Source organism: Pseudomonas sp. LBUM1643 (assembly GCF_059716215.1).
The window spans coordinates 3,844,591-3,902,143 of the sequence record NZ_CP166813.1; the positions used below are offsets into that span (position 1 = coordinate 3,844,591).

General features: G+C 60.3%; 52 protein-coding genes and 1 pseudogene (1 of these 53 cut by a window edge). 40 read left to right on the forward strand and 13 right to left on the reverse strand.

The annotated features are described in order from the left end of the window. Together ACA063_RS17180 and hutC are read left to right on the forward strand one after the other, a co-directional pair. Positions 1-588, forward strand: the 3' end of a protein-coding gene (locus tag ACA063_RS17180) for an MFS transporter (RefSeq protein ID WP_497662626.1). Its footprint begins 606 nt before the window's first position; 588 of the gene's 1,194 nt are visible here — the last part of the coding sequence; its start codon lies off the left edge, out of view; its stop codon occupies positions 586-588. 111 nt (positions 589-699) lie between these two features. Continuing rightward, positions 700-1,452, forward strand: a complete 753-nt coding sequence (gene hutC, locus ACA063_RS17185; protein WP_497662627.1) for a histidine utilization transcriptional repressor HutC — start codon at positions 700-702, stop codon at positions 1,450-1,452. A 130-nt stretch (positions 1,453-1,582) separates the two neighbouring features. Here the strand turns inward: hutC and ACA063_RS17190 are convergent, their stop codons facing one another. Beyond that, positions 1,583-1,792 carry a hypothetical protein gene (locus tag ACA063_RS17190; protein ID WP_497662628.1) on the reverse strand — a complete coding sequence of 70 codons (210 nt, stop codon included), beginning with the start codon at positions 1,790-1,792 and terminating at the stop codon, positions 1,583-1,585. A gap of 55 nt (positions 1,793-1,847) precedes the next feature. On the opposite strand from ACA063_RS17190, the gene hutU reads away from it, so the two are divergent. The 9 genes from hutU to ACA063_RS17235 all read left to right on the forward strand — a co-directional run bounded on the left by hutU (position 1,848) and on the right by ACA063_RS17235 (position 15,811). Beyond that, complete coding sequence (gene hutU, locus ACA063_RS17195; protein WP_497662629.1) at positions 1,848-3,527, forward strand: urocanate hydratase; 1,680 nt, start codon at positions 1,848-1,850, stop codon at positions 3,525-3,527. 193 nt (positions 3,528-3,720) lie between these two features. Next, entirely contained in the window at positions 3,721-4,887 is a 1,167-nt protein-coding gene (locus ACA063_RS17200; RefSeq protein ID WP_497662630.1) for a CaiB/BaiF CoA transferase family protein, read from the forward strand. Then, positions 4,877-6,019, forward strand: coding sequence for an acyl-CoA dehydrogenase family protein (locus tag ACA063_RS17205; protein ID WP_497662631.1), 1,143 nt, complete (start codon positions 4,877-4,879; stop codon positions 6,017-6,019). The genes ACA063_RS17200 and ACA063_RS17205 overlap by 11 nt, the downstream gene beginning before the upstream one ends. A gap of 96 nt (positions 6,020-6,115) precedes the next feature. Continuing rightward, positions 6,116-7,537, forward strand: a complete 1,422-nt coding sequence (locus tag ACA063_RS17210) for a purine-cytosine permease family protein (protein ID WP_497662632.1) — start codon at positions 6,116-6,118, stop codon at positions 7,535-7,537. Positions 7,538-7,615: 78 nt separating this feature from the next. Next, positions 7,616-8,224: a TetR/AcrR family transcriptional regulator gene (locus ACA063_RS17215; protein ID WP_497662633.1), complete on the forward strand. Its 609-nt coding sequence runs from the start codon at positions 7,616-7,618 to the stop codon at positions 8,222-8,224. A 132-nt stretch (positions 8,225-8,356) separates the two neighbouring features. After that, entirely contained in the window at positions 8,357-10,102 is a 1,746-nt protein-coding gene (gene capB / locus ACA063_RS17220) for a caprolactamase subunit beta (protein WP_497662634.1), read from the forward strand. Between the two features lie 37 nt (positions 10,103-10,139). Then, positions 10,140-12,230 carry a caprolactamase subunit alpha gene (capA, locus tag ACA063_RS17225; protein WP_497662635.1) on the forward strand — a complete coding sequence of 697 codons (2,091 nt, stop codon included), beginning with the start codon at positions 10,140-10,142 and terminating at the stop codon, positions 12,228-12,230. A gap of 96 nt (positions 12,231-12,326) precedes the next feature. Continuing rightward, complete coding sequence (locus ACA063_RS17230) at positions 12,327-13,283, forward strand: AraC-like ligand-binding domain-containing protein (RefSeq protein WP_497662636.1); 957 nt, start codon at positions 12,327-12,329, stop codon at positions 13,281-13,283. 401 nt (positions 13,284-13,684) lie between these two features. Continuing rightward, positions 13,685-15,811, forward strand: a complete 2,127-nt coding sequence (locus tag ACA063_RS17235; RefSeq protein ID WP_497662637.1) for a TonB-dependent receptor family protein — start codon at positions 13,685-13,687, stop codon at positions 15,809-15,811. Here the strand turns inward: ACA063_RS17235 and ACA063_RS17240 are convergent. The 9 genes from ACA063_RS17240 to ACA063_RS17280 form a co-directional block, all read right to left on the reverse strand. Further along, positions 15,808-16,074 (reverse strand): helix-hairpin-helix domain-containing protein, encoded by a 267-nt coding sequence (locus ACA063_RS17240; protein ID WP_497662638.1) that lies wholly within the window; start codon positions 16,072-16,074, stop codon positions 15,808-15,810. The genes ACA063_RS17235 and ACA063_RS17240 overlap by 4 nt on opposite strands. An 83-nt stretch (positions 16,075-16,157) precedes the next feature. Then, on the reverse strand, positions 16,158-16,319 hold the full coding sequence (locus ACA063_RS17245) for a DUF2986 domain-containing protein (RefSeq protein WP_497662639.1): 162 nt from the start codon (positions 16,317-16,319) through the stop codon (positions 16,158-16,160). Positions 16,320-16,370: 51 nt separating this feature from the next. Beyond that, positions 16,371-16,583 (reverse strand): hypothetical protein, encoded by a 213-nt coding sequence (locus ACA063_RS17250; protein ID WP_497662640.1) that lies wholly within the window; start codon positions 16,581-16,583, stop codon positions 16,371-16,373. After that, a complete protein-coding gene (locus ACA063_RS17255; RefSeq protein ID WP_497662641.1) occupies positions 16,580-17,731 on the reverse strand; it encodes a PepSY-associated TM helix domain-containing protein in 1,152 nt (383 codons plus the stop codon). The genes ACA063_RS17250 and ACA063_RS17255 overlap by 4 nt, the downstream gene beginning before the upstream one ends. A 69-nt stretch (positions 17,732-17,800) precedes the next feature. After that, positions 17,801-19,903, reverse strand: a complete 2,103-nt coding sequence (locus ACA063_RS17260) for a TonB-dependent siderophore receptor (RefSeq protein ID WP_497662642.1) — start codon at positions 19,901-19,903, stop codon at positions 17,801-17,803. Positions 19,904-20,237: 334 nt separating this feature from the next. After that, the gene (locus ACA063_RS17265) at positions 20,238-21,164 is read right to left on the reverse strand and encodes a hypothetical protein (protein WP_497662643.1); all 927 of its coding nucleotides are present in this window, start codon (positions 21,162-21,164) and stop codon (positions 20,238-20,240) included. 113 nt (positions 21,165-21,277) lie between these two features. Then, on the reverse strand, positions 21,278-21,583 hold the full coding sequence (locus ACA063_RS17270; protein ID WP_497662644.1) for a DUF6694 family lipoprotein: 306 nt from the start codon (positions 21,581-21,583) through the stop codon (positions 21,278-21,280). Between the two features lie 57 nt (positions 21,584-21,640). Then, positions 21,641-22,030, reverse strand: a complete 390-nt coding sequence (locus ACA063_RS17275) for a hypothetical protein (RefSeq protein WP_497662645.1) — start codon at positions 22,028-22,030, stop codon at positions 21,641-21,643. 567 nt (positions 22,031-22,597) lie between these two features. After that, a complete protein-coding gene (locus ACA063_RS17280; protein ID WP_497662646.1) occupies positions 22,598-22,834 on the reverse strand; it encodes a hypothetical protein in 237 nt (78 codons plus the stop codon). A 210-nt stretch (positions 22,835-23,044) separates the two neighbouring features. Here ACA063_RS17280 and ACA063_RS17285 point away from each other — a divergent pair. The 21 genes and pseudogenes from ACA063_RS17285 (at position 23,045) to ACA063_RS17385 (ending at position 42,555) form a co-directional block, all read left to right on the forward strand. Continuing rightward, positions 23,045-23,604 (forward strand): annotated as a pseudogene (locus ACA063_RS17285) (hypothetical protein). A 194-nt stretch (positions 23,605-23,798) separates the two neighbouring features. Next, complete coding sequence (locus tag ACA063_RS17290) at positions 23,799-24,881, forward strand: thiamine pyrophosphate-dependent enzyme (RefSeq protein ID WP_497662647.1); 1,083 nt, start codon at positions 23,799-23,801, stop codon at positions 24,879-24,881. A 431-nt stretch (positions 24,882-25,312) separates the two neighbouring features. Beyond that, positions 25,313-26,149 carry an ABC transporter ATP-binding protein gene (locus tag ACA063_RS17295; RefSeq protein WP_235992975.1) on the forward strand — a complete coding sequence of 279 codons (837 nt, stop codon included), beginning with the start codon at positions 25,313-25,315 and terminating at the stop codon, positions 26,147-26,149. 39 nt (positions 26,150-26,188) lie between these two features. After that, the gene (locus ACA063_RS17300; protein WP_497662648.1) at positions 26,189-27,190 is read left to right on the forward strand and encodes an ABC transporter substrate-binding protein; all 1,002 of its coding nucleotides are present in this window, start codon (positions 26,189-26,191) and stop codon (positions 27,188-27,190) included. A 28-nt stretch (positions 27,191-27,218) separates the two neighbouring features. Further along, positions 27,219-27,995 (forward strand): ABC transporter permease, encoded by a 777-nt coding sequence (locus ACA063_RS17305; RefSeq protein ID WP_162441116.1) that lies wholly within the window; start codon positions 27,219-27,221, stop codon positions 27,993-27,995. Further along, positions 27,992-28,759, forward strand: a complete 768-nt coding sequence (locus ACA063_RS17310) for an SDR family oxidoreductase (RefSeq protein ID WP_497662649.1) — start codon at positions 27,992-27,994, stop codon at positions 28,757-28,759. The genes ACA063_RS17305 and ACA063_RS17310 overlap by 4 nt, the downstream gene beginning before the upstream one ends. An 18-nt stretch (positions 28,760-28,777) precedes the next feature. Beyond that, complete coding sequence (locus ACA063_RS17315) at positions 28,778-29,320, forward strand: cupin domain-containing protein (protein WP_490148003.1); 543 nt, start codon at positions 28,778-28,780, stop codon at positions 29,318-29,320. Positions 29,321-29,324: 4 nt separating this feature from the next. After that, positions 29,325-30,209, forward strand: a complete 885-nt coding sequence (locus ACA063_RS17320) for an alpha/beta fold hydrolase (protein ID WP_497662650.1) — start codon at positions 29,325-29,327, stop codon at positions 30,207-30,209. Continuing rightward, entirely contained in the window at positions 30,206-31,042 is an 837-nt protein-coding gene (locus tag ACA063_RS17325) for an IclR family transcriptional regulator (RefSeq protein WP_162441206.1), read from the forward strand. Before ACA063_RS17320 ends, ACA063_RS17325 begins: the two co-directional genes overlap by 4 nt. A gap of 1 nt (position 31,043) precedes the next feature. Beyond that, on the forward strand, positions 31,044-31,841 hold the full coding sequence (locus ACA063_RS17330) for an SDR family oxidoreductase (protein ID WP_497662651.1): 798 nt from the start codon (positions 31,044-31,046) through the stop codon (positions 31,839-31,841). Beyond that, positions 31,834-33,516: a thiamine pyrophosphate-binding protein gene (locus tag ACA063_RS17335; RefSeq protein WP_497662652.1), complete on the forward strand. Its 1,683-nt coding sequence runs from the start codon at positions 31,834-31,836 to the stop codon at positions 33,514-33,516. Before ACA063_RS17330 ends, ACA063_RS17335 begins: the two co-directional genes overlap by 8 nt. A gap of 10 nt (positions 33,517-33,526) precedes the next feature. After that, positions 33,527-34,330, forward strand: a complete 804-nt coding sequence (locus tag ACA063_RS17340) for an aspartate dehydrogenase (protein ID WP_497662653.1) — start codon at positions 33,527-33,529, stop codon at positions 34,328-34,330. Positions 34,331-34,339: 9 nt separating this feature from the next. Continuing rightward, positions 34,340-35,836 (forward strand): aldehyde dehydrogenase, encoded by a 1,497-nt coding sequence (locus tag ACA063_RS17345; RefSeq protein WP_497662654.1) that lies wholly within the window; start codon positions 34,340-34,342, stop codon positions 35,834-35,836. After that, the gene (locus ACA063_RS17350; RefSeq protein WP_497662655.1) at positions 35,833-36,798 is read left to right on the forward strand and encodes a VOC family protein; all 966 of its coding nucleotides are present in this window, start codon (positions 35,833-35,835) and stop codon (positions 36,796-36,798) included. The genes ACA063_RS17345 and ACA063_RS17350 overlap by 4 nt, the downstream gene beginning before the upstream one ends. Positions 36,799-36,811: 13 nt before the next feature. After that, positions 36,812-37,954, forward strand: a complete 1,143-nt coding sequence (locus ACA063_RS17355; RefSeq protein ID WP_497662656.1) for an FAD-dependent monooxygenase — start codon at positions 36,812-36,814, stop codon at positions 37,952-37,954. A 2-nt stretch (positions 37,955-37,956) separates the two neighbouring features. After that, positions 37,957-38,274, forward strand: a complete 318-nt coding sequence (locus ACA063_RS17360; protein ID WP_497452914.1) for a hypothetical protein — start codon at positions 37,957-37,959, stop codon at positions 38,272-38,274. A gap of 1 nt (position 38,275) precedes the next feature. Beyond that, positions 38,276-38,503: a recombinase-like helix-turn-helix domain-containing protein gene (locus ACA063_RS17365; protein WP_162438830.1), complete on the forward strand. Its 228-nt coding sequence runs from the start codon at positions 38,276-38,278 to the stop codon at positions 38,501-38,503. 21 nt (positions 38,504-38,524) lie between these two features. After that, positions 38,525-39,559: a Rieske 2Fe-2S domain-containing protein gene (locus tag ACA063_RS17370; protein WP_162438829.1), complete on the forward strand. Its 1,035-nt coding sequence runs from the start codon at positions 38,525-38,527 to the stop codon at positions 39,557-39,559. Next, positions 39,556-39,993 carry a Rid family hydrolase gene (locus ACA063_RS17375; RefSeq protein ID WP_497662657.1) on the forward strand — a complete coding sequence of 146 codons (438 nt, stop codon included), beginning with the start codon at positions 39,556-39,558 and terminating at the stop codon, positions 39,991-39,993. Before ACA063_RS17370 ends, ACA063_RS17375 begins: the two co-directional genes overlap by 4 nt. A 3-nt stretch (positions 39,994-39,996) precedes the next feature. Next, the gene (locus ACA063_RS17380) at positions 39,997-40,956 is read left to right on the forward strand and encodes a PDR/VanB family oxidoreductase (protein ID WP_194693564.1); all 960 of its coding nucleotides are present in this window, start codon (positions 39,997-39,999) and stop codon (positions 40,954-40,956) included. Between the two features lie 369 nt (positions 40,957-41,325). Then, complete coding sequence (locus tag ACA063_RS17385) at positions 41,326-42,555, forward strand: putative porin (protein WP_497662658.1); 1,230 nt, start codon at positions 41,326-41,328, stop codon at positions 42,553-42,555. Positions 42,556-42,702: 147 nt separating this feature from the next. Here the strand turns inward: ACA063_RS17385 and ACA063_RS17390 are convergent, their stop codons facing one another. Then, positions 42,703-43,068, reverse strand: coding sequence for a histone-like nucleoid-structuring protein, MvaT/MvaU family (locus tag ACA063_RS17390; protein WP_162438825.1), 366 nt, complete (start codon positions 43,066-43,068; stop codon positions 42,703-42,705). A gap of 275 nt (positions 43,069-43,343) precedes the next feature. On the opposite strand from ACA063_RS17390, the gene ACA063_RS17395 reads away from it, so the two are divergent. The 3 genes from ACA063_RS17395 (at position 43,344) to aac(6') (ending at position 47,857) form a co-directional block, all read left to right on the forward strand. After that, on the forward strand, positions 43,344-44,933 hold the full coding sequence (locus tag ACA063_RS17395) for a sensor domain-containing diguanylate cyclase (protein ID WP_497662659.1): 1,590 nt from the start codon (positions 43,344-43,346) through the stop codon (positions 44,931-44,933). An 88-nt stretch (positions 44,934-45,021) separates the two neighbouring features. Beyond that, positions 45,022-47,277, forward strand: a complete 2,256-nt coding sequence (locus tag ACA063_RS17400) for a TonB-dependent siderophore receptor (RefSeq protein WP_497662660.1) — start codon at positions 45,022-45,024, stop codon at positions 47,275-47,277. 127 nt (positions 47,278-47,404) lie between these two features. Beyond that, complete coding sequence (aac(6'), locus tag ACA063_RS17405) at positions 47,405-47,857, forward strand: aminoglycoside 6'-N-acetyltransferase (protein ID WP_497662661.1); 453 nt, start codon at positions 47,405-47,407, stop codon at positions 47,855-47,857. Between the two features lie 28 nt (positions 47,858-47,885). Here the strand turns inward: aac(6') and ACA063_RS17410 are convergent, their stop codons facing one another. Further along, on the reverse strand, positions 47,886-48,374 hold the full coding sequence (locus tag ACA063_RS17410; protein WP_497662662.1) for an Lrp/AsnC family transcriptional regulator: 489 nt from the start codon (positions 48,372-48,374) through the stop codon (positions 47,886-47,888). Between the two features lie 132 nt (positions 48,375-48,506). Between ACA063_RS17410 and ACA063_RS17415 the strand changes: the two genes are divergently transcribed. From ACA063_RS17415 to ACA063_RS17425, 3 genes are all read left to right on the forward strand, one after another. After that, positions 48,507-49,958 (forward strand): L-lactate permease, encoded by a 1,452-nt coding sequence (locus tag ACA063_RS17415; protein ID WP_497662663.1) that lies wholly within the window; start codon positions 48,507-48,509, stop codon positions 49,956-49,958. Between the two features lie 170 nt (positions 49,959-50,128). Beyond that, complete coding sequence (locus ACA063_RS17420) at positions 50,129-50,665, forward strand: P-loop NTPase family protein (RefSeq protein ID WP_497662664.1); 537 nt, start codon at positions 50,129-50,131, stop codon at positions 50,663-50,665. 124 nt (positions 50,666-50,789) lie between these two features. Then, positions 50,790-51,770 carry an NAD-dependent epimerase/dehydratase family protein gene (locus ACA063_RS17425; protein ID WP_497662665.1) on the forward strand — a complete coding sequence of 327 codons (981 nt, stop codon included), beginning with the start codon at positions 50,790-50,792 and terminating at the stop codon, positions 51,768-51,770. On the opposite strand, the gene ACA063_RS17430 is transcribed toward ACA063_RS17425, so the two are convergent. Beyond that, positions 51,756-52,175: a MerR family transcriptional regulator gene (locus tag ACA063_RS17430; RefSeq protein WP_497662666.1), complete on the reverse strand. Its 420-nt coding sequence runs from the start codon at positions 52,173-52,175 to the stop codon at positions 51,756-51,758. The two genes, ACA063_RS17425 and ACA063_RS17430, sit on opposite strands and share 15 nt — an antisense overlap. Before the next feature lie 307 nt (positions 52,176-52,482). Between ACA063_RS17430 and ACA063_RS17435 the strand changes: the two genes are divergently transcribed. Then, complete coding sequence (locus ACA063_RS17435; protein WP_497662667.1) at positions 52,483-53,043, forward strand: lipid-binding SYLF domain-containing protein; 561 nt, start codon at positions 52,483-52,485, stop codon at positions 53,041-53,043. Positions 53,044-53,502: 459 nt separating this feature from the next. Then, the gene (locus ACA063_RS17440) at positions 53,503-57,354 is read left to right on the forward strand and encodes a bifunctional nitrate reductase/sulfite reductase flavoprotein subunit alpha (RefSeq protein WP_497662668.1); all 3,852 of its coding nucleotides are present in this window, start codon (positions 53,503-53,505) and stop codon (positions 57,352-57,354) included. The last annotated feature ends 199 nt before the right edge of the window (positions 57,355-57,553 follow it).

Here is a 57,553-nt window from a genome sequence, read left to right on the forward strand (position 1 = left end):
GCCGTGGGAAAGCTGTTGCTCAAGGACTATCGGCTGGTGTGTTTCACCCTTGGCGGGCTGCTCACCGCCGTGGTGTTTGGCCAGTTCACGGCGTATCTCTCGCAATACCTGGTGGTTACTACGACACCGGAAACCACTTACCAGATCATCAGTGCCGTGGTGGCGACCAATGCGCTGATGGTGATTGCCCTGCAGTACGCCATTGGCAGACGGATCTCCCAACGACACCTGAATTTGTGGCTGGCGGCGGGGCTGAGTCTGTTCATGGTCGGTGTGGCGGGCTTTGCCCTGTCGACCACCCTGTTGCTCTGGGTCCTGTCCATGGCGATTTTCACGGTCGGCGAGATCATCGTATTTCCCGCCGAATACATGTTCATCGACCGAATCGCTCCCGACCATTTGCGCGGCATGTACTACGGCGCACAAAACCTCTCCAACCTTGGCGCAGCCCTCGGCCCGGTGCTGTGCGGCATCGTCCTGGCCAGCTACCCGCCCCACTGCATCTTCTACATGCTCGCCCTCTTCATTGTGGCGGGTGGTGTGTTTTACTTTTTGGGGGCGTCCCATTCGAAGAAGGCAACGGGGTGACATAGCCCTCCTCAGGTCGACACCTGGTCTGCGCATAGGCGTATCACCCGTAGCTGAGTAAACTAGCCCGCATGCTTGTCGGAGCAATTCTTTTTCACATCAGGAATCAACGTGGCCAAATCTATTGAGGAAACTGCATCCCTCGAGTCCTTCTCTCTCGAGAGCCCCTCGCCTCTGTATGCGCGGGTCAAGCAAATCATCATGCAGAAGATTCGCTCCGGTGCCTGGCTGCCCAATTCCAAGCTCCCGTCTGAAAGCGAACTGCTGAACCTGCTGGGCGTGAGTCGCATGACCATCAACCGGGCCCTGCGGGAGTTGACCATCGAGGGCTCACTGGTACGGATGCAAGGCGTCGGCACTTTTGTGGCGGAGCCCAAGGGGCATGCGGCGCTTTTCGAGATTCACAACATCGCGGAAGAGATTGAAGCTCGCGGTCATGAGCATCGCTGCGAAGTGATCGTGCTCGAGGAAATGCCCGAGCGTGCACGTGCTTCGATGCCCTTTCCGCTCGAGGGGGTCAAGCGGCTGTTCCACTCGGTGGTGGTGCACCACGAGAACGGTGTGCCGGTGCAGATCGAAGAACGCTTCGTCAATGCCGAAGTGGCACCGGCCTACCTGCAGCAGGACTTCACCCGGGTCACGCCCTACGCCTACCTGATCCAGTTGGCGCCACTGACCGAAGGCGAGCATGTGGTCGAATCGATCCACGCCAAAGCCGCGGAGTGCAAACTGCTGCAGATCAAACGCTATGAGCCGTGCCTGTTGATTCGTCGTCGGACGTGGGCGGCGAAGGGTCAGGTGGGTTGCGCCCGCCTGGTTTATCCCGGCTCGCGTTATCGCCTGGAAGGCAAATTCGGTAACTGAATCACTGATCGAGCGGCCCCCGCCTGCCGCTCGACATGCCCTTTGTTGCACCTCTTCTACTGACACTGTTACTGCCACTGGCCCGAGTGGCAGAAAGGTGACATTTCGAGACTGACCGCGCACCAAAGTGTTACGTAACGCTCACCACCCCCGGACCAAATTCGCAAAGTTGCAACAGGACTTTCAAACGTCCTCTTATGAGCGTGATTTTTTCTTTTTTTTTAACTATTTGATTTAAATCACATTTCACCGTTTTTAAGGCTTCGATGATCAACATCAATCCAGGTTGTGGCCCCTCACTTGCATTCACTTGTACATACAGGTTGGTATAAGCGCACATGTATATGCACGTCGTCTTACTACCTACCCTTCCATCACTGCCTGAGAAGATGACCATGACCACCAAGACCACCCGCTTCCGTGACGTTGAAATCCGTGCCGCCCGCGGTAACACGCTGACCGCCAAAAGCTGGCTGACTGAAGCGCCGCTGCGCATGTTGATGAACAACCTCGACCCGGAAGTCGCCGAGAACCCTAAAGAACTGGTGGTGTACGGTGGTATCGGTCGTGCGGCGCGTAACTGGGAGTGCTACGACAAGATCGTCGAAAGCCTGACCAATCTGAACGACGACGAGACCCTGCTGGTGCAATCCGGCAAGCCGGTCGGCGTGTTCAAGACCCACAGTAACGCCCCGCGCGTGCTGATTGCCAACTCCAACCTGGTGCCGCACTGGGCGAGCTGGGAACACTTCAACGAACTCGACGCCAAAGGCCTGGCCATGTACGGCCAGATGACCGCCGGCAGCTGGATCTACATCGGCAGCCAGGGCATCGTCCAGGGCACCTACGAAACCTTCGTCGAAGCCGGTCGCCAGCATTACAACGATGACCTCAAAGGTCGCTGGGTCCTGACCGCAGGCCTCGGCGGCATGGGCGGTGCTCAACCACTGGCCGCGACCCTGGCCGGTGCCTGCTCGCTGAACATTGAATGCCAGCAGGTCAGCATCGATTTCCGCCTCAACAGCCGCTACGTCGACGAGCAAGCCAAAGACCTCGACGACGCACTGGCGCGCATCGACAAATACACCAAGGAAGGCAAGGCGATTTCCATCGCGCTGCTGGGTAACGCTGCGGAAATCCTGCCGGAACTGGTCAAGCGTGGCGTGCGTCCGGACATGGTCACCGACCAGACCAGCGCCCACGACCCGCTCAACGGCTACCTGCCCGCCGGCTGGACCTGGGACGAATACCGCGCCCGCGCCAAGACCGAGCCGGCTGCCGTGGTGAAAGCCGCCAAGCAATCGATGGCCGTGCACGTTAAAGCGATGCTCGCATTCCAGAAGATGGGCATTCCGACCTTCGACTACGGCAACAACATCCGCCAGATGGCGCAGGAAGAAGGCGTGGAAAACGCGTTCGACTTCCCGGGTTTCGTACCGGCCTACATCCGCCCGTTGTTCTGCCGTGGCATCGGCCCGTTCCGTTGGGCGGCACTGTCGGGCGATCCGCAAGACATCTACAAAACCGACGCGAAAGTCAAAGAGCTGATCCCGGACGACGCGCACCTGCACAACTGGCTGGACATGGCCCGCGAGCGCATCAGCTTCCAGGGTCTGCCGGCGCGTATCTGCTGGGTCGGCCTGGGCCTGCGCGCCAAGCTCGGTCTGGCGTTCAACGAAATGGTGCGCAGCGGTGAATTGTCCGCGCCGATCGTCATCGGCCGTGACCACCTGGACTCCGGTTCCGTGGCCAGCCCGAACCGTGAAACCGAGTCGATGCAGGACGGTTCCGACGCCGTGTCCGACTGGCCACTGCTCAACGCCCTGCTCAACACCGCAAGCGGCGCGACCTGGGTTTCGCTGCACCACGGCGGCGGCGTCGGCATGGGCTTCTCCCAGCACTCGGGCATGGTGATCGTCTGCGACGGCACCGACGAAGCGGCCGAACGCATCGCTCGCGTGCTGCACAACGACCCGGCGACCGGTGTCATGCGCCACGCCGATGCGGGATACCAGATCGCGATCGACTGCGCCAAGGAACAAGGCCTGAACCTGCCGATGATCACCGGTAAATAAACACTGGCCATCCAATGGGTGTCCAGACACAAAACCTGTAGCAGCTGCCGCAGGCTGCGTTAAGGGCCGAAGGACCTTCATCCGATTCTGGAATGCGGGGGTCGCTTCGCAACCCGACGCAGCCTTCGGCAGCTGCTACAGGGATCGAATGCGCGCACAGGGTTACAACCATCTTTACTGAGGAGTCTGCAACATGACCAGCAGCCCGTTTACCCAACAGTTACAGGGCGTTCGCGTCCTGGACCTGAGCCGCGTGTTGGCCGGCCCGCATTGCACGGCAATGCTCGCGGACCTGGGTGCCGATGTCATCAAATTCGAAGTGCCGGGGCACGGTGACGACAGCCGTCACCTGGGCCCCTTCAAGGACGGCGAAAGCGTTTATTTCGCCCTGATCAACCGCGGCAAACGCAGTGTCGAAATGGACTTCAAGTCCACCGATGACCTGGCCCGGCTCTATGAACTGGTCCGTGATGCCGACGTTGTCGTGGAAAACTTTCGCCCCGGCGTGACCCAGCGCCTGGGCATCGACTTCGACACGCTCAAGCACTACAACCCCAAACTGATCTACGCGAGCATTTCCGGCTTCGGCCAACACGGCCCACTGTCGGCCAACCCCGCCTACGACATTGTTGCCCAGGCAATGTCCGGGCTGATGAGCGTCACCGGTTTTGCCGAGACAGGACCGACACGCTGCGGCGAAGCCATCGGCGATCTATGCGCTGGCGTGTATGCGGCCTGGGCAATCAGCTCGGCGCTGTTTGCACGCGAGCGGCATGCGCCGGGCGCGCAATACATCGACGTCGCCATGTTCGATGTGCTGTTCAGCCTGCAGATGACCGGCCTGTCCAACCTCTTCGCCAACGGTGTCGCCCCCGGTCTGGTCGGCAACCGCCACCCGGTGTCGACGCCCTTCGACACCTACCGCGCAGCCGATGGCCAGGTCGTCATTGCCGTGGCCAGCAACAAGTTGTTCCTGCGCCTTTGCCAATGCCTGGGCAAACCCGAACTGGCGAGTGACCCGCGCTATGCCGACGATCCGCAAAGAACGCAGAACGAGCCTGCGCTGCGAGCTGAAATCGAAGCATGGACGCGCCAACTGAGCGTCGAACAGGTCTGCGACATCCTGCTGGATGCCGGCGTGCCCTCCTCTCCCGTGTGGAACCTCGCCCAGGCCGCCGACAGCGAACAGGCACAGGTCCGTCAATTGCTGGTTCGACCAGAAGGCGCAACGCAGCCGCTGGTGCCACAACCGGTGTTCTTCAATGGTCACAAACCCCATGCCCTCACCCTCGCCCCTCGCCTGGGCGCAGACAACGCGGCATTCGGACTGAAAAAACAGGAGCTTTCCCATGAACTTTGAATTGGATCAGGTCGAACTGGCCGTCGTTGAAACCGTCGAAAAGCTGGCCCGTGAGGTGATCCAGCCCCGCGCCCAGCATTACGACGAAACCGAAACCTTCTGCGCCGAAAGCCTGCAGGCACTGGCCGAGTTGGGCGGCTTGAGCATCAACCTGCCAGAGGCCTACGGCGGATTGGGCATCGGCAGCCTGGCCATGAGCCGCGTGGTGGAAGCCGTGGCCGGCGCGTGCGCCTCGACCGCCTCGGCACTCACCGCGCATTTTCTGGCCACTGATTCCATTCTGATCGGCGGCACCGAAGCGCAGAAACAGGAATGGCTACCCCGTGCTGCCAGCGGTGAATTGCTTGGCGCCTTTGCCCTGACCGAGCCCGCCGCCGGCTCCAACCCCGCGGACATGCGTTGCCGTGCGCAACGCGAAAACGGCGGCTGGAGAATACGCGGCAGCAAGCATTACATCACCAACGCCCGCGAGGCCGGTTTCATCGTGCTGTACGCCAAAACCGACGCAGACGCCGGGCACAAGGGCATCAGCGCCTTCATGATTCCCCAGGGCACCGCCGGCATCAGCTTCTCCAGCCCGGAGAAAACCATGGGGCTGCGCGGCAGTACGATCTATGAACTGGCCCTGGACTGCTGGTTGCCCGAGTCGGCGTTACTCGGCAGCGAAGGCGCCGGTTTTAACACCGCGATGGCCGTGCTCGACCGCGGCCGGGTCGAAGTCGCCGCCATGTCGCTGGGCATCGCCAACGCCGCACTGCAAGCCAGTTTGAACTGGGTTCGCGAACGGCAGATCGGGCCCAAGCCGCTGGCCGCCTATCAGGGTACGCAATGGCGGCTGGCGGATATGTACGCGCAGCTGGAAGCCGCCCGCATGCTCACCTGGAAAGCCGCCGCGCGCCGCGACAGCGGTGAGCGCTTCAGCCTGGATTCCGCGACCGCCAAACTGGTGGCCGCCGAGTGTGCCGGCTTCGTCACTGACGCCGCGCTCCAGCTGCATGGCGGCTATGGCTACATCCGCGACCTGCCGCTGGAGCGCTACGTGCGCGATGCGCGGATCCTGCGGATTTTCGAAGGGACCTCGGAAGTACAAAAAATCATCATTTCGCGAAGCCTGCTCGACGCCCAGCGCTAACCGAGCGAAAAACCGGGGCCTGTCCTGCAGGCCACCTCCTTAACGCCTCAATCACGAGAAGGCTGTCGTATCCGACGACGCCCGAGAGGAACCGCCATGTCCGCCTCCAAAGAAAGTGCGCAGCGCAAGACGTATATAGAACGGCGATCCATTGATTACATCCCCGAATCCGAGCGTCATGGCCGACTGCTCAGCCAGTTCACTCTCTGGTTCGGTGCCAACCTGCAGGTCACTGCTGTCGTCACCGGGGCGCTGGCCGTGGTGTTGGGCGGTGACGTGTTCTGGTCGCTGATCGGCCTGTTGATCGGGCAACTGCTGGGCGGCGCGATCATGGCGCTGCACGCCGCCCAGGGCCCGCAGTTGGGTCTGCCACAGATGATCTCCAGTCGGGTGCAGTTCGGGGTCTATGGCGCCGTCATTCCCATCGTCCTCGCGTGCCTGATGTACGTGGGGTTTTCAGCCAGCGGTTCGGTGCTCGCGGGCCAGGCGATCAGCCAGCTGGCCGACGTCAGCGATGCCACCGGCATTCTGATTTTCGCGGCAATGATCGTTGTGCTGACCGTGCTCGGCTACCGGACCATTCACTTGATCGGACGGCTGTCGAGTCTGATTGGTGTGGTGTCTTTCCTCTATCTGTTCTACCGGTTGCTGTCGGTCCATGACATCGGCGAACTGCTGGGTAATCGGCATTTTTCGCTGAGCAGCTTTCTGCTGGCGATTTCGCTGTCGGCCTCCTGGCAGATCGCGTTCGGCCCCTACGTGGCGGACTATTCGCGCTACCTGCCGAGGAAGACTTCAGCCCTGAAAACCTTTCTGGCCGTGGGGTTGGGATCCGTCATCGGCACACAAATTTCGATGGTCTTTGGCGTGTTCGTGGCGGCCCTGGCAGGGGATCAGTTTGCCGGGCATGAGGTCTCGTACATTGTTGGAATGGGAGCAAGCGGCGTGGTGGCTTCGCTGCTGTTCTGCAGCATTGTGCTCGGCAAGGTCACCATCACCACCCTCAACGCCTACGGCAGCTTCATGTCCCTGGCGACGATTGTCAGCGGCTTTCGCGGGAACCAGGAAATCTCTACCACCCTGCGAATGGTCTACATCCTGTTCATGGTCGGTCTCGCGACCGCGCTGGCCCTGTTGGGCAGGCATACGTTCCTGCATGACTTCTCCGCCTTCATCCTCTTCCTGCTGGCCTTTTTCACCCCGTGGAGCGCGATCAACCTGGTCGACTTCTACCTGGTGACCAAGGAACGCTACGACATCCCCGCGCTGTCCGACCCGAATGGCCGTTATGGGCGCTGGAACGTGCCCGGGATTGCGGTCTACACCCTCGGGGTGCTGATTCAGATGCCGTTCATTGCGACCAGTTTCTACACCGGCCCCTTGGTCGAAACCCTCGGCGGCACCGATATTTCATGGGTCATCGGCCTGACTGTCCCCGCCCTGGTTTACTACTGGGTGGCACGCGGTTCGCGGCAACGGATTCCCGCTCGACTGATCCTTCCGCAGGAAACCCTCTGATCCTTTCCACCACAGGGCGGCTCCGCGCCGCCCCTGTTCCTGCCACGCCTCGATCGCCTTTTACTTGATGGGTTCACCATGCTTGCAGTCAACGCCTCAGCCCATTCGCAACCCACGGCTCGTGACCGGCTCAATGAGGCCGCGATCGAGCTGTTCGCCACACGCGGTTTTCAGGCCATCGGCTTGCGCGATCTGGCAGGCCACATGGGGTTGCAGGCCGGCTCGCTGTACCACCACATCGACAATAAACAGGGCTTGTTGTTCGAGCTCATCGAGTCGGCCTTATCGGACTTGCTCGTCCTGACGAAGCGCCGCATGAAAGGCGCCAGGACGCCGTGCGAACGCCTGCGCCGTTTTGTTCAGGCGTTTGTCGCGTTCAACCTGAAGGAAAAGCACCGCCTGGTCCTGGTCACCCGTGAATTCGTAAACCTCAACGACGAGCACCAACAGCAGGCTGACGCATTGAAACAGGCGTACCGCAGGCTGTTGAGCGACATCATCGCCGATGAATATGGCGTGACGGATACCCGCGACGGTGAGGTCTGCCTGATCACCCATGCAGTGATTGGCCTGCTGTACGGCCATTTGCAGTGGTACGAGGGACAGACGACCGAGCGGCAACTGATGGAAGTCCTAGAGAACTGCGTCCTGTGCATCATTGCCAGCGGCAAGCAGAGGACCCGCTGAGGAGTGCACTGAGAATCAACAATCAGTGCACTTTGCGCCAAGCCATTGACCCGTTCGAACGCGTAGTTTTGTGCCGTGGGTTAGACGTTCGTCCTGACCTTCACCTGATAACAACAAGATTTCTGGTGACCCATGAGCACAGTAGATCCGATCACCCTGGCCGTCGTGCGAGGCGCGCTCGAAACCGCGCAGCGCGAAATGACCATCACCCTTGAAAAAACCGGTCGTTCGAGCGTTTTCAACCTCGCTCACGACTATTCGAATGCGCTCTTCGACCACTTTCCGGAAATGATCCTGCAAGGTCAGGACATCCCTATTCATCTCGGATCACTGATTCCGGCGATGAAATGCGTCGCCGGTTTCTTCGGTGATGACGTCCAGGAAGGCGATGTGATTTATCACAATGATCCCGCCTACATGGGCAGCCATATCCTCGACTGCTGCATGTACAAACCGGTGTTCTACCAAGGTGAACTGGTGTTCTGGGCCGTCTGCAAAGGCCATCTGACAGACATCGGCGGCCCTGTGCCGGCGGGCTACAACCCCGACGCCAAGGAAATTTACGCGGAAGGTCTGCGCATTCCGCCTGTGAAGCTGTGGTCCCAGGGCAAGCGCCGTGAGGACGTGATCAATCTGCTGCTGACCAACATGCGCGCCCGCGCCTACCAGGAAGGCGACCTCAACGCTCAATACGGTGCCTGCAACGTCGGTGAGCGGCACTTGCTCGAGCTGCTTGATCGCTATGGCGTGGAACAGGTACGCGCGTGCATCGCCGAGTTGAAAGACATGGCCGACCGTCACATGCGCGCCCTGTTGCGTGACGTCCCGGATGGCGTCTACACGGGCACCGCAGTGCTTGAAGACTCGGGCCACGGCCTGGGTGAATTATCAATCACGGCCCAGGTGGAAATCCGCGGTGACGAGGCGCATATCCTGATCGAGAGCCCGCCGCAGGTGCCCTACTTCATCAACTCGTACGCGGGCAATTCGGTGTCCGGGGTGTACCTGGGGTTGATGATGTTTGCCCAGGTGCCGCCGCCCTACAACGAAGGCCTGTACCGTTGCGTATCGGTCGATCTCGGCCCTCCGGGCTCGTTGTGCAACGCCCAGGAACCCGCGCCGCACGTCAACAGCACCACCACACCGATGGAAACCCTGGCCGATGCCGTGCGTCAGGCGCTGGAACAGGCGGCACCGGATCGCGTCACGGCTTCCTGGGGCCACGCCAGCGGCATCAACATTGCCGGCCATGACCCGCGCAATGGCAACGACGAGTACGTGACCATGGTGCTCGCATCGATCATCTCCGGTGCCGGCGCGAACAAGGCCATGGACGGATGGCCGGCCTGCGGTCCGCTGTGTTGTTTCGGTGCGCTGATGTCCGGCGATATCGAGTTGCTGGAGTACGCCTATCCGATCCTCATTCACCGCTACAGCCTGATGACCGACAGCGGCGGCGCCGGTGAATTTCGCGGCGGTTCGGGGACTCGCCTCGAGATTGAACCCTTGAACCATCCGATGACCGTGGTGGGTTTTGGTGAGGGCCGGCAACTGCCGACGTCGGGGGCCGCGGGCGCGACCAATGTCATGCTCGAGCCCAAGCTGGGCCGGCTGATTCACCGCAAGCACGACGGCGAAGAACAGCACTTTATCTACAACGCGCAACTCACGGCTCAACCGGGGGAACGGGTCATCAACGTCAACCCGGGGGGCGGTGGCTATGGCAACCCATTGCGGCGCCCGATTAGCAGTGTGCTGGACGATGTGCGCAATGGCCTGGTGTCCCTTGAAGGCGCCCGCCTGGAGTACGGCGTGGTGATCGACAGCAATGGCCAGGTCGACGACGTGGCGACGCGCGCCTGCCGTACAACGCACTGATCGACCCCGCCCCTTTGAGCCATCTGGAATCCTCATCATGACCAAGCAACAATATCGTCTGGGCATCGACGCCGGCGGCACTTTCACCGATTTCATCCTGGCGGATCGCAGCGGCAACGTGCAGCTGTTCAAGGCGCCCTCAACACCTCAGGACGGCACGATCGCGATCCGTAACGGCCTGGCGCAAATCGCCGACGCCATCGGGCGAACGCCTGCCGACATCATTGGCGACTGCGACCTGTGCATCAACGGCACCACCGTGGCCCTCAACGCGCTGATCGAAAAAACCGGTGTAAAGGTGGGCCTGCTGTGTACCGACGGGCACGAAGACAGCCTGGAAATCCGCCTGGGCCACAAGGAGGACGGCCATCGCTACGACGCCAGTTACCCACCCGCCTACATGCTGGTACCGCGACACCTGCGACGGCCCATTCGCGGCCGGATCATCAGCGACGGCAGTGAATACGCGCCGCTCGATGAACAGGCGATTCGCGACGCGATCGAATATTTCCGCGCGCAGGACGTCAAGGCCGTGGCTATTTCGTTCGTCTGGTCGGTGCGCAACCCGAGTCACGAACAGCGCGCCGCCGAGATGGTGCGAGCGGCGCTGCCGGGTGTATTCGTCTGTACCGGCAACGAAGTGTTCCCGCAAATCCGCGAGTACACCCGCACCTCGACCACCGTGGTCAACGCCTACCTGAGCCCGGTCATGGGGCGCTATATCGAACGCATCGACGCTTTGTTCGAAGAGCTCGGTGCGCAGCAACCTACCCGCTACTTTCAATCCAACGGAGGACTGGCTCCCGGCGTGGTGATGCGCGAGCGGGCGGTCAATGCCATCAACTCCGGCCCGGCCTCTGCACCGCAAGCCGGATTGTGTGTTGCGCAGCCGTTCGGCATCGACAACGTGATCACCGTGGACATGGGCGGCACCTCGTTCGACATCACCCTCAGCAAATCGGGACGCACCAACTTCAGCAAGGATACTGACTTCCTGCGCTATCGCATCGGCGTGCCAATGATTCAGGTCGAAACCCTCGGTGCCGGCGGCGGCTCGATTGCCTTCATCGATGACTTCGGCATGCTCCAGGTCGGTCCGCGCAGTGCCGGTGCCAACCCCGGGCCGGTGTGCTACGGCAAGGGCGGCACCGAGCCCACCGTCACCGACGCCAACCTCGCCCTCGGCTACCTGGCCGACGGCGCGCTGCTGGGCGGGAGCATCTGGCTTGATCGCAAGGCGGCCATCGAGGCGATCCAGCGCAAAATCGCCGAGCCTCTGGGTATCAGCGTTGAGCGTGCAGCCATCGGCATCATCACCCTGGTGAACCTGAACATGGTCAGCGGTATCCGGCGGGTGTCTGTCGAACGAGGCTACGACCCACGGGATTTCGCCTTGATCGGCGCGGGTGGCGCAGCGGGCATGCATGTCATGCGTCTGGCCGAGGAAATCGGCAGCCAGGTGGTGCTGATCCCGAAAGTGGCGTCCGGGTTGTGCGCCTATGGGCAGATTCTGTCGGACATTCGTTACGACCAGTTGACTACCCTGCCGATGCGCCTTGATGACGGACTGGTCGACCTGCCCCTGCTTAATCAGACGTTGCATGACCTGCGCGAACGCGGCATGTGCAACTTGCGAGAAGACGGTTTCGGCGCTGAAAACAATGTCGAGTGCCTCTACAACCTTGAGATTCGCTACCTCGGGCAGATTCACGAATGCAGCGTCGAACTGACCTGCGCCCCACTGGATCAGGCCGGCCTGCTCACTCTGCGCGAGGCATTCCATACGCGGCACAAAGCGCTGTTTTCCTACAGTGAGCCAGACAGCCCGGTGGAGCTGGTCAACCTCGAGTGCTCGGTGATTGCTCGCCTGCAACGCCCGCCCATGCCTGAACTGCCGCCACCTGACGAGGACGTTGCACCCCGCGCCAGTGGTTATCGGTCGATGCTGTTCAGCGCTCAATCGGACTGGCAGCAGACCCCGGTTTACGACGGTGACCGGTTGCAATCCGGGCAGACGGTCCAGGGCCCTTGCGTGATCGAAGAATCGACGACCAACATCGTCGTGCCACCCGGCTGGCAGGCAACGCTGGCGCCGTCGGCCACCTACCGGCTGACGCCTGGTGATTGACCGTCCGTAAGCATTGGCAAATGATGGCAACCCAACGGTGCCGACGGTTGTTTACGTCGGCACCGTCCTCATAATAAAAATCATACGAGGGCAGCCATGGCGTACAAACTTTCCACACGCTCCTGGTCCGACAGTCAACGCCAGCCCCTATGGGCAGACGCCATCGCCTGCGCCTATTTTCCGCTGTCCCTGGAATTTGCCCCCAGTGCCACCTTCAGTGGCAGCCTGCAGATCTGGGAAACCGGCAGCACCCCGCTGACCCTGTCCCGCCTGCGCTCCAGTCAGCTCGGCTATTCGCGCAGCAAAGCCCAGGTCAGTGAAGATAACGAAGCCTGCTACCTCGTGACCGTGCCCCGTCGCAGTGAAGTGCATTTCGAACAGGATGGCCGGGCACTGCATTGCCAGCCCGGGGGCTTCATCGTCGAACGTGGCGATGCTCCGTACCGCTTTCACTACGCCAGCGACAACGATCTGTGGGTATTCAAACTCCCGGAGCGCGCGCTGCACGGACAACTGCGCGGTGCCGAGCGCTATACGCGCTTCTGCTTCGATGCCAGGCGCGGGCTCGGTCGAATCTTCGTCGATCAGTTGGCCATGTGCGCGGCACGCTTCGATGAATGCAACGAAGCCGCCCGCCACATGCTGCTGGAGCAGGCACTTTCAACCTTATTGATGGCGCTGCGCGAAGATGAGCGCGTGCTCGGCAGCGAGAACTCGAACCTTGCCGCCCTGCATTTGCAACGCATCGAACACTACGTCGAGAAGCATCTGGGTAACCCCGACCTGGCGCCGCCATTGATCGCTGACGCCTGCGGCCTGTCAGTGCGCTACCTGCACAAACTCTTCAACAGCACGCCCTACAGCCTTGGAGAATGGATTCGCCTGAAACGTCTGGAAGCGGTCCATAGGGGCCTGCACGACCCTAACTGTCACCTGTCGATCGGCGAATTGGCCATGCGCTGGGGATTCAGTGATCAAGCCCAATTCACCCGCAGCTTCCGCCAACACTTCGGCTGCACCGCGACCGAAGTGCGCAACGGCGCGAAGGCATAGCGCGACACACTCCCTGTGGCGAGGGAGCTTGTCGAATCGTCGCACCGTCCCGCCGGGGCGCGAAGCGGCCCCCTGCTTTTTATCAGTCACACCTCGCCAGCAGGATTTACGGCACACTCCCTGTGGCGAGGGAGCTTGCTCCCGCTGGGCTGCGGAGCGGCCCCGCTCTTGTATCTGAAAGCAGAGGACTGCTGCGCAGCCCAGCGGGAGTAAACTCCCTCGCCACGGGGTCGGTGGCGTGCTTGAGTGAACGGCAGGACCTGCAGGCATCGTCGGTATCTTCAAACGAGCGCGCCGCTGCCGCGCTCCGACCAAAAAAACAAAATTGCCATGTGTTTCCTTCGTCCTTCCCTACGTCGCAGTTCTTCACTGCCTGTTTCTACACGTCTGGAGTTCTCCCCATGCCCTCGCCAAATTCCCTGCCCGCTGCGCTGCTGGGCCTGGCCCTTGTCTGTCCGGCCATGGCTGGGGCCGAGGGCATGGAACTGGGCCAGGTGCTGATTGGCGCTGAGGATCGCAGCGGCGAAGACGCGTCGATCGAGGATACCGAGGCCCGGCTTGAACAGGTGCCCGGCGGCACCAATGTGGTCGACATGCGCCGCAACCTGCAGGGCCGCGTGGCCAGCAATCAGGATGTGCTGGCTTATCAGCCGGGGATTTACGCGCAATCTGCGGGCAACGAAGGGGTGAAGATTTCGATCCGTGGCTCGGGGATCAACCGTGCACCCGGCGCCCACGCCTCTGGGTTGTACGCCATGCTCGACGGTCTGCCGCTGACCGGACCGGGCGGCACACCCTATGAATTGCTGGAGCCCTTGTGGCTCGACCACGTGGAAGTGCTGCGCGGTGCCAACGGCTTCGACAGGGGCGCCCTCGCCCTGGGTGGGGCCATCGATTACATCAGCCACACCGGCTACAACGCGCCGAAACTGCAAGTACGCTACTCGATGGGCAGCCACGGTTACCTGCAGCGCCAGGTCAGCTCGGGTCAGGTGCTGGGTAACGCCGACTACTACGTGGCCCTGACCGACGCCCGCTCCGACGGCTATCAGGACCACACGGACAGCGAGAGCCAGGGCATCATCGCCAACGTCGGCTATCGCTTTAACCCGAACCTGGAAACACGCTTTTACCTGCGCTACCGCCAGACCGACAACGAACTCGCCGGGCGGGTGACCAAACACTCCATCGAGCACGACCCACGCGCGGCCAACCCCGCCTACGTCTCACGGGACGACCGCCGCGAGCAGCCGGGCAGCACCTTTTTCGGCAACAAAACCACCTGGTACATCGATGACGATTCGAGCCTCCAGACGGGACTCGTCTACCACGACTATCCCATGGACCTGCGCGAAGGCCCCAACCGTTTGAAGGTGGCGTACACCGACGTCAGCGGCACGTTCGACTACAAGCGTCGCGACACGCTCTGGGGTCTGGAAAGCCAAAGCACGATGGGCTTGCGCGTGACCAGACATCTGCCCAATGCCGGCGCTAGCGAGCTGGTGCGTATTCCCACCGGCAACACCGCCGGTTACGCGCCAGGCACGCACATGCGCAACTTCACCTACCAGGGTTCGGACAGCGTCTTGCACGTCGGCAATGATCTGGAAATCGCCGACGACCTGTGGCTGACCACCGGCCTGGCCGCCCTCTACACCCGCCGCGAAAGCGCCGTGACCTACCCGGAAGGTGGCGGCAAGACCAGCCTGAACGACTGGGATTACGCCCCCCGCCTCGGCTTGCGCTACCAGGTGACACCTGACCTGCAACTGTTCGGCAACCTGAGCCGTTCGGTCGAAGCGCCGCACCCGTGGTCGCTGATCTACAGCTCGAATGTTCGATTCCCGGCAGGCAGCGGCGCCGCCACAGGTGCCCAGCGCGATCCGGTCAAGCTGCAAAACCAGACGGCCACTACGCTGGAAATCGGCGGCCGTGGCGACAGCACCATGGGGCAATGGAGCCTGGCCTGGTACTACGCGCAAGTGCACAACGAGTTGCTCTCGGTACTGCCGGACGCCAACGCCACCACGCCATACGAACTCAACGCCAGCCCCACCATCCACCAAGGTGTGGAAGCCAGCCTGCAAAGCAACCTGTGGTCGCCGGACGACGGTGGTCAGCTGAGCCTGCGCCAGAGCTATACCTTCAGTGACTTCCATTATCAGGACGACGACCGCTTCGGCGACAACCGCCTGCCCGGCTTGCCGATGCATTATTACCAGGGTGAGCTGCGCTACGACTGGCCGCTGGGTTTCTTCGCGGCCCTCAACACGCAGCTGGTTTCCAAAGTGGAGGTCGACTACGCCAACAGCTACCAAGCCGATCCCTACGCGCTGTTCGGCGCAACCCTGGGCTACAACGCGCCCAAGGGTGACTGGCAGACCTGGCTGGACATGCGCAACCTGACCAACAAGCACTACGCCGCCACCGTCACGCCGGGCTACGACGACAAAGGTCTGGACGCCGCACGGTCTACGCCGGGTGAGGGTTTGGGGGTTTACGTCGGGGTGTCGTGGAGTTTGCTCTAAGCGTTGGGTGGACGAGTCTGGCTGCCCGACTGAGCGTCTTTTGCAAGCCCGATGGCCGCGTTAATGGCGGCCCGAGCCTGGGGGCTGTTCTTCCAGCAAGTCGATCCCGTGGCGGCGGATGCCTGAGCCAGGATGTCCCCCTCGTTCGCTGTGCTGAGCTCAGCCAGGGAGTCGATGCCCATCTGCTCAAGGCGTGCGATAACGGCGGGACCTACGCCCTTCAGGGCTAACAAGGCATTGTATTCCGTCAGTGGAAATGGCATCCGTAAACTCCTTTTATCGGCCAATGAAGCGGCAGGAGTTTGCCCGACGGGTGAACGCATCTCAATAGACGCAGCTCAATGGATCAGCCCTCGGAGGAACTGATGGCCTCGCGCTCGGCTTCCTCAGCCAGCTTCGCCCGGTCCGCTTTGCTGATGTATTTATCTTTGCTGACCGGGGCCAGTTTGGCACTGGCTTTTTTGGCCTTCGCCTTGAATAACTGCTGTAATTTCTTTTGACGATTCATGGTGTTCACCCAGCGTGTAAGTTGCTGAATGATATCAGCTTCATTGCGGGTTCACTTTCCTTCGATGTTGCCCGTTGAATGCAATCGGTTTGCACGCCGTAAACGCAGCCACACCACCCCGAGCAGCACTAGCGGCACACCCAGGCCAAGCCACGACAACACGTCAAAGACGCCATCGCCGATCAGTGCCGACAACAGGCCGAACAGGCTTACAACCGCGAGTACCACGGGCCAGCGAAAGATCATCCACAGTCCGCGCCTCATGCCCTGCCCTCCACGCTTGAACGGTCGGCGTTCACTTCAACAAGATGCTTGGGCATCGGCCGATTGCGTCGGCGGATCCAGAGGTACAAACCGCTGCCCAGGACGACGATGCTGATGACGTCGAGCAGCGTCCAGATAATCTTCAACGGCAAGCCACCGTAGTCTCCAAAATGCAACGGCTGCGAGATCAGCAACGTCTTCACGTACAACGGCATCTCCCGTATATCGGTCAGCTCGCCCGTCACCGCATCCACGAGTGCCGGTTTCAGCAGTCGTGCGGTGAGGGGCGTTGTTCCGCGCATGAACACGGCGTAGTGGTGCTGGCTGCTGAATTGAGTACCGGGAAAGGCGACGAAACTTGGCTCCATGTCTGGCGCGGCCTGGCGGGCGGCTTCCAGCGCTTTGTGCAATGACCCGAGGCGCTGAAGCGGCGGCGCATCCTTGTACGGTGCAGTCATGTCTGCCAACTGATCACTCTGCCACAGGCCAAAGATCGGCAGCGCAAGGGTGTTGATCACGCCTGTAACACCAACGACCAGCACCCAGGTCAGGGTGACCATGCCGAGCACGTTATGCAGGTCCAGCCATTTCAAGCGTGCGCTACGCCCTGTACGCACGGTGGCGAAGTCCAGCTTGCGCATGAACGGGGTGTACACCACGACGCCGGACACCAGCGAAGCCACCAGCAGTAACCCCATGAAACCGAGAAACAGATAGCCCGGTAACCCCATGAACAGATCAGTGTGCAGACGCAACATCAGGTTCATGAACCCATCGTCTGGCTCCGCCGGCGGGAACAGCTCGCCAGTGCGGGTATCGAACGGCTGAGAGTGACCTTCAATCGGCGGAGGCGTCAGGCTGGTTGCCGTGAACACCACTCCGAGCGGGCTATCCGGGTCGAATCCGACGAAGCGCACGACCTCGTCCGGCCAGGACGCTAATACACCGGCGATGACTTTGTCATAATCGATTCGCGGCGATTCAGCGGTCAGCGGACGCAGTTCCGGATGAGGCTCGAAGTAGTGTTCGATCTCTTCATGAAAAATCAGTGGCAACCCCGTCAGGCACAGCAACAGCAGGAAGACGGTAGAGACCAGGCTGGTCCATTTGTGAACCAGGTACCAGATACGCAGTTTTCGGGCAGTCATGCTGGATTGATCCCACGACGGGTGCTTGAAAGGTGCGAGGGCTCAGTCACACCGAGCCCTCAGGAGACATCAGTATTTCCAGGTCACAGAAGCCACCACGTTGCGAGGTGCACCGTAGCTGGCGGTCGTGGCGCTGTTGTAAAGCGAGAGCAGGTATTTGCGATCGGTGACATTGTTCAGGTTCACCGACGTGCTCCAGTTGCTGTCGATGTCATAGCTGGCCATGAAGTCGAGCAAGGCGTAGGCGTTTTGGCGGATAGCGCTGTTGGTGTCGTTTTCCACTGCGCTCTGCCAGCTGACCCGCGTACCGATCTTCGCTTGCGGCAAGCTTGGCAGACGATAGGTGAGCATGCCGCGCACGCTATGGGTCGGCACATATTTACGCGCCTTGTCGCCGTCATCGTTGTCGATGGTGACGTAGGTGTAACCGCCGAGCAGGTCGAGGCCAGGCAGTGCTTCGCCGGAGGCTTGCAGTTCGACGCCGTGGCTCTTGTAGTCCATGGGGTCGTAGACAAATCGGCCATCGACGAAGCCGGCGGACTCTGCCACGTTTTGCTGTTCGGTCTTGAAGGCAGCGGCCGTCACGTTGAGGCGGTGATCCAGCAAACTACCCTTTACACCGGCTTCCATGCTCTTGCCTTCGAGGGGTGCGAGCAATTTGCCGTCGGTGCCCAGGTTGTACTGCGCGCTGTAGATTTTGGTCCAGCTGCCATACACGCTCCACTGCTCGTCCAGGTCGTAAACCAGGCCCGTGTAAGGCGTGACCTTGCCGTGTGCGCGCGTGTGGTAATCAGACCCGTAGTTATCGCCGGAACCGTCCAGACTGATCATCCGCGCACCGGCGATCCAGTGCAGGTCATCCGCCAGGCTGAATCGGGCACCTGCGTAAAGGCTCTTCTGGGTGTCGCTGAAATTCTGGGTGTTGGTGTCGCTGGTAAACAGGAACGACGGACGCGGCAGGTTCCCCGCCAGCACGTCCGCGAATGACGCGTCGTAGTAACCACCTTCAACCGCATCGTATTCCCGGGCTTTCTGGTGGGTACGACCATAAGCCGCACCCAACGTCAGCTCATGCTCGCGACCGAACAGGCTGAACGGCCCGGAGACCTTGGCGTCGCCCAGCAATTGATGAGCCTCGCTGGTGGTGTTGGCGGCAAACACCGACGTGTCATCACCGGAAACCCCGGCGACATACAGCATGTTGGTGTCTTGCTTCTCGATAATGCCCGTCGCGGTGACCGTAGCGTTCCAGCCATTGCCGAAGTCATGCTTGAGCTCGGTGAAAGCGCGCTGGGTGTGCAGGTTCCAGTAGGTCCACGGCTGGCCGATGCTGGAACTGCGGCTGCCGTAGTGGATGGCGTTGCCGTCGTTATCCACCAGTGGCAGGTTGCCCCAGGTGCTGCCGTTGGAATCGCTGTTGTGCTGAGAGAAACCCACCGTCACGGTGTCGGCATCGGACAGATCAAAGGCCAACAGTCCAGCGGCGACGTTGCGCTCATGGCTGTAGCGATCCATCCATGAATTGCCTTTGTCGTGGGAATAAATGAATCGCCCACGCACATTGCCGGTGGGGGTCAAGGGACCGGCAACGTCCACGTCCACCCGACGCCCGTCCCAGGAACTGACGCTGGTGTCGACTTGCGCCTGGAAAGTCTCGGTCGGACGTTTGCGCACGAAATTGACCGTGGCTGACGGGTTGCCGGCACCGCTCATCAAGCCGTTGGCGCCATGCAACACATCAATCTGTTCGAACTCCGCCAGATCCTGGTCGCCCACCAGTACCGTGCCCACGAACGGCATGCCCACACCGTCGTATTGGAACGTGTTGATGTCAAAACCGCGCGAGGTGAATTCGGTCCGGTCGGTTTCGGTTTGCTCCACGGTCACCGACGGCGCGGAACGCAGGGCGTCCTTGATGCCAGTGATCTTGAAGTCATCAAGCGCCTGCCGGGTAATCGTCGTCACCGCCTGCGGCGTTTCCCTGTCTGTCAGCCCCAACCGGGTCGTGCTCGATGCCGGGTTGCTCTGGTATCCCACGCTCGGAACGTCGACAAGATCAGTGCTGCCGTCGATCTGCGTAGCCGGCAACGTCAAATCATCAGCGGCATGAACGAGGGACACGGCGCTGCAAGCACCGGCGAGTAGAAGACTGGCGGAGAAGCGAAGTTTCAAGGAGCAAATTCCTACGGCAAGGGGGTCAAGCGTGACCACTTTTGAGAACGCTAATAGGAATCTAACTCAATCAATTACTTTATTTCGACATTTTTTTCACATTTTGAAACATTCAGTCGGGCGTGGATGGCTCGGGCTAGAGCCCCCGTACCACTCGTAGCGCGAAATAGGCCACTGCCTGAATCTGCCAGCTGTCCACCGGTAACGGTGTTTTGGGAGCGACAGGGGTCGCAGGATTACAACCGGGTTTCCCCGGTTCATGAAGGCGCCGCCCCAGGCCTTCGTGGCCGAGGACGGTGAGCCTTTTAAAAAATGTTAGTCCGGTTTCAACAGATCACAGCGTCACGCTGTACAGCACTTCCCCGGCCGGCGAGACCAGATCAGCACGTTGGGGCTTGATGTTGAGGTAGCGATCTTTGTCTTCATGTTCGATGCTTTTCAGGTAGCCGTAGATGACCACGCTGGTTTCGGTGCGAACGGCTTCAATTTTGCGGGCAATCGTTTGGTCTTCGACCGAGACAAATTGCAGTGCAGTTGCCTCGGTAAAGCCATAGTGCAGGCTGATCGGATCGCCGTTGTAATACGAGCGAATGGGCGCGTAGCGCGAGCCGACAGACATGCCCTTCTTGTCGGATTCGGTCAGGTCGCGCTTGTCGGTGAACAAATCCTGACTCAGGTTGAAGCCTTTGCGGTTGAAATCGTAGGTGGCGACTTCGGCAAATTTTGGCTTGATGACGAACTTGACGTACCGAACACCGTTGATCTTGCTGCTCTCGGCAACCACCAACTCTTTAAATTTTCTGGCGATGTCAATCTTGGCAAAGCCGTCTTTTTCAAACCTGTAATTCTTGGACAGCTCGGCGATACCCTTTGGGTAACCTTCGTACTGGGTATATACATGCATGAAGTCGATGAGCGTTTCATCCGATTCATTGAAACCATTGAAGGCCATGTACAGGTTTCCAGGCATCCAGGGTGTCTGGATGTCCAAATAGGCCGAGTCGTCCGTCACCGGCAAATCAGGCAATACGGTGCTGTTGGCCAGGTGCTTGGCGAGTGAAGCTTTCAGAGCCTCTTCTTTATGTTTGCGGGCGTCTTCCTCAAGTTGCTTGTGTTTCCTGTCGGACTCTTCCTGCATGCGCTGAGCGATCGATTTACCGTCTTTATCAGCGAAATTTTCAGGCTCTTTGCCGCAGCCAGACAGCACGGTCGCGGACAGCGCGAAAGTAATGGCCAGGGCAAGCGAGTTTTTACGGAGCATTCTTGGTTTCCTTGTTTCAAAGCCGGCAGACGAAGCAGTCTGCCTTTGAACGTCAGCGGCTAAATGCTGTGATGAAAAACAGACTTCTTAACCGAAGCAGACCGTTGCCGGGATCAATAGCGAAGTGTGGTTTTTTCTTCGATGCCTTTATTAACGTAGGCAATCACTTCGTCGGCAGTTTTACCGTTAACTGACTGAGAGAACGTTTCACCCTTCTCATGGATACCCATGATTGGCCCCATCGTGACGGCCTGGCTAAACGCGCCTTTCTTGTTGTCCGGCAGACTTTCGTACATTGAACGTGCTGAGGCTTCGTAATTCTCTTTCGTGCTGCCGTCTATTTTTTTATCACCGCAACCCGCCAGCATCGCCATGGTGATTGTTAAAGCCGCTGCCGTTAACACTTTTGCTGCGTTCACACTTCATCCTTGTTCTTAATAACATTGCGCAGAAATGATACTCAGGGTATGCCCGTGTTACAGGCCAGCAGCGTCCAGCATTGGATTGCCGCTTTGTCCAGGCGTGCCGCCGGACTTGTATAAGTTGGTCAGCACGCCGGATGCGTTAAATTCAAAGACGGTACTTTCCGATTTGTTCTCGCCCACGAACGGAATCGCGGTGATGAGGGTGTAGGGGTAAGTCCAGATCTCTTTGTTTCCGATCTCATTACGCGTCGGAGGATAGCCGATGGACGCGACCACGTCGGCCTGACGGGTTTTGCCTTTAACGAACGTCGACATCTTTTCAGCAGGAATGTAAGTTCCGGTTTTCATGTCAAGTTTGTCTGCGACCTTTTGCACGCCGGCACAGCCGCCAAGCATTGCCACAGACAGAGTTACAACTGCGAAAGCGCTTACTTTTTTCAAAAAACTGAATTCCCTTTGATTACTGACCAGTTGCGATGATGGCTAACTGATGCCATCGACGCCAATCGTAAACATTTTTTGATGCGAAGTCATCCTGAATGCACACATCCCGATCAGCTTGCGTTACTCGGCACCCGCTCTAAGTCAAGGGTTTAGCTTCAAATGAGCGTTAACCCTCCCGCTTTTAGGGTCAACCAGCCAGAACTCATTATTAGCCACCTTCACTTCGCTGCACTCCGTTGGATAGCCCTTCGGGATGACGCAAACAACGCCCTCTTTCAGGGTCCAGTTTTCTTTCTCGGGCAGGCGCCCAACGGACGAGCAGAGTACCGTGGCGAGGGGATTCATCCCCGTTCGGCTGCGCAGCAGTCGTAAAACCAGAGAACGCGATTTGCCTGATTCACCTCGGTTGTAGCATCTGGGGCTGCTTCGCAGCCCAACGGGGATAAATCCCCTCGCCACAGGAATCCCCTCACTACAGGAATCCCCTCGCCACAGGAATCCCCTCGCCAGAAATCCCTTTGTCACTCGTTTATATGTATCGATTAGTGGCCAGTACTGCCGGTATCAACCCGCCCGACCTCCAACCTTTATCTGCGTCAGCCCAACCAACCCGGCCTGCTCCAGAATCTCCTCCGGCGTTGCATCGGCCGTGGGCATGATCAGGCTGTTTTCGCCATCTCCAAAATGCAGCTGAAGCAAGTGCATCGCCGCCTCATGGACGGGCAATTGTGACTGCTTGAGTTCGAACAGGTGGGAACGGAGCTCGCCGTTGAACAGGTAATCCACGGTGTAGTTGTGCATGAAGGGATCCTCGTCATGGAAGTAATGCAGCTGATTATCCTGACTGAACAGTCAGTTTTTAGTTCAACCGCACTGCTTTGGAAGGTTCATGCAGGATCGATAGCAGCCTTTCACGACAGACTACAATCGGTCGAACCGGATTGAATTTTTGTTGTTGGCGCGCTTGTTAGCGAAGAGCGCTGGTGAAGCAGCAGGTGTGCAGGAGGCGTTTTGAACAACTTCCCTATCGTTGCCACAGTCCTCTCGATGATATTGGGGCTCTCGGTCACCCGCCTTCTTCTTGGCGCGTTGACGGTTTTCCGCATTCGCCGTTCGGCAGCGCCCGACTGGGTTCCACTCGTCTGGGCCGTCACGCTTTTTACGACACAGCTTGAATTCTGGTGGGCCGTCAATTCACTGCCCGCGGTTAAGCTGGTGTACTCGTTTCCAGAATTTTTATTACTCGTTCTACTAGCGCTGTCCCTTTTCGTATCCGCCGCCTTATTGCTCCCGAGTCGCAGTGAGGACGAGCAAAACGGCCTTCGCCTCTATTTCGAGCAAGATGGGCGTTACGCACTTCTATCCCTCTCCACTTATCTTGTTCTTGGCCTCATCGTGAACGTGTTTTTTTTCATGCTTCCCCGGTAGTGCTGTGGGGCGTATTGGACGTCATCATGATCCTGCTGCCGGTCTGCACATTTATGGCCAGATCCCGTAAAGCGTACTCAATACTTACGTTGGTTTATCTGCCTGTCAGCGCCATCGACACCGTCATTTCACTGACGAACTAGGCGCAGTGCCTGCCCGTGGGAACAAATGTGCGTTCATCTGCACGCTAACCCCGTTGGTTTTGCCCCCGAGTCCGGAAACTTGCTGGCCACCCACGCTGTTCTACACTGCAAAAGCTCTGCACAAATCAGGTCAAGCCCCAGTAGCACACGGGCTTGGCACGCCCTCCAGAAGCAAAAATCTCAGGTCTACTCCCATGACCACGACCACTGCCCCGACTGTCGTCCAGCATGTTTTAGCCAGACTGGCCGACCTGGGCATTAGCGATATCTTTGGTGTGCCCGGCGACTATTCCTTTTCCATCAGTGACGCCGTATGCACTTCTTCGCGACAGCGCTGGGTAGGCTGCAGCAATGAATTGAATGCGGCCTACGCAGCGGATGGCTATGCGCGCATCAAGGGCATGGCTGCACTCTGTACCACCTACGGTGTGGGCGAGCTCAGCGCGCTCAATGGCATCGGCGTCGGGTCGCCGTTCACCGACTTCAACTCGGGTGCCTTTACGGCTCGTCTCGACCCCAATCGCATCATTTACATGGGTCATCACCGGACTAAAGTCGGTTCGCTTGAATTCCCCAACGTTGAACTGAAAGAACTGTTGGCCGAGCTGGCCAAGCGTGTTGAAAAGCGTACGTGGCCCACGATCCCGTATGAATCGATGAAGCCCTCGCCTACCCCGCCTGAAGACTCTCCCATTACCGCAGAACACCTTTACCCACGCTGGTCAGCATTCATACGCGACAACGATCTGGTGGTCGCAGAAACCGGCACCGTTTCCATGGGGTTGGGATTTAGCCCGCTACCCGGAGGCGCCACCTTCTATAACCAGACACTTTGGGGCTCGATAGGCTGGGCAACACCGGCAGCGTTCGGCGTCAGCGTGGCCGCACCTGATCGTCGCGTCCTTCTGTTTACCGGCGAAGGCTCGCATCAGCTCACCGTTCAGGAGCTGGGGCAGTTTGGCCGTCTGGGCTTGCACCCGATTATTTTCGTGCTGAACAATAACGGTTACCTCATTGAACGGCTGCTCTGCAAAGACCCCGACATCGCCTACAACGACGTGGCTCCCTGGAACTACACCGAGCTGCCCCACGCGATGGGGTGCGAGGGCTGGTTCACCGCGAAGGTCACGACGTGCCAGGAACTGGATACCGCACTGTCCGCAGCCAGCAGCTGCACCACGGGTGCCTACATCGAAGTGGTCACCGACACGTACGCATCATCCGAGTTGGCGTTGCGCCTGTCTGACGCGTTGAAGTCGATGAGAAAAAACGAGTAATCCCGATACAACCCTCAAGGTATTTCGCGCAGCGCACAAAGCGACTGCTGCAAAGCCCAGGAACAAGATCGATTTGCTGAAAGCGATCTTTCAAAGGCGTTCCATGTGATCCGCCTCCGCGTTACTTCCCCGCCCAAATCCCCGCCATGTTTCACATGTAAAACAAACGCCCCCGTTGGCGTTACCTAAAAAAGCACCGTCCTCTCGCACTTCTCTGAACTTCGCACAAGCAATGTGCAATTTCGTGCCATATAAGAAACCTCGTTTCGTATATGAAACACGCAAAAATCAAGAAAAATCACCTAACTGTTTATTTATTAACGACTTTTAAACAAAAAATCGACTTCGTAATGCTCTGGCATTGTTCATGCACTAAACACCGTATCACCTATAAAACAGACCAGAGACCCTTCCCAATGGCTGTGAACGAGATGTACGCCGTCGCCCCGCAATGGATTAAACCCGCTCCCAAGGAAGACCAGGAGCCCACCGAAATCGAATTCCGCAACGTCGGTAAATGTTTTCCGGCCAAAGGTAAATCCGAAGCGCCGTTCGCCATTCGCGAGGTCAACTTCAAGATTCGTCGCGGTGAAGTGGTGTCGATCATCGGCCCTTCCGGTTGCGGCAAAAGCACCATCCTGAACATGGGCTCAGGCCTTTATCGACCTTCCGAAGGCGAAGTGTTCGTCGGCGGTGAAGCCGTGACCGGCCCGGTTCGCCAGGTCGCGTTCATGCTGCAAAAAGACCTGTTGATGCCGTGGCGCAGCATTCGCCGCAACGTTGAACTGGGCCTGGAGATTCAAGGCGTCGCGGCCGCCAAGCGTCAGGCCGTGGCCAAAGATCTGCTCGATCGTTGCCACCTGCAAGGCTTTGCCGACCACTACCCCTTCCAGCTGTCGGGTGGCATGCGTCAACGTGCGGCACTGGCTCGCACCTTGGCCATTGACCCGCAAGTGCTGTTCCTCGACGAGCCGTTCTCGGCACTGGATGCGCAGACCAAGATGATCCTGCAACAGGACATGGCGCGGATGCTGTTTGATGAAAAGAAAACCGCGCTGTTCATTACCCATGACCTGATTGAAGCCATCGCCATGTCCGACCGGCTGCTGGTCATGAGCGCCCGCCCCGGCACCATCATCGAAGAAATCAGCATTGACCTGCCGTTTCGCGACAACCCGCTGGAGCGCCGCAAGCTGCCGGAAATCGGTCCGCTGGTCGGTCGCCTGATGGAGTTGCTGCAGGTCGGTGAAGACACCGAACTGCATTGATCAACGCCCGTGTGGCCATCACCTGATTCAGGAGTACGCATGTTCAAGTCTCTGTTTCAACGCTTCAGCCAGATCTCCGGCCTCGCCCTCGGCCTGGGCCTGACGTTTGCCGCCCAGGCACAGTCGACCGATGTGACTTACCTGTTGCCGGCACCGCCGAACTCGCCGGCCTTCGCACCGTGGATCATTGCCCAGCAGAAGGGCTACTACGCCGCCCGGAACCTGAACATGACGTTCATTGCGGCCAAGGGTGGCGTGGACGTGGCGAAGCAGATCGGTGCCGGTAACGCGATGCTCGGCGGCGCCATCGGCGACACCCCTATCGTGGTGCGCGCCAACGGTATTCCGGTGCGCGCCGTGGCGGTGCTGGGTGCCGGTGGCGTCACCATGATCGCCACCAATGCCGCAGAAAACATCAACTCGATCACCGACCTCAAGGGCAAGACCATGACGGTGATGTCCTACTCGGACACCACCTACTACGCCCTGCTCGCCTCATTGCGCAAAGCCGGCCTGGGTAAAAACGACGTGAACATCCAGGCCGCCGGCCCGTCGGGCGTCTGGCAATTGTTCTCGGCCGACAAGGCCCAGGCGATGGCGGGCGTGCCGGACTGGGTGGTGAATGCCGAAGACGCGGGGGTCAAGATCAAGCTGATCCCGCAGGACCAGATTTTCGAGAGCATGGCCCAAGCCATTCTCGCCTCCGATGACGCCATCAAGAACCACCCACAGATAGTTCGCGGCGTGGTCCAGGCCACCCTGCAAGGCATGCGCGACATCATTCAGGACCCCAAGGCCGCCGCCGCCACGTTCGCCCAGGCCGTCCCCGCCTATGCCGGCAAGGAAGCCTCGCTGGAGAAGGTCTTCAAGCTCTACGTCGAACACGTCTACGCCAACCAGACAGTGCCGGGACGCATCGATCCGGCGCGGCTTGAAGCGGTCCGCCAGTTCTATGTCAGCGAAGGCATCGTCACCCAGGAACCGAAGCTCGACGACCTCTACACCAACCAGTTCATCGACACCCAAACAGCCGCGCAATAACGGCGAGTGACGACAAGGTAAAGACACGATGAAAAACCTCAATAACTCCATGCTCGGCAGCGTCGCCCTGCTGATCCTGTTTCTGGTGCTTTGGCAGTGGGGCCCGGGACTGCTCGGCATGCCCGAATTCGTCATGCCGCAACTGAGTCGCGTGGCTCAGGAAAGCGTGGTGATGTGGCAGACCGGCGGGCTGTTGCAACACACCCTGATCACCGCGTTCGAGATCATTGTCGGCTTCGGCCTGGGCGCCCTGCTTGGTGTGGCCATCGGCGTTTCGCTGGGCCTCTCGCCGGCCGCGGAAGCCATGCTGTCGCCGTACATCCTGGCGCTGCAGATCGCCCCGAAGGTGGCCTTCGCGCCGCTGTTCGTGATGTGGCTGGGCTACACCATTTACCCGAAGATTCTGATCGCCATCCTGATCGTGTTCTTCCCGGTGATGATCAACGTGCTGTCGGCGATTCGCACCGTCGACCCGGACATGATCAACCTCGTGCGGACCATGAACGCCAGCCGCTGGCAGATCTTCCGCCTGGTGGAGTTCCCGTCAGCCATGGCCGCGCTGTTCTCCGGATTGCGCATTGCCTCGACCCTGGCCGTGATCGGCGTCACCGTCGGTGAACTGGTCGGCGGCAATCAGGGCCTGGGCTTCCTGCTGGTCGATGCCGAAGGCCAGGGCAATACCGCTGGCGTGTTCGTTGCCATCGTGATGCTCACGGTCATCGGTGTCCTCGCCTACGGCGCTGTGGTCTGGAGCGAAAAACGCGTCCTGCACTACATGCCCAAAGCCATGTTGAGCACCCAATGATGACGACCCTCAATCGCTTGCTCGAAGGCCGACGCGTGCTGGTCACCGGTGGCGCCCGTGGCTTGGGTTACGCCTTTGCCCAGGCCATTGGCCGAGCCGGTGCCCATGTGGTGATCGCCGATATTCTTGCTGAACGCGTGCAGCAATCCGCCGCCGAACTGGTCGCCGAAGGCCTCACCGTGTATGGCGTGACGGTTGATCTGGCACAGCCGGATTCGATCGACACCTGCATCGCTGAAACCGTTCGTTTGCTCGGCGGCCTCGACGGCCTGGTGAACAACGCTTCGATCACCAATTCCGGCGGCAAGACCTGCGAAGAACTGACCCTCGACACCTGGGATCAGGTCATGCAAGTCAACGTGCGCGGCACCTGGCTGATGACCAAGGCTTGCCTGCCGGCCCTGCGCGCCAGCGGTCATGGTGCCATCGTCAACCTGGCCTCCGACACGCCGTTGTGGGGCGCGCCGAACCTGTTGGCGTATGTCGCGAGCAAAGGCGCAATCATCGCCATGACCCGCAGCCTGGCCCGTGAACTGGGCGCTGACAACATTACCGTCAACGCTATCGCGCCGGGCCTGGTGCTGGTCGAAGCCACCGCCTACGTGCCCGAAGCCCGTCACCGTTTGTACAACGATCAACGCGCCATCCAGCGCCCACAACTTCCCGAGGACGTCAGCGGCGCCGTGCTGTTCGCGCTGTCCGACCTCGCCCGTTTCATCACTGGACAAACCTTGCCGGTCAACGGCGGGTTCGTCATGCCTTGACTTGATCTGGAGACAGCCATGACCGATTTATCCGCACACGCACAAGACACCCCAAAAAGCTGGGAACAACCGGCCGGCAGCGACCTTGAAAGCTGGATGAACACCCGTATCGCCCGCTACGAAACCCGCAAGTACGACTGGAACGCGTTGAAATTCCAGGCCGACTACGACCCGAAATTCCGCCGCGCGCAAATGCGCTACATCGGCACCGGCGGCACGGGCGTCAGCACCGACATGAACACCATTCCTTCGGAGAATTTCACGTTTTCCACCATGGTGATTCCAGCCGGTCACGAAGGCCCGCCGCACCTGCACACCGACGTCGAAGAAGTGTTCTTCGTGCTGCGCGGCAAGCTCAAGGTGGTGATCGAAAAGGACGGTGAGCGTTTCGAAACCATCCTCACTGACCGCGACGTGATTTCCGTGCCGCCGGGTGTGTACCGCGAAGAGATCAACATCGGCGACGAAGACGCGTTGATGTGCGTGATGCTCGGCGCGAAAAAACCCGTCACCCCGACCTACCCGCCAGAACACCCTCTGGCCTCGATCAAGCGCGGATAAGCCCATGTTGCACGCCATCGACAATCACGCCCCGTCGCTCACCGACGATCTCCAGGCCCAACTGGCCCGGCACTTTCCCCTGCGCCTGCTGGAGATTGCCGGTGGACGCCAGGGCATCCGCGAATGCGGGGCCGGCCCGGCCATTGTGTTGCTGCACGGGATCGGTTCGGGTTCGGCGTCGTGGTTGCAGGTGGCCCGCGTGCTCGGCCAGAGCGCCCGGGTGATTGCCTGGGACGCGCCCGGCTACGGTGACTCCACGCCGCTGCGGGCGCTGGCTCCCGATGCATCGGACTACGCCGAGCGACTGCAGCAGATGCTCGACGCTCTGGGTATCCAGCGCTGTGTGCTGGTGGGTCATTCCCTCGGCGCGATCACGGCGACCGCGTTTTCCAGCGGTGTACAGCAACAGCGCATCAGTCGGCTGGTGTTGATCAGCCCGGCGCAGGGTTACGGCCATCCTTCCCGTGCCTTGCAGCGCCAGGAAGTGCGCAGCAAACGCCTGCGCGCGCTGGAGCAACTGGGCATTCAAGGCATGGCCGAACAACGCAGCGCACACATGCTGTCGCCCAACGCCAGCCCGAAGGCGAAAGCTTGGGTGCAATGGAACATGGCGCGGCTCAAGCCCGACGGTTATCGCCAGGCCATCGAACTGCTGTGCGGCGAAGACTTGCTGCGGCACGCACCGTTGTCGATGCCGTGCGAAGTGCATTGCGGGGAAGCCGACGGCATCACCCCGCCCGAAAGCTGCCTGCCCCTCGCCAAGGCGCTGGGCGGCACGTTCAACCTGATTGCCGATGCCGGGCACGCCAGCCCCATCGAACAACCGTGTGTCGTCGCGGGCCGTCTGGCCTGCGCCCTCAAAGAATCCCTGACAGGTGCATCGCTATGAACGATTCAGATCTGCTGAAGGACGCTCAGGACAAATACATCGTGCCGGGACTGGAGCGCGGCCTGCTGCTGCTCTGCGAGTTCAGCCGGCGCAATCGCACGCTGACCGCGCCAGAACTCGCCCGCCGCCTGGCCTTGCCGCGCTCGACGATCTTTCGCCTGCTGACGACGCTGGAAACCATGGGCTTCGTCACCCGCAGCGGCAACGAATACCGTCTCGGCATGTCGGTGCTGCGCCTGGGTTTCGAATACCTCGCCTCCCTGGAACTCACCGAACTCGGCCAACCGTTGCTGGCGCGTTTGTGCGACCGCCTGAACTACCCGAGCAACCTGGTGGTGCGCGACGGTCGCTCGATCGTCTACGTGGCCAAGGTTTCGCCACCATCGGTGTTCTCCAGCGCGGTCAACGTCGGTACTCGCCTGCCCGCCCACGCCACCGTGCTGGGGCGCATTCTGCTCGAAGACCTGTCGCTCGCCGAGTTGCGTGAGCTGTACCCGGAAGATCATCTGGAACAGTTCTCGCCCTGCACGCCGAAAACCGTGATGGAGCTGTTCGACATGGTTCAGGCCGACCGTCAGCGCGGGTTTGTCAGCGGTGAGGGCTTCTTCGAGTCAGCCATTTCAACCGTTGCCGCACCGGTCCGCGATCAGTCCGGGCAGATTGTCGCGGCGTTGGGCGTGACGATTCCGACCACGCAAATTGCCCACGTCAACTTCAACGAATTGCTTCTGCAAGTACGGCGCAGCGCCGATGAGCTGTCGCGTCTGCTCGACTACAACAGCGGCGCTGGCCACGACGGTCAGAACCGCGTGACCGCCTTGATGAGGGATTGAGATGAGCCTTTATCAATTGCAAGGCAGCACGGCAATCGTCACCGGCGGTTCTTCGGGCATTGGCCTGGCCTGCGTCGAGCTGCTGCTCGAAGCGGGCGCGGCCGTGGCCTTCTGCGGTCGCGACGAGGATCGCCTGCGCAACGCCGAAACTGCCTTGCGCCAACGCTTCCCCGAGGCACGGTTGCTGGCCCAGGTCTGCAACGTGCTCGACGCCGATTCGGTCAACGCCTTCGCCGCCGCCAGCCTGGCCGCATTGGGACCGGCCAGCGTGCTGGTCAACAACGCCGGGCAAGGCCGCGTGTCGACCTTCGCCGATACCACCGACAGCGCCTGGACCGAAGAGCTGAACCTGAAATTCTTCTCGGTAATCAACCCAGTCCGCGCTTTCAAGACACAGCTTCAAGGCGAACCGAACGCCGCCATCGTCTGCGTCAATTCGCTGCTGGCCAGCCAGCCCGAACCGCACATGGTCGCCACCTCCGCCGCCCGTGCCGGGGTGATGAACCTGGTGCGTTCGATGGCCACCGAGTTTGCCCCCGACGGCATTCGGGTCAACGGCATCCTGATTGGCCTGGTGGAATCCGGGCAATGGCGCCGACGTTTCGAAGCCCGCGAAGAGCGGGATCTGGACTGGACCCAATGGACCGCCCAACTCGCACAACGCAAACACATTCCCTTGGGGCGCCTGGGCCTGCCGATTGAAGCGGCCCGCGCGATCCTGTTTCTGGCTTCGCCCCTGTCGGCTTACACCACAGGCAGCCATATCGATGTTTCTGGAGGCCTGTCCCGCCATGCGTAATGAAAATACTGTCACCGTTGGCGCTGCCATCACCGCGTTCCTCGAACAGTGCGACGTCAAGGCCGCGTTCGGCGTGATCTCGATCCACAACATGCCGATCCTCGATGCGTTCGCCGTGCGCGGCAACATCCGCTTTGTCATGGCCCGCGGCGAAGCCGGCGCCACCAACATGGCCGATGCCTACGCCCGCACCACCGGGGGTCTTGGCGTGTGCCTGACGTCCACCGGCACCGCCGCCGGCAACGCGGCCGGGGCGATGGTCGAAGCGCTGACCGCCGGCACACCGCTGCTGCACATCACCGGGCAGATCGAAACGCCGTACCTGGACCAGGAATTCGCCTACATCCACGAAGCCCGCGATCAATTGACCATGCTCAAGGCCGTGTCGAAAGCCGCGTTCCGTGTGCGCAGCGTCGAAACGGCGTTGAGCACGATGAAACTTGCCGTGCAGACCGCCCTGACCGCGCCGACCGGTCCGGTCAGCGTCGAAATCCCGATCGACATCCAGTCCACGTTCATCACGATGCCGACCGACCTCTCCCCGCTGCCGGTCCCGGTGGCCGTACCGTCGCCCGAAGCGCTGGACCTGGTGGCCGAGCGTCTGGCCAGTGCCACCCGTCCGCTGCTGTGGCTTGGCGGCGGCGCGCGGCATGCCGGCCCGCAGGTCAAGCGCCTGCTGGACATGGGCGTCGGTGTGATCACCTCGACCCAGGGTCGCGGCGTGGTCAACGAAGATGATGAGCGCTGCCTGGGCGCGTTCTCGCAAAACAAGCGGGTCGAGCAATTCCTGCAAAGCTGCGATGCCCTGTTGATCGCCGGCTCACGCCTGCGCAGCAACGAGACCTTCAAGTACGCGCTGAAATTGCCGCGCAACACCCTGCGCATCGACGCCAACCCGGCCATCGAAGGCCGCAGCTACAACAGCGAACTGTTCATCTGCGGTGACGCGGCGCTGGCCCTCGAAGGCCTGGCTGATCGCCTGGAAGGTCGCCTGCAGATCGACCCGACATTCCTCGCGGAGCTCAAGGACGTTCGCCAGAAATCCCGCACGCAATTGATCGCTGACCTGGGCCCGTACTCGGCCATGGTCGAACAGCTGCAAGCCATCACCGGGCGCAACTTCTCCTGGGTGCGCGACGTCACGCTGTCCAACAGCATCTGGGGTAATCGCCTGCTGACGCTGTACCACCCGCGTTCCGGCGTGCATGCGCTGGGTGGCGGCATTGGTCAGGGCCTGTCGATGGGCATCGGCGCGGCGGTTGCGGCGGCGGAAACGGCGCCTGAGCGCAAGGTCTTCGCGCTGGCCGGTGACGGCGGTTTCATCCTTAACCTCGGTGAGCTGGCGACCCTGGTGCAAGAGAACGCCAACGTGGTGATCCTGCTGATGAACGACCAGCGCTACGGCGTGATCCGCAATATCCAGGACGCGGTCTACGGCAGCCGTCACTGCTACGTCGACCTGCACACGCCGGACTACGCCAAGCTGGCCGAATCGCTGAACCTGCGCCACGGCCTGGTCAACGATCTTAAGGATTTCGGCCGCGTCGTCGACGGGGCGCTGGCACAACCGGGGCCGTTCCTGCTGGAAGTCGACATGCTCGCCGTCGGCAGCTTCGCCACCCAGTTCGCCGGTCCGCCCAACAGCGAAACCAAAGCGCAAAAAGCCACGGCCTGAGGACTTCGTCATGTTGCACATCACCATGATCGGCTGCGGCGCCATTGGCGTCGGCGTGCTCGAACTGCTGGAGAAAGACCCGCAGCTGTGCGTCGACTACGTGATCGCCTCGGCCGGTTCCGAAGAGCTGGTACGCCAGCGCCTGGCCTGCTTCAAACAACCACCGCAGGTGCTGACGGCGTTACCGGCCGATGCGCGCCCTGACCTGCTGGTCGAGTGCGCCGGCCATCGCGCCATCGAAGAACATGTATTGCCGGCGCTGGAGCGTGGCATCGCCTGCCTGATCGTCTCGGTCGGCGCGCTGTCCGAAGTCGGCCTGGTCGAGCGCCTGGAAGCCGCCGCCGAACGGGGCCAGACCCGCATCGAATTACTGCCCGGCGCCATCGGCGGCATCGACGCGCTGTCGGCGGCCAAGGTCGGCGGCCTGGACGCGGTCAACTACACCGGCCGCAAACCGGCCCGGGCCTGGAAGAACACACCCGCTGAAACAGTGTGCGACCTGGACAGCATCACCGAAGCCACGGTGATTTTTCAGGGCAGCGCCCGGGAAGCGGCGCACCTTTACCCGAAAAACGCCAATGTGGCCGCGACCTTGTCGCTGGCCGGGCTCGGCCTGGACCGCACCCACGTGACGCTGATCGCCGACCCGCAGAGCGAGGAAAACGTGCATCACTTCGAAGCCCGCGGTGCCTTCGGCGGTTTCGAATTGAGCCTGCGTGGCAAGCCGCTGCTGGCCAATCCGAAGACCTCGGCGTTGACCGTTTACAGCGTCGTCCGCGCCTTGGGCAACCACGCTCACGCGATTTCGATTTAGGGGACAGCGATGAATTTTGAACAGACTTTACCCATCTGCATCGCCGGTGAATGGCGACTGGGGCGCGGCGAACGCTACGCCACGTGCTACCCCGCGACCGGCGAGGCCGTTGCCTGGCTGAACGCCGCCAGTGTCGAAGACGTGGAAGACGCCGTGCAAGGCGCGCATCAGGCGTTTTTGCACAGCGGCTGGGCGCAGCGCAAACCCCATGAGCGGGCCAGCGTGCTGTACCGCATTGCCGAGCTCATCCGTGAACGCAGCGAAGAACTGGCGCAGCTGCAGCGTCAGGACAATGGCAAACCGATCAACGAAACCCGGGCGTTAGTGGCCAGCGCCGCCGGCACGTTCCAGTTCTTTGCCTCGGCTTGCGAAACCCTCGAAGAAACCATCACGCCGTCCCGTGGTGATTTCGTCAGCATGAGCGTGTACGAGCCGATGGGCGTGATCGCGGCGATCACCCCGTGGAACTCACCGATTGCCAGCGAAGCGCAGAAGGTCGCTCCGGCACTGGCGGCGGGCAATGCCGTGGTGATCAAACCGGCGGAAATCACGCCGCTGATGGCCTTGCAACTGGCGCGCATCTGCGAAGACGCCGGGTTGCCCAGAGGCCTGCTCAGCGTGCTGCCGGGTAAAGGCTCGCTGCTCGGTGATGCCCTGACGCGTCACCCGTTGATCAAGCGTGTGTCGTTCACCGGCGGCACCAAAACCGGCAAGCACATTGCCCACATCGCCGCTGACAAAATGATGCCGGTGTCCCTGGAACTGGGCGGCAAATCGCCGACCATCGTTCTCGAGGACGCCGACCTTGATCATGCGGTTGCCGGGGTGTTGTATGGCATTTTCAGTTCGTCGGGCGAAGCCTGTATCGCCGGTTCGCGGTTGTTCATCGCTCGGGCACTGTACGCGCCCTTCATGGCACGTCTGGTGGCTGCAGCAGCCGAACTGCGCGTCGGTGATCCAGCGGATGAGCGCACGCAAATGGGGCCGCTGATCAGTGCCGGTCACCGTGAATCGGTCGAGCGTTATGTCGCGCTGGGACTGGCCGAAGGTGGCCGGTTGCTGCTCGGCGGCCAGCGTCCGAAGGGCGGACTTTACGACCAGGGTTACTACTACCCGCCGACCATCCTTGAAGGCTTGAACAACACCCAACAAGTCTGCCAGGAAGAAATCTTCGGCCCGGTGTTGGTGGCCATGCCGTTCGATGACGAGGCGCAATTGCTTGAGCAGGCCAACGACAGCCTGTACGCCCTCGCCGCCGGCATCTGGACCCGCGATTACAAGCGCGCCTGGGCACTGGGACGAAAAATCCAGGCCGGGACGGTGTGGATCAACACCTACAAGCAGTTCTCGATTTCCACCCCGTTCGGTGGCTGGCGTGACAGCGGTCTTGGCCGGGAAAAAGGTCGCCTCGGCATTCTGCAGTACATGGAACAGAAGAGCCTTTATTGGGGCATGAATGAACAGCCACTGGCCTGGGCCGGTGTGCAACGCGAGGTAGGGTTATGAGCGTTTTAGGCATTGATGAAGTTACCTACGGCGTCGAAGACCTCGACACCAGCGCACGATTTTTCAGCGACTGGGGCCTAAGCAAAGTCAGCGAGCAACCTGACGAGGTGATCTTCGAAACCCTCAATGGCTGCCGCGTGGTGCTTGCGGACATCAACAAGGCCGGCTTGCCGCCCGCCATCGAACCCGGGTCGACCGTGCGCGAAGTGGTTTGGGGCGTGGCCAGCGAGGCCGACCTGAAGCTATACAGCGAGCGCATCGCCAACGATCCGGGCTTTATCGAAGCCGACGGGCGCATCGGTTGCACCGACCCCAATGGCCTGGCGATCCGCCTGCAAGTCACCCGCAAGCGGGAGCTGGACATCGAGTGCAGCGGCCACAACACCTGGCAGACCAAGGGCCGGATCAACAAAGCGGCACCGGTCTATGACCGCGCGACGCCGATCGAAGTCGGCCACGTGGTGTTTTTCGTCAAGGACGTCAACGCCTGCGAAGCCTTCTATCACGAGCGCTTCGGCTTCCAGGCCTCGGACCGTTATCCGGACCGCGGCGCGTTCTTGCGCACTGCCGAAGAAGGCGGTCACCACGACCTGTTCATGCTGCAACTGCCCGCCCCTCGCGCCGGCCTCAACCACGTCGCTTTCACCGTGCGCGATGTGCACGAAGTGTTCGGTGGCGGCATGCACATCTCGCGCAGCGGCTGGGCCACGGAAATCGGCCCGGGACGCCACCCGGTGTCGTCGGCGTTCTTCTGGTACTTCAAGAACCCGGCCGGCGCACTGGTCGAGTACTACGCCGATGAGGATCAACTGACCGGCGAATGGGAGCCACGCACCTTCGAACCGGGCCCCACGGTCTTCGCCGAATGGGCGATTGCCGGCGGCATCGATGGCAACACGCGACGCCAGCACAACGTGGCAGCACCCCAAGGCAAATTCCTCACCGACAAGCCAAAACCCTGAGCAGGAGTCGTCCATGTCTTCGTTGAATATCGCCATTGCCGGCGCCGGAATCGGTGGCCTGACCGCCGCCATCGCCCTGCACCGTGCCGGCCATCACGTCACCGTGTTCGAGCAGTCGAAAGCCTTCCTGCGGGTCGGTGCCGACATCAACCTGACCCCGAACGCCGTACGTGCCCTGGACGGTTTGGGTGTGGGTGCTGCGGTGCGCATTCCCGCTGCTCGCCCGACCCATCGCATCAGCCGGATGTGGGACAGCGGCGAGGAAACCTCGCGCCTGGAAATGTCCGATGCCGCCGAACAGAAATACGGCGCACCGCAACTGACCATTCACCGCGCCGACTTGCTGGCGGCGCTGGCAGACGTGTTCCCGCAAACCCAGGTGCAGTTTGGTAAACGCGCAGAGCAGGTGACGCAAACCGCCGACGGTATCGAACTGAGCTTCAAGGATGGCAGTCGCCACGTGACCGATCTGTTGATCGGCGCCGACGGTATCCACTCGGTGGTGCGCAACGCGCTGTTCGGCGACGAGCAGCCGCGCTTTACCGGCGTGGTCGCCTACCGCGCGGTCGTGCCGGCTGAAAGCGTGGCGCACGTGCCGAACATCCAGGCATTCACCAAATGGTGGGGGCCGACGCCGCAAAGCCAGATCGTCACTTTCCCGCTGAATCAGGGCCGGGACATCTTCATCTTCGCCACCACCGCCCAGGACAGCTGGCATGAAGAATCCTGGACCAGCGCTGGCGATGCCGATGAATTGCGCAGTCACTATCAGGATTTCCACGGGGATGCCCGGGCACTGCTCGATGCCTGCAGCGAGGTGCTCAAGACGGCGCTGTACGAACGCGATCCGCTGCCGTTCTGGTCCAAGGGTGCCATGACGCTGCTGGGCGACGCCTGCCACCCGATGATGCCGTTCATGGCGCAGGGCGCTGGCCAGGCCATCGAGGACGCGGTGGTGCTCGCCCGTCATCTGCAAGACCTGACCGGCACTGCCGGAATCGCCGATGCCCTGCAGGCTTATGAGCAGTCGCGGTTGCAGCGCACCAGTCAGATCCAGATCGGCTCGCGTGGCAATCAATGGCTCAAGGACGGCGGCAACGCCGACTGGGTCTATGGCTATGACGCCTGGGCCGTACCCATGCCCGACGTGGCTTGAGCATGAGCGAATCGCTGCTGGTGACCGTGCTGCTCAAGCACGATCAATCGAAGAACCTGGAAGACATTCAGCGGCACATGAAGCAGCAGGACTGGTGGGAGCGGTTTCCCCCGCAAGGTGTCGAGGTGGTGTCCTGGACCGTGGCCATGGGCCTGGGCCAGATCGTCACCCTGCGCTTGCCACCCAGCCTGCTGCCGACCCTCAACGTCGAGCTCGAACGCTCGGCCTGGGGGGTGTTCAGCACTGAAGTGTTCCCGACATACGACTTTATTCCCGTGCGCGAAATGATCCGCGAACGGGTGCGCAATGGAGGTCAATGAGATGAGCAATACCGAACCCTACCTGGAGCCCCATCAGGCCCGCAAACGGCCCAACACGCAGTTCGAAGAGTTGCTTGGCGACTCCATCGAGCGCGCGTTCGGCAATGGCGTGACCGAGCTGCCGGACCTGCTCGCGCACCTGAACCGGGCCGGGCCGCCCTGCCCGCTCACCACCGGAGAGTGGACCCCGGATGCCTATACAACCCTGATGGCTCGGCTGGGCGAATGACCCGCCGGAGGTAAATAAGAAATGAACATGAATACAACCGTCGATCCTGTAGAAAACCACTTGGCAAACGGTCTGAAGAACCTCTGGTTCCCGGTCTTGCCGTCCGACCAGCTGGGCGAGAAACCGGTGTCGATCCGTCGACTGGGCTACAAGATCGCCCTGTGGCGCGACAATGACGGCCACGTGCACGCCCTCGAAGATCATTGCCCGCATCGCGGCGCGCCGCTGTCCCAGGGCCCTATTCTCGGCGACCGCCTGCAATGCCCGTATCACGGCGTTGAAGTGCGCTGCGACGGCACCGTCACCAAAGTCCCCGGCAGCCCCGGTTGCAAACTCGAAGGCAGCCGCCCGACGCGGATGTTCCACACCCGTGAAGCCGCTGGCGCGATTTTTCTCTACAACGCTGCCGAGCCGCACGTGGACACCCCGCCCGAACTGGTCCTCCCAGAGCAACTGACCTCCCCCGAGTGGAGCAGCTTCATTTGCTACGCCGAGTGGAAAGGCGATTACCGCTACGTCATCGACAACGTCATGGACCCGATGCACGGCACCTACCTGCACAAGATGTCGCACTCCATGAGCGAAGGCGAAGCCACGGCTAAGTTCGTCACCCGCGACACCGACACCGGGTTCTTCTTCGAGAAGGAAGGCCAGCGCGGCGTGAACTTCGACTGGACCGAATTCATGGACAACAGCTGCCATTGGCTGCGTCTGGAAATCCCCTACCCGAAGACCGGCGGCCCCGGCGGAAACTTCACCATCATCGGCAGCTACACCCCGAGCAGCCGTTCGCTGTCGGCGGTGTTCCACTGGCGTTGCCGTCCACTCACCGGCTGGCAGCGCGACACCTGGCGCTTCCTCTACAAGAACCGGCTGGAAGCGCGGCACTGGGCGGTGCTGGAACAGGACCGGGTGTTGCTCGAGTTCATGGAGCCGGACGCCAACCAGCGGGAAAACCTTTACCAGCATGACCTCGGTGTGGTGCGTCTGCGTCGCTACCTGAAAAACGCGGCCAAGGCCCAGCTGGAGCTGATCGACGCGAAGCAGTTGTCATGAGTGCAGCCGTGCAGCGTGTTCAAGCCGGTTCGTTGAGCGAGCCGGCCGGCAGCACCTGGTCGAATGCCTTGCTGATCGGCAACGACGTGGTGATGTCCGGCATGACCGGGCATCCCGCCACGCGCCAGGCCGTCGAGGCTGGCGCGCCGCTGGACGCCTACGCACAGACGCTGGTGGTGCTGAACAAAATCCGCGCGCTGGTTGAAGCGGCAGGCGGCCATGTCGGCAACCTCTACCGGCTGACGGTGTATGTGACCGACATCGCCGACAAAGAGGACGTGGGTCGCGCGCGACGTGATTTCTTTGCAGAGCACGCGGTGTTCCCGACCTCGACGCTGGTCGAAGTGAGCGCGCTGGTGTTTCCCGAACTGCGGGTGGAGATCGAGGCCGGCGCGCGTCTCGATCTCGATTTGCGAACTGTCGAAAAGAGGTGACCGATGTCCCATTCCTCCCCCCTCACCGCGCTCGTGCACACCCTGCGCTACGAAGCTGACGGCATCATCAGTGTCGAGTTGCGGCCCTATGGCGACACGGTATTCGCCCCGTTCGAAGCCGGGTCGCACATCGACCTGCACTTGCCCAACGGGCTGGTGCGCAGCTACTCGCTGCTCAACTCGCCGAGCGATCAAGGCCGCTATGTGGTCGGCATCCTGCGCGATCGCAACAGCCGTGGCGGTTCGGAATATGTGCACGGACAACTGCGGGTCGGCATGCAACTGCCGATTTCGTCGCCGCGCAATAACTTCCAGCTCGACCTCAGCGCCAGACACAGCGTCCTGGTAGCCGGCGGTATCGGCATCACACCGATCTACTGCATGTTCCGCCAACTGCTGGCACTGGGAAAATCCGCCGAGCTGATCTACTGCGCACGTTCGCGGCAGGAAGCGGCCCTGGTGCAAGAGCTCAGCGGCCTGGGCGCGAAAGTGCACTACCACTTCAATGACGAAAAAGGCGTGCCGCCGGACCTGGGCGCTTACCTGGCGAATCAACCCGCCGATACGCACTTTTACTGCTGCGGCCCGACCCCCATGCTCGATGCCTTCGAAAGCACCTGCGAAGGCCTGGGCTATCCCCATGCGCACATCGAGCGCTTCGTCGCGGCTGAACTGCCGCCGTCCGAAGATGCGCAGAGCAGTTACAGCGTCGAACTGAAGAAATCCGGCAAAACCCTGTCGATCGAGCCGGGTTTGAGTCTACTCGACGTGTTGCTGGAGGCGGGTTGCGACATCGACTACAGCTGTCGCGAAGGGGTTTGCGGGTCGTGCGAGACGCGGGTGCTGGAGGGTGATATCGACCACCGTGACGGCGTGCTGACCAAAGCCGAACGTGCGGCCAATAAATCCATGATGGTGTGTGTGTCAGGTTGCAAGAGTCGTCGCTTGGTGCTCGATCTATAACGTTGTTATTGAGTTCACCCGTTAAACAGGCCGACAGTGTTGTCGGCCTTTTTTTATGCGCGTGAAGTAAAGACGCACAGATAACGTGCAATTTCGTTACCCCGCAAGCTCACTGTTTCACGGGCAATACAAGAAAATGCGTTTCCCATATAAACCATTGTTTTTACTAGACAAAAGACAACCCGGTAGAGTTGGCATAGTTTCTGCTCTATTCACATCAAGTTCATAGGCCAGACGCCGTATTACCTGTGAAACATTCAATACCGACACGCAACTGATAAGAGCAACACTTTCTGGTTATTCATCCCTGCCTTTTTCAAGGTGGCGGAAAAGTGTTGCCAGTCACTTAACACTATAGGGGAGGTCAACATGAAAAATAACTTTCTATGCCTGGGATTGATGTTGTGCACGTGCGTCAGTTTCGCGGGCGAGCCCGGCCCTGCTGCACCCGAGGCATCAACGACCGGCAAGAAACCTTTTCCGCATATCGCCTGGCGCAGCGACGATGGCGACAGCAGCCTGGACATTGGTGGCGCGTTGCGCACCAACTACCGCGATGAACATTGGGACACCACTGAAAACAATGGTCGGTTTCTCTTCGACACTTTCCGCCTCGACGTGCAGGCCACTTACAAGAACCTCTACAGCGATGTCGGCTATTGGTTTCAGGATGACGGAAAGCGCTCCATTGATCGCGGTTTTGTCGGTTATCGCCTGAACAGCAACTCGAACCTGCAACTGGGCGCACCTTTCAAGCCATTCGGTCTCGAACCGTATCCGCAGTTCGGCTGGAGTTATCACCTGCCCTTCTTCATGGGTTATGGCGTCAGCGCCGGCACGGGTTTGAAGTACAGCTACAAGGATAAGGAATGGGATGTGCAACTGGGTTTCTTCCCGCGCATGTTGCCGTCGGACATTCGCTACTCGCCGGAAGTCGGGCGTTACGCTGATCTCAAGGACAATGCGATCCCGTTCACCCAGTCACGCCAGGACAACGAGAAACACAACCAGATCAACGCCCGCGTCGCGCGGACCTTTACCAACGATGGCTGGAAAACCGAGATCGGCGCATCGGTCGCCGCCGCCCAGCTGTACAACGACACCACCAAGGATGACGGCGACTACTGGGCCGGTGGCATTCACGCCATCATCAACAAAGGCCCGTGGACCGTTACGACCCAGGGTATTCGCTACGAATACGACCCGAAAAACCCGGCAGGCGTCAGCGACGACTCCGTGCTGATGGGTGGCAACGGCCTCACGCCCGCCTACTTGATTGCCTCAAAAGCTACTTTGGTTTCACTGAACGTCGGTTACGACATTCCCACGCCGAAACTTGGGCAATTGAAGAAGATCAAGCTCTACAACGACTACAGCCGCATGATGAAAGACAAAAGCGGTTGGGACGACTCCCAGATGTATACCGTCGGTGCGCAATTCCTGGCCATGCCGATCATCGCGTGGCTCGACCTGACCTGGGCAAGGAACGCCAACCCGTACGGTGGCGCGGAGAATGGAACGGGCTTTACCAACACCCAATCGGTGGGGAGTAACGAGTGGTATTACCGGACGAATATCAATATCGGGTACTACTTCTAAATCATCACGCATTAAGAATGCGCGGCTCCAACCCTGTAGGAGCTGTCGAGTGAAACGAGGCTGCGATCTTTTGATTGTAAAAAATCAAAGTCAAAAGATCGCAGCCTCGTTTCACTCGACAGCTCCTACAGGGGTTTTTGCGTTGTGTTACGCGCTACGCCACGATTCAACGGTGTCGGAGCCATGTTCGGCCTTCCACTCTTTAAGCGTTTTGTGGTTACCGCCTTTGGTTTCCACGACTTCGCCCGTTTTCGGGTTTTTATAAACCTTCACTTGGCGCGCTTTGCGAGTGCCTGACTTCGGCTGGGCAGCGGGCGTGCGGCTACCTGCTTTTGGATCGAGCAGATTGACGATGTCTTTCAGGCTGTAGCCGTACTTGGCAAGCAACGCGCGAAGTTTGGTTTCGAATTCAATTTCCTGTTTGAGGCCTGCATCCCCCTTCAAGGTTTCAAGCGCTTTGAGCTGCTCGGCGAGGTGTTTTTCAAGTTGGCGGAACTCTGCAAGTTTGGACATGGAAACCTCGTTCTGATTAGTTTTATAACGTTACACCAAAAATAAGCGTTCGCTAGTAAGATTGTTTTTATGTGCCTCATTTTCCCAATAGATTGAATTAAATAGCGGGCGCAGGGTCTTGTCAGGGTTGCAGAACAGCGCCCTTGCGAGCGCTCAGAGGTATCGTGGGCCTGGACACCGCACGAAGGCGCACTATGGTTTTTCAGAGATGAAACCAATGGACTAACCTGCCTGCATTGATAGTTGAATGCACAGATCAGTCGTAAGGACGTGCAATGCTCCCCAGTGAAGAGCCAGGATTCAAGGTAGAAAGCGCCCCGGAGGCTGCCGCTGCAAAAGCGGTGCGTGCGCGAACCATATTCCGACTCACCGTGAGCTTTATGCTGTTGGTCGTCTTTGCATTCGTGGCGGTTGAAGGCTGGCGGGAATGGCGTGACTATCGCGCCGCGTTTGCATCGGCCCACGATTCGGTGACGAATCTGGCGCGTGCAACGGCTCAGCATGCGGAAGACGCCATCCGGCAAGTCGACGTGCTGACCACCGCGCTCAGTGAACGGGTGGAAGGCGACGGTTTAAAGAACATCGACGTCCCGCGCATTCATAAATTGCTGATAGAGCAATCCAAAATAATGCCCCAGCTGCACGGGTTGTTTATTTATGGCGCCGACGGGCATTGGATTGTCACGGACAAGGAAATAACCCCCGATACCGCGAACAATGCCGACCGCGACTACTTCCAATACCACCGTACTCACGAAGATCGAAATGTGCGTATCGGCGACGTCGTCAAAAGCAGATCCACCGACGATCTGATCATTCCCATCTCCCGCCGCTTGAACAACAAGGATGGCTCCTTCGCCGGTGTACTGCTGGGAACCCTCAAGGTCAGTTACTTCATGGACTACTACGGCGATTTTAAAATCGATGACAAAGGCGCTCTGGTGTTGGCCTTGCGCAACGGAACCATTTTGGTTCGGCGTCCCTTCATGGCATCCGTGGTCGGTAAAAGCCTGGCTAACAGCGAGATTTTCCAGCGCTACCTGCCACACGCCAACGAAGGCGTCGCCGAAGCGAAAGCGGTCATCGACGACACCGATCGCCTGTACGGTTACCGAGCGTTGACGACCTACCCTCTCGTCGTGCAAGCCGGGCTTTCGCGCGAATCCATCACGGCACCCTGGCGCCGGGACCTACTGAAAACCGGCTTCGTGCTGGTCTTTTTGATCGCCGTGCTCGCGGTCTTCGGCCTGATTGTTTTGAGTCAGTTGCGGCAAAGGATGGTAATGGAACGGCAACTGCGTCGTGCGCACCAGGCGATGCGAGACATGGCGTTGACGGACAGTCTGACCGGGCTGGGCAACCGTCGGCGTCTGGATACGGCGCTGATCGATGAAATACGCCTGGCCAGGCGCCAGGGCTCATCGCTCGCCGTGGTCATGTTGGATGTCGACTACTTCAAACGCTACAACGACCGGTATGGCCATGCCGCGGGCGATGACTGCCTGAGCGCCGTGGGCGGCGCGATTCAGCGGGCGGTCAAAAGACCTGGTGACCTGGCCGTCAGGTACGGTGGAGAAGAATTTACCGTGCTGCTTCCCAACACGGACACCGCAGGCGCCAAACAGGTTGTCGAGGGCATCCTGGACGCCATACGAGCCCTGAACATCGAACACACCGAGTCTGCGCTGGGCAAAGTGACCGCAAGCGCCGGGATAGCGGCAAGCCGGCCGGGCATCGAAGACGTGACGCCGGCTGCCCTGCTGAAGCTGGCAGACGCGCAGCTCTACCTGGCAAAACAACAAGGGCGCAATCGCTGGTGCTGCGCCGAGGGGCCCACTCAGCAAGCGTATATTCCGCCGTTATGAGAAACATTCGCAAATAAGTGTATGGCAATATTTCGTAACTGCGTATGATATTGATTCCCAATAACACCAACATCATACGTGAGCTCGCATGTCCTCTCCCATCGCCCTGTGTTCACCACACACCGTTACGCCGCGCGCGCCTTTGGCACTGCGCCCTCTGGCCCTGGCCGTGCACATGCTTGCGGCCGGTATCGCATTCGCTGCGCCCTCGGTGCAGGCGGCGGAACAGACTGAACAGACAGAGACGGGAAGCTCTGTGACGTTGGCACCGATCGCTATCACGGAAACTGAGAATCGCAAGCCCAGCGCCGTGACCGAAGACACCCATTCGTACACGACCGAGGCTGCACGCACGGCCACGCCGCTGAGCATGTCGCTGCGCGAAACGCCGCAGTCGGTCAGCGTCGTGACCCAACAGCGCATACAGGATCAGGACCTGAAAACGATCCTCGACGTGGTCAATAACGCCACCGGTGTGTCGGTCAACCGCTACGAGACCAGCCGGGCACAGTTCAACGCTCGCGGCTTTGAACTCAACTCGCTGATGATCGATGGCGTACCCACCATCTATGAGCAGCCATGGAGCTCGGGGGAGATTTTCAGCAGCCTGGCCATGTATGACCGCGTTGAAATAGTGCGTGGCGCCAACGGTTTGATGACCGGTGCCGGCGACCCTTCCGCGTCCATCAATATGGTGCGCAAGCGCGCCAGCAGTACAGACCTGAAAGGTTCGGTCGAACTGAGCGGCGGAACATGGGACACCTATGGCGTCGAGGCCGACGTGGCCACTGCGTTGAATTCGGAAGGCACGATCCGCGCGCGACTGGTCGGGGAGACCAACGAGGGCGACACGTGGATCGATATGAACTCGAACAAGCGCCAGACCCTCTACGGCACGATGGACATCGACCTGACGCCCGACACCACGCTCTGGTTCGGTTTGAGCCATCAGGAAAGCAACGCCGACTCGCCGATGTGGGGCGGTCTGCCCGTCTGGTACGCCGACGGCAGCCGCACCCACTGGAGCCGCTCCAAGACGACTTCTGCCGACTGGAGCAAGTGGGACACCACCTACAAGACCTACTTCGTCAACCTCGATCACACCTTTGCCAACGACTGGACAGTCAACCTCAGCTACAACCGTGGCGAGCGAACCAGCGACTCTTCCCTGCTCTATCTCTCTGGCAATCCAGGGCAGAACGGCAGCGCCGGCATGGCTTCGTTCCCGGCGACCTACAAGACCGAGACCACCCAGGATGACTACGGCATCCGCTTCAATGGCCCGTTCTCGCTGCTGGGTCGTGAGCATGAACTGGCCTTTGGTTATGTGGACAGCAAACAGAAGTTCGACGCCGATTCACTCGACGCGCAGACGGGGTTCGGCGGCGTAGCCGACTTCGATGCCTACAACGGTAAGTTCCCCGAGCCGGTGTGGGGCCCGAAGACAGACTACGGCTACAGCGAGACCCGACAAAAAGGGCTCTACGCTGCCACCCGCCTGAACGTGACCGACGATTTCAAAGTGATTCTTGGCGCGCGTGAGAGCTGGTACGAGCAGACCAGCGATGACGTCTTTTCGGAAGTGAGCAAGACCGATGTCGATCATGAGCTGACCCCTTATGCAGGCGTCGTCTACGACCTCAACGACAACCTCTCGGCCTATGCCAGCTACACGGAAATCTTCCTGCCGCAGTCGGTACGCGACAGCAATGGCCAGACGCTGGAACCGATCGTTGGTGAAAGCACCGAGCTGGGGCTCAAGGGTGAGTACTTCGATGGCCGCCTGAACGCCTCCGCGGCGATTTTCCAGATCAAGCAGGACAATCTGGGCCAGAACACCGGCGCGCTGATCGACCCTTCGAACCCTGTCGGCGGCTTCGCCTACGAGGCCAGTGAAGGCGCGACCAGCAAGGGTTTCGAGCTGGAAGTTTCCGGCGAGCTGGCAACCGACTGGAATGCCTCGGTGGGTTACACCCAGTTCAAGGTTGACGATGCCAACGGCGACGACGTCAACACGCTGTACCCGACCAAATTGCTGCGCACCTTTACCACCTACCGTCTGCCCGGTGCTTTCAACAAGCTGACCATTGGCGGCGGGGTTAACTGGCAGGACTCGATCTACACCTATGCCGTCAACCCGGCAGGCAACTCCGAAAAAATCCAGCAGGATGCCTATGCACTGGTCAACCTGATGGCGCGCTACGAGATTACCGAAAACCTCTCGGCGCAGGTGAATGCCGACAACATCACCGACGAAAAGTACTTCGACATCTTCGACGCCTACGGCGCCCTGACCTACGGTGCACCGCGAAGCTTTACGGCTTCGGCGAAGTATCGTTTCTAAGGCAAACACTCGGCACCGGCGTTGAGCCGGTGCTGATCGGACCCCCTTGCGAACGCAGCAAATCCGTCCGGCCGATATCACCGGGAATGATCTATGATCGGCGGCTATTCCTTCGAGTGTTCCTCCTATGATCAAACGTTGCACGTTGCTCGACCACGACGGCTGGCTGCCGCTGCGTGTTGCCCTGTGGCCTGATTCCGCCGCGAACAATGACGATGACAAACAGACGATGCTGAGCGCGCCGGAGCGTTATCTGGTGCTGATCTTCGTCAGTGAGAACGGCACCGCGCAAGGATTTGCCGAGGCATCGATCCGGTCGGACTACGTCAACGGTACTCACTCCTCGCCTGTGGCCTTTCTCGAAGGCCTGTACGTCCAACCTGACTGTCGTCGCCAAGGCATAGCGCGGCAACTCGTGGCGGGCATCCAACAGTGGGCCGAAGAAACGGGCTGCACCGAACTGGCTTCGGATGCACTGCTGGATAACCAGGCAAGCCACGCCATGCATGAGTCATTGGGCTTCGCAGAGACCGAGCGGGTGGTTTACTTTTTGAAGCCTTTGGGGGTTGTCAAAGCGTAGGGGCGACGCAAGACCGTTCAGTCCAGGCTCACCCAGCCACGCTCGGCACCTCAAGCCCGACCTTCACGCGGTCCAGCGCCACGATGGTCTTGAACCAGGTCACGTTGGCATTTTCGGCAAACAGCCGCCGCGCCAATGCCTGGTATTCCTGCATGCTGGCGACGGTCATCACCAGGACGAAATCCACTTCGCCAGTGACGTAGTAACACTGCTGAACTTCGGGCACGGCAAAGTGTGCCTTCATCGCTTCCAGTGCCTCGAGGCTGGTGCGCTCGGCCATGACTTCCACAATGATCGTGATCGGCCGTCCAACGGCGGTGGGGTCGACGATGGCGACATTGCCCGTGATGACGCCCCGCTCTTCCATCCGCTTGATACGACGCTGGACCGCGGCCGTGGAGAGGTTGACCTGTTCGGCCATCAGCCGCAGCGGCGTGGTGTTGTCACGCTGGACGAGGTCCAGGATGGCACGGTCGAATTTGTCCAGTGATTCGGATGCAGCGTCGGTTTTGGCCATGGTCGTTCCGCGAGAAATTTTCTCGAAAACTAGCAGAAAACTGCGACCCTTTATCTACCTGTGAGAAATATTATCTTGCCGACAGCCTGCATGTGCAGCGTTGGTCGGGAACTCACACAGGATATTATTGGCATGCTCGCACTGTTCCATCTCTCCCCCGTCCTGTTGGTGACCGCCATGCTCGTGGTGCTGCGCCGGCCACCCGTTCACGCCGCCATCGCCGGCACGCTACTGGTCGTGGTGCTATGGCTCGCCGGCGCGGCTGATGCCTGGCACCTGGGCAGTCTGATAGCTGCCGCTCAGGACACCGCGGTGCTGTTTGCAAGTACTGCTTTCGTGATCGTGCCGGGGCTGGCGTTCGTGATTTTTATCGAGCGTCTGGGCGTCAACCAGGCGTTCAGTCAGTGGGTGCGTTCGTTGGGTCTGGGGCGCGGCGATCAGCTGGTGTTCATCGTCCTCGGGCTGGCACCGTTGCTGGAGGCGATGACAGGGTTTGGTGTGTCATTGATCGCAACCGTGCCCCTGCTGCTCAGCCTCTTCGAACGTCGCGTTGCGCTGCGAATTGCCCTGACTGGCATGGCAATCATGCCGTGGGGCACGCTGGGCCTGGCGTCGGTCATTGGTGCCTCGCTGGCTCATCTGGACGCCCCTGCCCTGGCGTCGACTTCGGCGTTGACCAGCGCACCGGTGTTCCTGGCCCTCAGTGCGTTGGCGCTGTACCTCGCCGGCGTTCGCGAGTCGCGGGAATGGCGGTCGCTGGGGGTTTTCTGGCTGCTGTTCGTGGGTGTGCTGTACAGCGCCAGTCGGTGGCTGGGGCCGGAAGTGGCCGGCGTTGCTGCGGGTCTGGTGACGGCAGTCGCCGTACTGTCCGCCGGGCTGCGTCGTCGTGATGGCGAGCGCGGTGCGGTGCAATGGCCGCGTCAGGCATGGCCGTATCTGGCGCTGATCGTTCTGATCGTTGCGTTGAAGATCCTATGGGCGATCACCGCCTGGCAGGATCACTGGGTCGTACAGGGCGCGCAGGTCAGCTGGAAACCCCTCTCCTCGCCTGGCGTGGCGTTGATTCTGGTGCTGATCGGGCTCTGGTTTCACACGCGCACTACACAACGCCAGCCAGGGTCTGACGTCAGCTTGCCGGCTGCATTGGTCGCTCGGGCAAAGCGGCCACTGTTGACGATTTTCTTCTTTCTCGCGATGTCGCAGATGATGGTGAAGGCTGGCTTCCTGGCGGGTTTGATGCAATTGCTCGCAGGCCTGTCACCGACTGCCGCGACGTCACTGGTGGCGATGCTTGGCGCGCTTTCTGGCTACATGACCGGGTCGAATGTGGGTGGCAACGCGATCTTCATGCCGGCCATCGCCATGTTGCCCGAAGGCTCCCGCCTGTTGCTGGCCGCCGTGCAGAACAGCGCGGCGGGGCATGCCGCGCTGGGCTCGCTGTCGATTGTCATGCTGATCCTGGGACTGGCTAAAACCCAGGCGCAAGAAGAAAGCGATCTGGTCAGGTTCGGTTTTGCGCTGGTCTGTCTCAACACGGTGTTAGTCGCGTTGGGCGCGGTGTTGCTAACTGGATGGTTTGAATAACATTCGAGCAGCATCCTGTGGCAAGGGGATTCATCGAAATGCCGCCGCAGACCCAAAACCTTGTGGTGAGGGGATTTATCCCCTCACCACAGAATTCTGCTCGTCTGTAGATCGTCAAAGCGATCAGAGTTAGGCACAATTGTCGGCTTTTTTCGCGACAGGAAGTCACCATGAAACGCGTCGTCATTCTGGGCAACGCCGGTAGCGGCAAGTCCACCCTCGCCCGCGCACTTGGCGAGCGCCTGGGTATCCCCGTGGTGCATCTGGATACGCTGTTCTGGGAACCCGGCTGGGTCGAACCCGACGCCGAGCAATTCCGCGCACGGGTCCGCAAAGCCATTGCACCGGACGCGTGGATTTGTGAAGGCAACTATGCGCGTCGCACCTTTGAACTGCGCCTGCCTCGAACCGACCTGATCATCTGGCTCGACACGCCGCGCCTCACCTGCTTGACCCGGGTGATCCTGCGCAGCGTCATGAACCACCCTCGCCCAGACCTTCCAGCCGGCTGTACCGAGAAGATCGACCGGGCGTTCCTGACCTTTTTGAACTTCGTGTGGACTTTCGACCGAGGCTACCGTCCGGGTATCGAGTCAGTCCGCCTGGCCGTTGGCCCGCATGTTCCAACCCTGCACCTGCGTGGCACCCGGCAAATTGCCGCGTTTCTCGATAGTCTGCCCGCGACGCCTGAAGGTTGCCTTGAATAGAGCGAAGCTGACGTTCGCCATTGCGCTGCGCGAGAGCTGACGCCAGCACTTGACTCTGTCCCTAGGGACAACCCACACCCTGCCTTTTCCGTTCAGGTTCCGCCGTCAGCGGATAAGGCAATTCATGAATACGCTATCGATGGTCACCGGTGCCAACGGGCATCTTGGCAACACCTTGGTCCGGGCGCTGCTGGCCCGTGGGCACACCGTGCGCGCGGGTGTTCGGGACCCGCAGCAAAGCACCGCGCTGAGTGGGCTCGACTGCCAGATTGTGCGCGCCGAACTCCAAGACCCTGACTCGCTGCGCAAAGCCCTGCAAGGGGTGGACGTGCTGTACCAGGTAGCAGCAGTGTTTAAACACTGGGCAAGCAATCCAGACACCGAGATCGTCGACGTCAACGTGCAAGGGACCCGCAACATATTGCGCGCCGCCGCCGAGGCCGGGGTCCGGCGGGTGGTCTATGTCAGCTCCGTCGCGGCGGTGGGACACGACGGCCAGCGTCTGGATGAAAGCAGCTGGAACACTGATCAGAGCAACCCGTACTACCGCTCGAAGATCCTTTCTGAACGCGTCGCCTGGGACACCGCCCAAGCCTGTGACCTGCCCATGATCGCTGTATTGCCCTCGGCAATCATCGGCCCTCACGCCACGCGGCTGACCGACACCATGGGATTTCTTGCGGCCGTGCTCGCGCGCAAACTGCCGCTGGACCCGAATTTTCATTTTAATTTTGTCGATGTGCGCGACGTCGCCGATGGCCTGATCGGCGCGGCTGAAAAAGGCCGCCCCGGCCAGCGCTATCTACTCGCCAATCAGCACGCGTCATCACTGGCTGACGTGATCGAGGCGCTCAACACCCTGTGCCCCGATTATCGTATGCCACCCCGCGCACCAAAAACCTTGCTACTGCTGATCGCCTGGCTGCAAGAACAACGGGCACGGTACACCGGTCAGCCCGCCGAATTGCTGATCAGCCAGGTGCGAATGTATTATGGGGTAAGCCAGATCTACTGCATCGACAAGGCCATCAATGAACTGGGCTTTCAACCACGCTCGCCGCACAACGCCCTGAGGCAAGCGTTTGAACACCTATTGGCGCGCTGATGCAGGTGCAACAGTGTCTGAGCACACAATTGACGCCGTGCCAGGCACTGGTATGGAGGCGAATTGCAGATTGATCTGTTGCTGCAACTGCGTCAGGTGCTGCTCCCGATGCTGCAAGGCAAGGATCTGCGCTTGCAGCTCCAGGCGCTTGAGCTCGATGCCCTGATTGGCCAGCGCCAGGGGAAACGGCGCCTGATGCTGCTTGGCGGCCAGCAACTCGCTCATCTCCCCCAGCTTGAACCCCACCGACTGGGCACTGCGAATCATTCGAACCAGCGTCAGATGATGGGCCGTGTACAGCCGATAGCTGCCACTGCGCTGTGGCGTCAGCAGGCCCAGTTGTTCATACAAACGAATGGCTTTGGGCGTGCTACCCGACAACCTGGCCAGTTCACCGATGTACATGCACTCTCCTTTTGATCCAGCTCCGATCCACCGGGTTTTGGTGTATTTGATCTCATCCCCCAACTTATTGCTCGGCTCTTGTTTCAACAGAACACCCAAGACAACGAACCCGGCCATTACGCAGTGGTCAAAGCCAGTGATGGCATCGCCCCTGAGCAAAGGCCTCAAGCCAGTTTCATTCAAGTGCGACGCTTGCGATTCACACACTTTAGGGTGCACCGGATAACCGTCAGTCGCTTCGCTCCTGCCTGACGCAGACGTCGAATGCCACTGCTGCCATCCCATGCTCCCTTATCGGAGTACGGACATGACTCATTCGATGCGCTTCTTCCTTTCGATCTTCCTCGCGACCGCCTCATTAGCGTCGGCGAGTTTCCTCAACACGGCGGGGGCCGCCACCGCCGAGGACCTGGATGCCGACTCTCGGCAAGCGTTGCAAACGCTCTACAAAGCCACACCCTTCGCCGAAACCATCGCGCAAAAAGCCAAAGCCGTGCTCGTCTTCCCGAAAATCATCAAGGCCGGCCTGGTGTTCGGCGGCAGCTATGGCGAAGGCACCTTGATGAAAGGCACGAAAGTCGAGAATTACTACAACTCCGTCACCGGGTCATGGGGGCTGCAGGCAGGTGCCCAGTCGTATGGGTATGCAGTGTTTCTGATGACCGATAAAGCGGTGAAATACGTGAGTGAAACCAAGGGTTGGGAAATTGGTGTTGGCCCGACCGTTGTAGTGGTCGATGAGGGGGCAGCGAAAAACCTGTCCAGCTCCACGCTTAAAGACGACGCGTATGCGTTTATTTTCGACCAGCAAGGGTTGATGGCCGGGGTTAGTATCGAAGGGACGAAGATTTCTTTGATCAAGCGTTAAGGTGGGCAGAAAAAGATACCTGTGGCGAGGGAGTTTACTCCCGCTGGGCTGCGTAGCGGCCCCAAAGATGGGCCTGCTGCGCAGTCCAGCGGGAGTAAACTCCCTCGCCACAGTTTGTCTGGCGCAAGACAGTCACTGCTCGTAGAGACTGAATTCTCGGCTCAGGTCCGTTATTTTTTCAACGAAAAACCGGGCATCCGTGTGGTGCATGCAGCGACCAACCGCTATAAAAAAGTGCACACCACCTTGCATCCCGACACCTCTCACTGCCTGCAAACCCCAACCAGCCGGCGCGGTCATGTTCTGGCTCGCTGTTTGCACTCACCTGTCTCGCAGTCAACGCTGATTGCACATACATACGACAAAGGCGCCGTGTAGCTCCCCGTTTTGACGGAGGGGTTACATGGCGCCTTTTTTGTTTCCGGCGGGCAGGTGTTGGCAGAGTGTCGAGGGGCGAGGATGGCTAGCAAAACCGTACGCAGCGTGTGTCCCTATTGCGGAGTGGGCTGCGGCATCGTCATGCAGGTCGAAGCGAATTCGGTGGTCAAGGTTGTGGGAGACAAGACCCACCCGACCAACTTCGGGCGACTCTGCACCAAAGGCAATACCTGTGGCCAGGCGATCGAACAGTCGGGCCGGATGGAAAACGCCTACCTGCGCCAGGAGCGCAATCGAGACCCGGTGCGTCTCGCGATGGACACCGCGATCAGTGAAACGGCCAGGCGTTTGCGCGAGATTCTTGATGCTCACGGCCCCGATGCGCTGTCGTTTTATGTCTCCGGGCAGATGTCGCTGGAAGCCCAGTACCTGGTCAACAAGTTGGCCAAAGGCTTTGTCCGCACCCACCATATCGAGTCCAACTCACGCCTGTGCATGGCCAGCGCCAGCAGCGGTTACAAGCTATCGCTGGGGTCGGACGGACCACCCGGTTCCTACGAGGATTTCGATCACGCCGACCTGTTCTTCGTGATCGGCGCGAACATGGCTGACTGTCACCCGATTCTATTCCTGCGCATGATGGATCGGGTCAAGGCGGGCGCCAAGCTGATCGTGGTCGACCCTCGTCGCAGTGCCACGGCGGACAAGGCCAGCCTGTTTCTGCAAATCAAACCCGGCACCGACCTCGCCCTGCTCAATGGCTTGCTGCACCTGCTGGTGAAAAACGGCCACACCGACCCGGACTTCATCGCCTCCTTCACCGAAGGGTGGGACGCCATGCCCGGGTTCCTGGAGGACTACTCGCCCGAAAAAGTCGCCGCGATCACCGGGATTCCCGAGGCGGACATTCGCCAGGCGGCCGAGTGGATCGGCCAGGCTACCGAGTGGATGAGCTGCTGGACGATGGGCCTGAATCAAAGCACCCATGGCACCTGGAACACCAATGCCCTGTGCAACCTGCACCTGGCCACCGGCGCGATTTGCCGGCCGGGCAGCGGACCGTTTTCCCTGACCGGGCAACCGAATGCCATGGGCGGTCGAGAGATGGGTTACATGGGACCCGGTCTGCCGGGCCAGCGTTCGGTGCTCGTCGAGGCTGACCGGGCGTTCATCGAAGACCTGTGGGACATTCCGCAAGACAGCCTGCCCCGGACTGTCGGCGGTGGCACCGTGGCGATGTTCGAGCAGATGCGTTCGGGGCACATCAAAGCCTGCTGGATCATCTGCACTAACCCCGTCGCCTCCGCCCCCAACCGGCAGACCGTCATCGAAGGCTTGCAGACTGCCGAACTGATCATCACCCAGGACGCCTTTCTCGATACCGAGACCAACCGCTATGCCGACATCCTGCTGCCCGGTGCGCTCTGGGCCGAGGCCGAAGGCGTGATGATCAACTCCGAGCGCAAACTCACGCTGATGCAAAAAGCCGTGGAGCCGCCCGGCGAGACGCTGCCCGACTGGCAGATCATCGCCCGGGTCGCCTGCGAAATGGGCTTCGCCCAAGCCTTCACCTACGCCTCTGCTTCCGAGGTGTTCGAAGAGATCAAGCGCGCCAGGAACCCCAAGACCGGCTATGACATTCGGGGCGCGAGTTATGCGCGTCTGCGCGAAAAACCGCTGCAATGGCCCTGCGCATCGGATGACACGCCGGACCGAAACCCGATTCGCTACCTCAACAACGGCGCCAGCCAGACGCTAAAGGTCGACGCCGATGGCAGCCAACCCGTCATCGTGTTTCCCACTGACAATGGCAAGGCGATGTTCCTGGCGCGTCCGCACCTGTCACCGGCGGAAATGCCGGGGCAGGATTTCCCCTTCGTACTCAACACCGGTCGCCTGCAGCACCAGTGGCACACGATGACCAAGACCGGCAAAGTCGCAACGCTGAACAAGCTCAATCCCGGGCCCTTCGTCGAGATACATCCGCAAGACGCCGCCAGCCTGGGCATTAAGGACAACAACCCGGTCGAAGTCCGCTCGCTACGGGGCCGGGCGGTGTTACCCGCCGTGGTCACCGACCGCGTGCGGCCAGGCAATTGCTTTGCGCCCTTCCACTGGAACGATGTGTTTGGCGAAAACCTGGCAATCAACGCAGTGACCCACGACGCGGTCGATCCGATTTCCCTGCAGCCAGAATTCAAATTCTGCGCGGTCACTTTGCAACGGATCGAGCTGATCGAGCATGCGTTCCTGGACATCCCGACCCGTATCGATTCAAGCACGCCATCCGTGAGCAGCAACCGTGAGCCCGCACCCTCTTCCACGACAGACAACACCCCCTCGGTGACGCTGCTGTGGGCGTCGCAAACAGGTAACGCCGAAGCCCTGGCCGAGCGTTTTTCCTCACGATTGCGCGACGCCGGGCTGGCTGTGGAGTTGAGTGCAATGTCCGACTTTCCCGCGAGCAAACTGGCCAGCACCCGGACGCTGGCGTTGATCAGCAGCACCTTCGGTGACGGCGATCCGCCTGACAACGGCGAAGGTTTCTGGAACACCTTGAGCACCGCCGAGACGCGTCTGGAATCGCTACGTTTTGCGGTACTGGCGTTGGGTGACCCCAATTACGACCAGTTCTGCCAGCACGGCAAAAGACTCGATCAGCGTCTGCAGGAACTAGGTGCGACACGGCTACTGGAACGCGTCGATTGCGATACCGAGTTCGAGGCTCGCGCAGACACCTGGCTGGCGCAGTTGCACAACACGTTGATGCCCGCGCAATCGGTGAAGGTCGCGCCAACACAAAACGCTGTGGTTCACGCCATCGGGGCGCCCAGTAAGGCCAATCCTTATTCGTCACGGTTGTTGGTCAATCGGCACCTGAACCATCAGAGCGAAAACAAGGAAACCCGAATGTTTTCACTGGCCCTGAATGATTCCGGGCTCAACTATGAGGCCGGCGACGCCTTGGGGGTCTGGCCGCGCAATTGCCCGGAACTGGTCGGCGAGTTGCTCCAAAGAACCCGACTGGGCACTGACATCACCGTCAGCATCGATAAGCTGGGTGATATCCCGTTGCACCAGGCCCTGACCGAGCACTTTGAAATTGCCCGGCCAAACAGCGATACCCTGGCGTTCATCGCCGAGCGCAGCACCAACCCAGCGCTGAAACAACTGCTGGGCAGTGAGCGCAAGGCGCAATTGAAAGACTGGCTGTGGGGTCGGCAACTGGCAGACGTGTTGCAGGAGTTTCCGATCGACTGCTCGGCCAGCGAATTGTTGGGCACGCTCAAGCGCCTGCAACCGCGCCTGTATTCCATTGCCTCGAGCGCCAAGGCACATCCCCGCGAAGTCCATCTCACCGTGGCCGCCGTTCGCTATGGCAAGCGCAAAGGCACCTGCTCGACCTTCCTCTCCGATCGCGCAGAAGGTGGCGAGGTCCCGGTATTCGTTCAACCGTCGAAGCACTTTCGCCCTCCGGTCGATGGCGACCTGCCGATCATCATGATCGGTCCTGGCACGGGCGTGGCACCGTTTCGAGGGTTCCTGCAAGAACGACGTGCGCGGGATGACAAAGGTCGCAACTGGCTGTTCTTTGGCGAGCAGCACGCCGCGACGGATTTCTACTATCGAGAAGAACTGGAGGGCATGCAGCGTGATGGTCTGCTGACTCGACTCAGCCTTGCGTTTTCCCGTGACCAGTCAGAGAAAATCTACGTGCAGGATCGCATCCGCGAACACGGCGCCGAGCTTTGGCGGTGGCTACAGGAAGGGGCGCAACTGTACATCTGCGGGGATGCCAGTCGCATGGCCAAGGATGTCGACCTTGCCCTGCGCGAGGTCGCGCAACGCCAGGGTGGACTTGACCCGAAGGGCGCTACTGAATACTGGCGCCACTTGAGCGAGCAGAAACGCTATCTGCGAGACGTTTACTGACTAAACAACAGCATCAGCTCAGGCGGGCGCAGCGACTTTTACCCCGTCTGACGCGGTAGATTGCGATATTCGGTTACATATTACCGCCGCGTTAAACGCTCCGAATCTCTGCGAACCTGCCGAGATTAAGTTTCGTTTAAGGTCGTCTCCCTACTCTCGCGCCCAGGCACATCGCTGCACAAACACGTGCAAACAACTG

Excerpts from the sequence above, each read along its gene's own strand:
- ACA063_RS17190 (WP_497662628.1), bottom strand. The coding sequence starts at position 1,792 with ATGTGCGCTTATACCAACCTGTATGTACAAGTGAATGCAAGTGAGGGG.
- hutU (WP_497662629.1), top strand. The coding sequence starts at position 1,848 with ATGACCACCAAGACCACCCGCTTCCGTGACGTTGAAATCCGTGCCGCC.
- ACA063_RS17200 (WP_497662630.1), top strand. The coding sequence starts at position 3,721 with ATGACCAGCAGCCCGTTTACCCAACAGTTACAGGGCGTTCGCGTCCTG.
- ACA063_RS17205 (WP_497662631.1), top strand. The coding sequence starts at position 4,877 with ATGAACTTTGAATTGGATCAGGTCGAACTGGCCGTCGTTGAAACCGTC.
- ACA063_RS17210 (WP_497662632.1), top strand. The coding sequence starts at position 6,116 with ATGTCCGCCTCCAAAGAAAGTGCGCAGCGCAAGACGTATATAGAACGG.
- ACA063_RS17215 (WP_497662633.1), top strand. The coding sequence starts at position 7,616 with ATGCTTGCAGTCAACGCCTCAGCCCATTCGCAACCCACGGCTCGTGAC.
- capB (WP_497662634.1), top strand. The coding sequence starts at position 8,357 with ATGAGCACAGTAGATCCGATCACCCTGGCCGTCGTGCGAGGCGCGCTC.
- capA (WP_497662635.1), top strand. The coding sequence starts at position 10,140 with ATGACCAAGCAACAATATCGTCTGGGCATCGACGCCGGCGGCACTTTC.
- ACA063_RS17230 (WP_497662636.1), top strand. The coding sequence starts at position 12,327 with ATGGCGTACAAACTTTCCACACGCTCCTGGTCCGACAGTCAACGCCAG.
- ACA063_RS17235 (WP_497662637.1), top strand. The coding sequence starts at position 13,685 with ATGCCCTCGCCAAATTCCCTGCCCGCTGCGCTGCTGGGCCTGGCCCTT.
- ACA063_RS17240 (WP_497662638.1), bottom strand. The coding sequence starts at position 16,074 with ATGCCATTTCCACTGACGGAATACAATGCCTTGTTAGCCCTGAAGGGC.
- ACA063_RS17245 (WP_497662639.1), bottom strand. The coding sequence starts at position 16,319 with ATGAATCGTCAAAAGAAATTACAGCAGTTATTCAAGGCGAAGGCCAAA.
- ACA063_RS17250 (WP_497662640.1), bottom strand. The coding sequence starts at position 16,583 with ATGAGGCGCGGACTGTGGATGATCTTTCGCTGGCCCGTGGTACTCGCG.
- ACA063_RS17255 (WP_497662641.1), bottom strand. The coding sequence starts at position 17,731 with ATGACTGCCCGAAAACTGCGTATCTGGTACCTGGTTCACAAATGGACC.
- ACA063_RS17265 (WP_497662643.1), bottom strand. The coding sequence starts at position 21,164 with ATGCTCCGTAAAAACTCGCTTGCCCTGGCCATTACTTTCGCGCTGTCC.
- ACA063_RS17280 (WP_497662646.1), bottom strand. The coding sequence starts at position 22,834 with ATGCACAACTACACCGTGGATTACCTGTTCAACGGCGAGCTCCGTTCC.
- ACA063_RS17290 (WP_497662647.1), top strand. The coding sequence starts at position 23,799 with ATGACCACGACCACTGCCCCGACTGTCGTCCAGCATGTTTTAGCCAGA.
- ACA063_RS17295 (WP_235992975.1), top strand. The coding sequence starts at position 25,313 with ATGTACGCCGTCGCCCCGCAATGGATTAAACCCGCTCCCAAGGAAGAC.
- ACA063_RS17300 (WP_497662648.1), top strand. The coding sequence starts at position 26,189 with ATGTTCAAGTCTCTGTTTCAACGCTTCAGCCAGATCTCCGGCCTCGCC.
- ACA063_RS17305 (WP_162441116.1), top strand. The coding sequence starts at position 27,219 with ATGAAAAACCTCAATAACTCCATGCTCGGCAGCGTCGCCCTGCTGATC.
- ACA063_RS17310 (WP_497662649.1), top strand. The coding sequence starts at position 27,992 with ATGATGACGACCCTCAATCGCTTGCTCGAAGGCCGACGCGTGCTGGTC.
- ACA063_RS17315 (WP_490148003.1), top strand. The coding sequence starts at position 28,778 with ATGACCGATTTATCCGCACACGCACAAGACACCCCAAAAAGCTGGGAA.
- ACA063_RS17320 (WP_497662650.1), top strand. The coding sequence starts at position 29,325 with ATGTTGCACGCCATCGACAATCACGCCCCGTCGCTCACCGACGATCTC.
- ACA063_RS17325 (WP_162441206.1), top strand. The coding sequence starts at position 30,206 with ATGAACGATTCAGATCTGCTGAAGGACGCTCAGGACAAATACATCGTG.
- ACA063_RS17330 (WP_497662651.1), top strand. The coding sequence starts at position 31,044 with ATGAGCCTTTATCAATTGCAAGGCAGCACGGCAATCGTCACCGGCGGT.
- ACA063_RS17335 (WP_497662652.1), top strand. The coding sequence starts at position 31,834 with ATGCGTAATGAAAATACTGTCACCGTTGGCGCTGCCATCACCGCGTTC.
- ACA063_RS17340 (WP_497662653.1), top strand. The coding sequence starts at position 33,527 with ATGTTGCACATCACCATGATCGGCTGCGGCGCCATTGGCGTCGGCGTG.
- ACA063_RS17345 (WP_497662654.1), top strand. The coding sequence starts at position 34,340 with ATGAATTTTGAACAGACTTTACCCATCTGCATCGCCGGTGAATGGCGA.
- ACA063_RS17350 (WP_497662655.1), top strand. The coding sequence starts at position 35,833 with ATGAGCGTTTTAGGCATTGATGAAGTTACCTACGGCGTCGAAGACCTC.
- ACA063_RS17355 (WP_497662656.1), top strand. The coding sequence starts at position 36,812 with ATGTCTTCGTTGAATATCGCCATTGCCGGCGCCGGAATCGGTGGCCTG.
- ACA063_RS17360 (WP_497452914.1), top strand. The coding sequence starts at position 37,957 with ATGAGCGAATCGCTGCTGGTGACCGTGCTGCTCAAGCACGATCAATCG.
- ACA063_RS17365 (WP_162438830.1), top strand. The coding sequence starts at position 38,276 with ATGAGCAATACCGAACCCTACCTGGAGCCCCATCAGGCCCGCAAACGG.
- ACA063_RS17370 (WP_162438829.1), top strand. The coding sequence starts at position 38,525 with ATGAACATGAATACAACCGTCGATCCTGTAGAAAACCACTTGGCAAAC.
- ACA063_RS17375 (WP_497662657.1), top strand. The coding sequence starts at position 39,556 with ATGAGTGCAGCCGTGCAGCGTGTTCAAGCCGGTTCGTTGAGCGAGCCG.
- ACA063_RS17380 (WP_194693564.1), top strand. The coding sequence starts at position 39,997 with ATGTCCCATTCCTCCCCCCTCACCGCGCTCGTGCACACCCTGCGCTAC.
- ACA063_RS17385 (WP_497662658.1), top strand. The coding sequence starts at position 41,326 with ATGAAAAATAACTTTCTATGCCTGGGATTGATGTTGTGCACGTGCGTC.
- ACA063_RS17390 (WP_162438825.1), bottom strand. The coding sequence starts at position 43,068 with ATGTCCAAACTTGCAGAGTTCCGCCAACTTGAAAAACACCTCGCCGAG.
- ACA063_RS17395 (WP_497662659.1), top strand. The coding sequence starts at position 43,344 with ATGCTCCCCAGTGAAGAGCCAGGATTCAAGGTAGAAAGCGCCCCGGAG.
- ACA063_RS17400 (WP_497662660.1), top strand. The coding sequence starts at position 45,022 with ATGTCCTCTCCCATCGCCCTGTGTTCACCACACACCGTTACGCCGCGC.
- ACA063_RS17410 (WP_497662662.1), bottom strand. The coding sequence starts at position 48,374 with ATGGCCAAAACCGACGCTGCATCCGAATCACTGGACAAATTCGACCGT.
- ACA063_RS17415 (WP_497662663.1), top strand. The coding sequence starts at position 48,507 with ATGCTCGCACTGTTCCATCTCTCCCCCGTCCTGTTGGTGACCGCCATG.
- ACA063_RS17420 (WP_497662664.1), top strand. The coding sequence starts at position 50,129 with ATGAAACGCGTCGTCATTCTGGGCAACGCCGGTAGCGGCAAGTCCACC.
- ACA063_RS17425 (WP_497662665.1), top strand. The coding sequence starts at position 50,790 with ATGAATACGCTATCGATGGTCACCGGTGCCAACGGGCATCTTGGCAAC.
- ACA063_RS17430 (WP_497662666.1), bottom strand. The coding sequence starts at position 52,175 with ATGTACATCGGTGAACTGGCCAGGTTGTCGGGTAGCACGCCCAAAGCC.
- ACA063_RS17435 (WP_497662667.1), top strand. The coding sequence starts at position 52,483 with ATGACTCATTCGATGCGCTTCTTCCTTTCGATCTTCCTCGCGACCGCC.
- ACA063_RS17440 (WP_497662668.1), top strand. The coding sequence starts at position 53,503 with ATGGCTAGCAAAACCGTACGCAGCGTGTGTCCCTATTGCGGAGTGGGC.